General features: G+C 71.2%; 54 protein-coding genes and 1 pseudogene. 15 read left to right on the top strand and 40 right to left on the bottom strand.

The genetic code is table 11. The features are described 5' to 3' along the window. Positions 1–234: 234 nt before the first annotated feature. Both AMK10_RS07040 and AMK10_RS07035 read right to left on the bottom strand, forming a co-directional pair. The gene (locus AMK10_RS07040; RefSeq protein ID WP_073745815.1) at positions 235–1,812 is read right to left on the bottom strand and encodes a PucR family transcriptional regulator; all 1,578 of its coding nucleotides are present in this window, start codon (positions 1,810–1,812) and stop codon (positions 235–237) included. A 229-nt stretch (positions 1,813–2,041) separates the two neighbouring features. Next, positions 2,042–4,441, bottom strand: a complete 2,400-nt coding sequence (locus AMK10_RS07035; protein WP_073745814.1) for an ATP/GTP-binding protein — start codon at positions 4,439–4,441, stop codon at positions 2,042–2,044. 245 nt (positions 4,442–4,686) lie between these two features. Here AMK10_RS07035 and gabT point away from each other — a divergent pair, with 245 nt between their 5' ends. Together gabT and AMK10_RS07025 are read left to right on the top strand one after the other, a co-directional pair. Further along, positions 4,687–6,027 carry a 4-aminobutyrate--2-oxoglutarate transaminase gene (gabT, locus tag AMK10_RS07030; protein WP_073745813.1) on the top strand — a complete coding sequence of 447 codons (1,341 nt, stop codon included), beginning with the start codon at positions 4,687–4,689 and terminating at the stop codon, positions 6,025–6,027. A 364-nt stretch (positions 6,028–6,391) separates the two neighbouring features. Further along, positions 6,392–6,964, top strand: a complete 573-nt coding sequence (locus AMK10_RS07025; RefSeq protein ID WP_338014628.1) for a phosphatase PAP2 family protein — start codon at positions 6,392–6,394, stop codon at positions 6,962–6,964. Here the strand turns inward: AMK10_RS07025 and AMK10_RS07020 are convergent. From AMK10_RS07020 to AMK10_RS06985, 8 genes are all read right to left on the bottom strand, one after another. Further along, positions 6,949–8,787 (bottom strand): chitinase, encoded by a 1,839-nt coding sequence (locus AMK10_RS07020; RefSeq protein WP_073745812.1) that lies wholly within the window; start codon positions 8,785–8,787, stop codon positions 6,949–6,951. The genes AMK10_RS07025 and AMK10_RS07020 overlap by 16 nt on opposite strands. Positions 8,788–8,872: 85 nt before the next feature. Further along, positions 8,873–9,334 (bottom strand): hypothetical protein, encoded by a 462-nt coding sequence (locus tag AMK10_RS07015; RefSeq protein ID WP_073745811.1) that lies wholly within the window; start codon positions 9,332–9,334, stop codon positions 8,873–8,875. Positions 9,335–9,559: 225 nt separating this feature from the next. Continuing rightward, positions 9,560–10,975 carry an NAD(P)/FAD-dependent oxidoreductase gene (locus AMK10_RS07010; protein WP_073745810.1) on the bottom strand — a complete coding sequence of 472 codons (1,416 nt, stop codon included), beginning with the start codon at positions 10,973–10,975 and terminating at the stop codon, positions 9,560–9,562. Between the two features lie 21 nt (positions 10,976–10,996). Continuing rightward, positions 10,997–11,800 carry an ABC transporter permease gene (locus AMK10_RS07005; RefSeq protein WP_073745809.1) on the bottom strand — a complete coding sequence of 268 codons (804 nt, stop codon included), beginning with the start codon at positions 11,798–11,800 and terminating at the stop codon, positions 10,997–10,999. Then, positions 11,800–12,723, bottom strand: coding sequence for an ABC transporter permease (locus AMK10_RS07000; protein WP_073745807.1), 924 nt, complete (start codon positions 12,721–12,723; stop codon positions 11,800–11,802). Before AMK10_RS07000 ends, AMK10_RS07005 begins: the two co-directional genes overlap by 1 nt. After that, entirely contained in the window at positions 12,720–13,871 is a 1,152-nt protein-coding gene (locus tag AMK10_RS06995; RefSeq protein WP_073745805.1) for an ABC transporter ATP-binding protein, read from the bottom strand. The genes AMK10_RS07000 and AMK10_RS06995 overlap by 4 nt, the downstream gene beginning before the upstream one ends. A 50-nt stretch (positions 13,872–13,921) precedes the next feature. Continuing rightward, positions 13,922–15,169, bottom strand: a complete 1,248-nt coding sequence (locus tag AMK10_RS06990; RefSeq protein ID WP_073745803.1) for a polyamine ABC transporter substrate-binding protein — start codon at positions 15,167–15,169, stop codon at positions 13,922–13,924. A gap of 47 nt (positions 15,170–15,216) precedes the next feature. Further along, positions 15,217–16,731: a gamma-aminobutyraldehyde dehydrogenase gene (locus tag AMK10_RS06985; protein WP_073745801.1), complete on the bottom strand. Its 1,515-nt coding sequence runs from the start codon at positions 16,729–16,731 to the stop codon at positions 15,217–15,219. A gap of 202 nt (positions 16,732–16,933) precedes the next feature. Between AMK10_RS06985 and AMK10_RS06980 the strand changes: the two genes are divergently transcribed. Next, positions 16,934–17,500 (top strand): NADAR family protein, encoded by a 567-nt coding sequence (locus AMK10_RS06980; RefSeq protein WP_073745799.1) that lies wholly within the window; start codon positions 16,934–16,936, stop codon positions 17,498–17,500. A 69-nt stretch (positions 17,501–17,569) separates the two neighbouring features. Here AMK10_RS06980 and AMK10_RS06975 read toward each other — a convergent pair whose 3' ends face one another. Then, the gene (locus AMK10_RS06975; RefSeq protein WP_073745796.1) at positions 17,570–18,283 is read right to left on the bottom strand and encodes a DUF4190 domain-containing protein; all 714 of its coding nucleotides are present in this window, start codon (positions 18,281–18,283) and stop codon (positions 17,570–17,572) included. A gap of 120 nt (positions 18,284–18,403) precedes the next feature. Between AMK10_RS06975 and AMK10_RS06970 the strand changes: the two genes are divergently transcribed. The 6 genes from AMK10_RS06970 to AMK10_RS06945 all read left to right on the top strand — a co-directional run bounded on the left by AMK10_RS06970 (position 18,404) and on the right by AMK10_RS06945 (position 24,237). Continuing rightward, the gene (locus AMK10_RS06970) at positions 18,404–19,438 is read left to right on the top strand and encodes an adenosine deaminase (RefSeq protein ID WP_073745794.1); all 1,035 of its coding nucleotides are present in this window, start codon (positions 18,404–18,406) and stop codon (positions 19,436–19,438) included. 23 nt (positions 19,439–19,461) lie between these two features. Beyond that, positions 19,462–20,166 carry a glycerophosphodiester phosphodiesterase gene (locus AMK10_RS06965; protein WP_073745792.1) on the top strand — a complete coding sequence of 235 codons (705 nt, stop codon included), beginning with the start codon at positions 19,462–19,464 and terminating at the stop codon, positions 20,164–20,166. A gap of 13 nt (positions 20,167–20,179) precedes the next feature. Further along, the gene (locus AMK10_RS06960) at positions 20,180–21,025 is read left to right on the top strand and encodes an SAM-dependent methyltransferase (RefSeq protein WP_198959635.1); all 846 of its coding nucleotides are present in this window, start codon (positions 20,180–20,182) and stop codon (positions 21,023–21,025) included. Next, positions 21,025–22,176, top strand: a complete 1,152-nt coding sequence (locus AMK10_RS06955; RefSeq protein WP_073745788.1) for a sensor histidine kinase — start codon at positions 21,025–21,027, stop codon at positions 22,174–22,176. Before AMK10_RS06960 ends, AMK10_RS06955 begins: the two co-directional genes overlap by 1 nt. 21 nt (positions 22,177–22,197) lie before the next feature. Continuing rightward, a complete protein-coding gene (locus tag AMK10_RS06950) occupies positions 22,198–22,953 on the top strand; it encodes a response regulator transcription factor (RefSeq protein ID WP_073745786.1) in 756 nt (251 codons plus the stop codon). Positions 22,954–23,025: 72 nt separating this feature from the next. After that, positions 23,026–24,237 (top strand): serine hydrolase domain-containing protein, encoded by a 1,212-nt coding sequence (locus AMK10_RS06945; protein WP_073745784.1) that lies wholly within the window; start codon positions 23,026–23,028, stop codon positions 24,235–24,237. Between the two features lies 1 nt (position 24,238). On the opposite strand, the gene AMK10_RS06940 is transcribed toward AMK10_RS06945, so the two are convergent. Both AMK10_RS06940 and AMK10_RS06935 read right to left on the bottom strand, forming a co-directional pair. Beyond that, positions 24,239–24,763: a hypothetical protein gene (locus AMK10_RS06940; RefSeq protein WP_198959634.1), complete on the bottom strand. Its 525-nt coding sequence runs from the start codon at positions 24,761–24,763 to the stop codon at positions 24,239–24,241. Positions 24,764–24,933: 170 nt separating this feature from the next. Continuing rightward, positions 24,934–26,373, bottom strand: a complete 1,440-nt coding sequence (locus tag AMK10_RS06935; RefSeq protein ID WP_073745780.1) for a gamma-aminobutyraldehyde dehydrogenase — start codon at positions 26,371–26,373, stop codon at positions 24,934–24,936. Positions 26,374–26,535: 162 nt separating this feature from the next. Here AMK10_RS06935 and AMK10_RS06930 point away from each other — a divergent pair, with 162 nt between their 5' ends. The 5 genes from AMK10_RS06930 (at position 26,536) to AMK10_RS06910 (ending at position 31,661) form a co-directional block, all read left to right on the top strand. Next, positions 26,536–27,042 (top strand): Lrp/AsnC family transcriptional regulator, encoded by a 507-nt coding sequence (locus tag AMK10_RS06930; RefSeq protein ID WP_073745778.1) that lies wholly within the window; start codon positions 26,536–26,538, stop codon positions 27,040–27,042. Next, positions 27,027–28,406 (top strand): aspartate aminotransferase family protein, encoded by a 1,380-nt coding sequence (locus AMK10_RS06925; protein WP_073745776.1) that lies wholly within the window; start codon positions 27,027–27,029, stop codon positions 28,404–28,406. The genes AMK10_RS06930 and AMK10_RS06925 overlap by 16 nt, the downstream gene beginning before the upstream one ends. A gap of 218 nt (positions 28,407–28,624) precedes the next feature. After that, positions 28,625–29,362 carry an ABC transporter ATP-binding protein gene (locus AMK10_RS06920; RefSeq protein ID WP_073746099.1) on the top strand — a complete coding sequence of 246 codons (738 nt, stop codon included), beginning with the start codon at positions 28,625–28,627 and terminating at the stop codon, positions 29,360–29,362. Continuing rightward, entirely contained in the window at positions 29,344–30,507 is a 1,164-nt protein-coding gene (locus AMK10_RS06915; RefSeq protein ID WP_079180627.1) for a hypothetical protein, read from the top strand. The genes AMK10_RS06920 and AMK10_RS06915 overlap by 19 nt, the downstream gene beginning before the upstream one ends. Positions 30,508–30,542: 35 nt before the next feature. Then, complete coding sequence (locus AMK10_RS06910) at positions 30,543–31,661, top strand: LOG family protein (protein WP_073745775.1); 1,119 nt, start codon at positions 30,543–30,545, stop codon at positions 31,659–31,661. 22 nt (positions 31,662–31,683) lie between these two features. Here the strand turns inward: AMK10_RS06910 and AMK10_RS06905 are convergent, their stop codons facing one another. The 11 genes from AMK10_RS06905 to rpsB all read right to left on the bottom strand — a co-directional run bounded on the left by AMK10_RS06905 (position 31,684) and on the right by rpsB (position 42,711). After that, entirely contained in the window at positions 31,684–32,136 is a 453-nt protein-coding gene (locus tag AMK10_RS06905; protein WP_073745773.1) for an SRPBCC family protein, read from the bottom strand. Between the two features lie 85 nt (positions 32,137–32,221). Beyond that, on the bottom strand, positions 32,222–33,244 hold the full coding sequence (locus AMK10_RS06900) for an ABC transporter ATP-binding protein (RefSeq protein WP_073745771.1): 1,023 nt from the start codon (positions 33,242–33,244) through the stop codon (positions 32,222–32,224). 2 nt (positions 33,245–33,246) lie between these two features. Further along, positions 33,247–34,863, bottom strand: a complete 1,617-nt coding sequence (locus AMK10_RS06895) for an ABC transporter permease (RefSeq protein ID WP_073746097.1) — start codon at positions 34,861–34,863, stop codon at positions 33,247–33,249. Positions 34,864–34,907: 44 nt separating this feature from the next. Then, positions 34,908–36,005, bottom strand: coding sequence for a thiamine ABC transporter substrate-binding protein (locus AMK10_RS06890; protein ID WP_073745769.1), 1,098 nt, complete (start codon positions 36,003–36,005; stop codon positions 34,908–34,910). A gap of 404 nt (positions 36,006–36,409) precedes the next feature. After that, positions 36,410–37,516, bottom strand: coding sequence for a 23S rRNA (adenine(2503)-C(2))-methyltransferase RlmN (gene rlmN / locus AMK10_RS06885; RefSeq protein ID WP_073745767.1), 1,107 nt, complete (start codon positions 37,514–37,516; stop codon positions 36,410–36,412). Between the two features lie 81 nt (positions 37,517–37,597). After that, on the bottom strand, positions 37,598–37,861 hold the full coding sequence (locus AMK10_RS06880; RefSeq protein WP_198959633.1) for a hypothetical protein: 264 nt from the start codon (positions 37,859–37,861) through the stop codon (positions 37,598–37,600). Positions 37,862–38,177: 316 nt separating this feature from the next. Next, a complete protein-coding gene (locus AMK10_RS06875; RefSeq protein ID WP_073745765.1) occupies positions 38,178–39,266 on the bottom strand; it encodes a phosphatidate cytidylyltransferase in 1,089 nt (362 codons plus the stop codon). Beyond that, entirely contained in the window at positions 39,266–39,823 is a 558-nt protein-coding gene (gene frr, locus AMK10_RS06870; protein WP_031100531.1) for a ribosome recycling factor, read from the bottom strand. The genes AMK10_RS06875 and frr overlap by 1 nt, the downstream gene beginning before the upstream one ends. Before the next feature lie 106 nt (positions 39,824–39,929). Next, positions 39,930–40,706, bottom strand: a complete 777-nt coding sequence (pyrH, locus tag AMK10_RS06865) for a UMP kinase (protein WP_073745763.1) — start codon at positions 40,704–40,706, stop codon at positions 39,930–39,932. Between the two features lie 158 nt (positions 40,707–40,864). Then, positions 40,865–41,701, bottom strand: a complete 837-nt coding sequence (gene tsf / locus AMK10_RS06860; protein WP_073745761.1) for a translation elongation factor Ts — start codon at positions 41,699–41,701, stop codon at positions 40,865–40,867. A 101-nt stretch (positions 41,702–41,802) separates the two neighbouring features. Continuing rightward, complete coding sequence (gene rpsB / locus AMK10_RS06855) at positions 41,803–42,711, bottom strand: 30S ribosomal protein S2 (protein WP_073745759.1); 909 nt, start codon at positions 42,709–42,711, stop codon at positions 41,803–41,805. A gap of 557 nt (positions 42,712–43,268) precedes the next feature. Between rpsB and AMK10_RS06850 the strand changes: the two are divergent. After that, positions 43,269–43,805: pseudogene (locus AMK10_RS06850) on the top strand (murein hydrolase activator EnvC family protein); the annotation flags it as partial. Positions 43,806–43,825: 20 nt separating this feature from the next. On the opposite strand, the gene AMK10_RS06845 reads toward AMK10_RS06850, so the two are convergent. The 16 genes from AMK10_RS06845 to rpsP all read right to left on the bottom strand — a co-directional run bounded on the left by AMK10_RS06845 (position 43,826) and on the right by rpsP (position 56,019). Beyond that, positions 43,826–44,383, bottom strand: a complete 558-nt coding sequence (locus AMK10_RS06845) for a TetR/AcrR family transcriptional regulator (RefSeq protein WP_073745757.1) — start codon at positions 44,381–44,383, stop codon at positions 43,826–43,828. Positions 44,384–44,480: 97 nt separating this feature from the next. Next, on the bottom strand, positions 44,481–45,317 hold the full coding sequence (gene whiG, locus AMK10_RS06840) for an RNA polymerase sigma factor WhiG (protein ID WP_073745755.1): 837 nt from the start codon (positions 45,315–45,317) through the stop codon (positions 44,481–44,483). Positions 45,318–45,567: 250 nt separating this feature from the next. Then, positions 45,568–46,704 carry a DNA-processing protein DprA gene (gene dprA, locus AMK10_RS06835; protein ID WP_073746095.1) on the bottom strand — a complete coding sequence of 379 codons (1,137 nt, stop codon included), beginning with the start codon at positions 46,702–46,704 and terminating at the stop codon, positions 45,568–45,570. A gap of 179 nt (positions 46,705–46,883) precedes the next feature. Further along, positions 46,884–48,506 (bottom strand): YifB family Mg chelatase-like AAA ATPase, encoded by a 1,623-nt coding sequence (locus tag AMK10_RS06830; protein WP_073745753.1) that lies wholly within the window; start codon positions 48,504–48,506, stop codon positions 46,884–46,886. Continuing rightward, entirely contained in the window at positions 48,506–48,865 is a 360-nt protein-coding gene (locus AMK10_RS06825) for a YraN family protein (RefSeq protein WP_073745751.1), read from the bottom strand. The genes AMK10_RS06830 and AMK10_RS06825 overlap by 1 nt, the downstream gene beginning before the upstream one ends. A 132-nt stretch (positions 48,866–48,997) precedes the next feature. After that, positions 48,998–49,306, bottom strand: coding sequence for a DUF2469 domain-containing protein (locus tag AMK10_RS06820; protein WP_003965949.1), 309 nt, complete (start codon positions 49,304–49,306; stop codon positions 48,998–49,000). 63 nt (positions 49,307–49,369) lie between these two features. After that, on the bottom strand, positions 49,370–49,858 hold the full coding sequence (locus AMK10_RS06815) for an NUDIX hydrolase (RefSeq protein WP_073745749.1): 489 nt from the start codon (positions 49,856–49,858) through the stop codon (positions 49,370–49,372). After that, on the bottom strand, positions 49,848–50,624 hold the full coding sequence (gene lepB / locus AMK10_RS06810) for a signal peptidase I (protein WP_073745747.1): 777 nt from the start codon (positions 50,622–50,624) through the stop codon (positions 49,848–49,850). The genes AMK10_RS06815 and lepB (AMK10_RS06810) overlap by 11 nt, the downstream gene beginning before the upstream one ends. Before the next feature lie 50 nt (positions 50,625–50,674). Further along, positions 50,675–51,556: a signal peptidase I gene (lepB, locus tag AMK10_RS06805; RefSeq protein ID WP_073745745.1), complete on the bottom strand. Its 882-nt coding sequence runs from the start codon at positions 51,554–51,556 to the stop codon at positions 50,675–50,677. Then, entirely contained in the window at positions 51,474–52,532 is a 1,059-nt protein-coding gene (lepB, locus tag AMK10_RS06800) for a signal peptidase I (RefSeq protein ID WP_073745743.1), read from the bottom strand. The genes lepB (AMK10_RS06805) and lepB (AMK10_RS06800) overlap by 83 nt, the downstream gene beginning before the upstream one ends. Beyond that, the gene (gene lepB / locus AMK10_RS06795) at positions 52,525–53,295 is read right to left on the bottom strand and encodes a signal peptidase I (RefSeq protein ID WP_073745741.1); all 771 of its coding nucleotides are present in this window, start codon (positions 53,293–53,295) and stop codon (positions 52,525–52,527) included. The genes lepB (AMK10_RS06800) and lepB (AMK10_RS06795) overlap by 8 nt, the downstream gene beginning before the upstream one ends. A 45-nt stretch (positions 53,296–53,340) precedes the next feature. Continuing rightward, positions 53,341–53,691, bottom strand: coding sequence for a 50S ribosomal protein L19 (gene rplS / locus AMK10_RS06790; RefSeq protein ID WP_014048592.1), 351 nt, complete (start codon positions 53,689–53,691; stop codon positions 53,341–53,343). A 124-nt stretch (positions 53,692–53,815) separates the two neighbouring features. Continuing rightward, positions 53,816–54,637, bottom strand: coding sequence for a tRNA (guanosine(37)-N1)-methyltransferase TrmD (trmD, locus tag AMK10_RS06785; protein WP_073745739.1), 822 nt, complete (start codon positions 54,635–54,637; stop codon positions 53,816–53,818). Then, positions 54,637–55,233, bottom strand: coding sequence for a ribosome maturation factor RimM (gene rimM / locus AMK10_RS06780; RefSeq protein WP_073745737.1), 597 nt, complete (start codon positions 55,231–55,233; stop codon positions 54,637–54,639). Before rimM ends, trmD begins: the two co-directional genes overlap by 1 nt. A gap of 106 nt (positions 55,234–55,339) precedes the next feature. Continuing rightward, positions 55,340–55,579: an RNA-binding protein gene (locus tag AMK10_RS06775; RefSeq protein ID WP_014153811.1), complete on the bottom strand. Its 240-nt coding sequence runs from the start codon at positions 55,577–55,579 to the stop codon at positions 55,340–55,342. 2 nt (positions 55,580–55,581) lie between these two features. Next, positions 55,582–56,019 (bottom strand): 30S ribosomal protein S16, encoded by a 438-nt coding sequence (gene rpsP / locus AMK10_RS06770; RefSeq protein ID WP_073745735.1) that lies wholly within the window; start codon positions 56,017–56,019, stop codon positions 55,582–55,584. Positions 56,020–56,027 lie beyond the last annotated feature (8 nt).

Genomic DNA, 56,027 nt, shown 5'->3' with positions numbered 1-56,027 from the left:
AACACGATCGCCGGGCGCCGCGCGGCACCCTTCGGCCCCACCGTAGGGCGGCCCGGCGCGGATGAGGCTTGTCCGCCGTGGAGTGGAGCGGGAGTCCGGTGCGCCGGTTTGGCGTAGCGGGCCCGGGAGTCCGGTGCGCCGGTTCGCCACAGCGGGTCCAGGGGGCCGGTACGCCGGTTCGTCGTAGCGGGCCCGGGGGACCGGTGCGCCGGTTCGTCGTAGTGGTCGGGGTTGCTACGTCCCCGAGGAGGCGGCCGTCGCCTTCAGGGCGAGCCAGAGCTCCATCCGGACGTCCGGGTCGTCCAGCGAGCGGCCGAGGATCTCCTCGACCCTGCGCATCCGGTAGCGCAGGGTGTGGCGGTGGACGCCCAGGTCGGCGGCGGCGGCGTCCCACTGGCCGTGCCGTGAGAGCCAGGCACGCAGGGAGGCGACGAGGTCGCCCCGGCCCTTCGCGTCGTGTTCCTGGAGGGGCCGGAGCATCCCGTCGGCGAACGCCCGTACGGCGTCGTCGGCCAGCAGCGGCAGGACGGAGCCGGCGGCGAGCTCCTCGTGCTCGACCATGACGCGGCCCCTGCGGCGGGCCACCGAGAGCGCCTGCTCGGCCTGTTTGTACGCGGCGGAGACGGCGACGGGGCCGGAGGGCGCGGACAGGCCGATGACCACCTCGCCGTCCTCGGCCGCGGACTCCCGCTGAGGGCGTTCGTCCTCGGTCCGGGCGGCGTGGGCCACGCAGGCCGCGACCGCCGCCCCGCCGTCGGCGGCAAGGACCACGAGGCGTTCCCCCTCGGGCACCATCAGCAGCGTCTCGCCGGAGCGGGACGCCGCGGCCTCCATCGCCTCGGCCAGCGGTTCCGTCCCGCCCGGGGCGGACGCCTCGGCGATCAGGAGCCGGAAGGGCGCGTCCAGCAGGGTCCCGTACAGGTCCCCCGCGACGGCCCTGGCGTGACCGGACTCCCCCGCGAGCAGCATCCTCAGGACGGCCGCGCCGAGGCGCTGCTCCGCACCCTGGAGCGAGCGGGAGCGGGCCGTGGTCAGGGTCAGCAGGGCGATCGCCGAGTGCACGGCGTACCGCTCGGCCGTGCCGAGCGCCGCCCCGGTGCCGACGGCCAGCGCGCCGCGGGCGCGGTGTCCGGTGCCCAGGGACTGGAGCTCGACCCGGTCGTCGCTCTCGCTGTCACCGACGACGGCGCTGGCCGGGGCCGGGCGCTCCCGCAGGCGCTCCACGTCGGGCGTGAGCCGGGCGGCGCGGCGGGCCGCCCATTCGGGCGCCGCCGCGACGACGGCGCCCGAGGAGTCGTAGAGCGCGGCCCAGCCGTCCACGTGCGCGGCGAGACGGGTGAGGAGCGCCGCGGGGCCGTCCCCGGCGACCGCCGCGCGGGTCAGCTCCCGCTGGGCTTCGAATCCGGCCGTGACGGATCTGTACTGTTCGGCGGCGATCGCCGCCGACACCGCCTTGCTGATCGCGAGGAAGGGGGTGCGCCTCGGCACCTCCAGCAGGGGCAGGCCCGCCTCCTCGGCCGCGTCCACGAGTGCCGGCGGGATGTCCTCGTAGGTGACGCCCACGCCGAAGCCGATCCCGGCCACGCCCGCGCCGGCCAGCCGCTGCACGTACCGGCGCATGGTGCCGTGGTCCCGGGCGTCGAGGTTGGTCGCCGTGACGAGGAGCAGCTCACCGCCGTTCATGTACGGGACGGGGTCGGCGAGCTCGCTGGCGTGCGCCCAGCGCACCGGCGTGCCGAGCCGGTCGGCGCCCGCCCTGACGGTGAGCTTGAGCGCCGAGTGCTGGAGGAGCGAGGCGAGAGTGAGGGGCATGGGACCGCCGGACCTCTGGAAGTCGGTTGCGCCGCCCCGGTACGAACGGCTCGGTTGCGCCGCCCTGTGCGAACGGCCCGATTGCGCGGCCCGTACGGACGGCTCGGTTCTGCCGTCCTTCCGTGGACGGCCCTGTGCGCGGCCCCGTACGGATGGCCGGATTACGCCGCCCCGTACAGAGGGCCAGGGCCAATTCTGCCAGGGCGGCAGGGTCCCCGTAACCTCGCGCTCAGCCTCCCAGGTCGACCAGGAGGGGCGGCGCGTGCTCGCCCTCGACCGTCGTCAGCGAGAGGACGGCGTGCCCGGCGGGCAGCTGGTACGCCAGTTCCGAGGCGGACCAGCGCTCCCGCTCGACCCGCCGCACTGTCACGGCGTCCCTGGTCACGGCCTTTCCGGTGACCAGTTTGCGCAGGCCGTGCAGGGCGCGGGTGAACGGCTGGTCCGCGAAGACCGCGTGCTGGGCGACCTCGCGGGTCTCCACCCACTCCTTGCCCCAGACCTCGGCGAAGCGCTTGCCGTCCCAGGTGGTGACCCCGCTGAAGGCCATGCAGCAGCCCACCGCGCCGAGCAGCGCGGTGTGCAGCCCTTCGGGGACGTCGTCGACGGTCCGCAGGGCCAGGACGGCTCCCGCGTTGACCGACCTGAGCCTCCTGATGCCCCGTACGGTCTCCGCGGTGACGGTGTGCGTGGCGTCGTCCAGGACGAGACAGGCGAACAGCGACCGGTCGGCGCGGGCGGCGGCGATCGCCGTGAACTGGGCGAGCACGAGCCGGGTGAGCAGCCGTGAGGCCTCCGCGTGCGCGCGCTCGGGGAGATCGATCCTGACGCGGAGCGGGAGATGTTCGAGGGAGCGCAGCGAGAAGGGCCTGGCCTCGTCGCCGGTGGCGAAGAACGGCGCGAACGCGGGCCGGTCCAGCAGGGCGATCCGGTCGGCGAGCACCGGCCCTGGGTCACCCGGGCCCCCCTTCTGCCTGGCGCGGGCCTCCAGCTCGCGCAGCATCGCCTGGTGCCCGCCCGCGGCGAGGGCCTGCCGCAGGGCGTCGACGGCGGCCTCGTCGCCGTCCAGGAGCTCCCGGAGCGCGGGCACACCGGGGAAGTGGCCGTGGACGGCGCGGTAGGGGCCGAGCAGCTGGGCGAGCACGGTGGCGGCGCGCCTGCTGTCCAGCTGGGTCACGTCACCGACGAGCCCCTCGGCGAGGACTCCCGCCGCTTCGTCGGGGTCGGTCGTGCCGCCGTAGAGGTCGAAGTCGTGCACGGACGCGGGGTCCCCGATCCGCACCACGACGTCGAAGGCGTCGTCCGGTCCGAGCTCTCCCCCGGCGCCGCCCACGGCGAGCACGGCCGCGCGCCCGGCGAGCGCCTGGAGGGCGAGCGACTCGACGACCGGCCGGACCAGCCGGGCGGACTTGCCCGCGCCCGGCGGGCCGACCGCCAGCAGGGAGGTGCCGAGCAGGGCGGGTTCCAGGGCGACGCCCGATCCCCGGCGCGCGTAGGGGTTGTGCGGGTCGTCGGCGCAGCCGCCGATGCGGACCTGGCCGGTGAGCAGGTCGTGCCGGGCGGTGCGGCGCGCCAGGTCCCGGGCGCCCGAGGGGTGCAGGGCCGCGGCGCCGCCGGAGCGCAGCACGGCCTCGGAGAGCGCGGCCAGGCGTTCCGGGTGCGCCCTGCCGACTGTCCAGGCGTGGCGCACGCGCGCCACGTCGACGTCGTTCATCCGGCCGAGGCGGACCTCGGCGGCGAGGGTCTCGGCGGCGTCCGTCAGCCCCGCGGCGCGCAGTTCCGGCCACTGCTCGAAGGTGGGGGCGTCCGGGGGCGCGGACGGTGCGGGGGGCGCGGAGCCGGTGCCCTTCCCGGGCGAGCCGGCGCCCTTCCCGAACCGGGCGGCGGCCAGCTCGCGCCAGTGACCGAGGCGTGCGAAGGGCCAGAGCACGCCGAGGGCGATCAGCGCGTAGATCACGTTGACCACGGCCTGGCTCTGGTAGATCTCACCGCCGGCGACCGAGGCGACCAGGATCAGCACGGGCCGCACGAGCGGCACCGCGTCCTTCCAGACGAGGAGCTCGGCGAAAGCTCCCGCCGCGGCGGTCGCGAGCCCGAGGAAGGGCTGGCCGCGGCCGGCGACATGGCGCCGGAAGATCTCGGACCAGTTGCCGAGGCGCCCGCAGCCGTAGACGAGGAGCCCGAAGAGGACGGCCTCGTAGACCGTGAGGGCGTCGGCCCCCTCGATCGTGCGGGGCCCGCCGAACGTCCCGGCGTACCACCAGTCGCCGGGGGTGAACAGCTTCAGCGGGACCAGCCGGTAGGGGATGTAGCCGTTGCGCCAGAGGGACCACAGGAGCAACCCGCTGAGTACGGAGATGAGCACGCCGACCAGCAGCGAGCGGTCGGACACTCCCTCGGGCTTCTCGGGCGGGCGGGGCGTGTGCCCGAACCGCCACACGCCCGGTTCCCGCACGGGGCGCGGGGTGCGCAGCCATTCCTCCAGCCCGCCGTCGGCCGTGGGGGCGCGGCGGGGCCCCGGGGCGTACGGGGCACGGGTGGGAGGCGGTGGCGCCGCGGGCGGTGGCCCCGCCGGGCTCGGCACCCGGTCCGCGCCCGTGCCGCGTGCGTCGTACGTGCCTTCGGTGTCCATGAACCGCTGCCCCCTGACCAGCCAGGTCCCGCCTTCTGCACGGCCAATCTAGTGCCCGGGCCCCGGGAGTTCAGCCATGCGGCCGGATGACCCGGCGGAGGTGCCGCGCGGGGGCCCGGCGCGGCCATCTGTCCGCGGCGGACAAGGACACGCTCCCACCACTCCCGATCGGAGCATGACCGGCGCCCTCACCCGCTCGTAGCCTGCAGAAACAGAAGCGTCCGAAACACCCCCAGGAGCCCCGCATGTCCGACATCCCGCAGGAGCGCCGCGTCCTCACCGCCATCCCCGGCCCGAAGTCGGCCGAGCTGCAGGCCCGCCGTGTCGCGGCGGTGGCCGCAGGTGTGGGTTCCACCCTGCCGGTCTTCACCGCCCGGGCGGGCGGCGGGATCATCGAGGACGTGGACGGCAACCGGCTGATCGACTTCGGTTCCGGTATCGCCGTGACGTCGGTGGGCGCCTCCGCCGAAGCCGTCGTGCGCCGCGCCTCGGCGCAGCTCGCCGACTTCACCCACACCTGTTTCATGGTCACGCCGTACGAGGGGTACGTCGAGGTCTGCGAGCAGCTCGCGGAGCTGACGCCGGGCGACCACGCCAAGAAGTCGGCGCTGTTCAACTCGGGTGCCGAGGCCGTCGAGAACGCCGTGAAGATCGCCCGCGCATACACGAAGCGCACCGCGGTCGTCGTCTTCGACCACGGCTACCACGGCCGTACGAACCTCACGATGGCGCTGACCTCGAAGAACATGCCGTACAAGCAGGGCTTCGGGCCGTTCGCGCCCGAGGTCTACCGTGTGCCGGTGGCGTACGGCTACCGCTGGCCGACCGGTGCCGAGAACGCCGGCGCCGAGGCGTCCGCGCAGGCCATCGACGAGATCACCAAGCAGATCGGCGCGGAGAACGTCGCGGCGATCATCATCGAGCCGGTGCTCGGCGAGGGCGGCTTCATCGAGCCGGCCAAGGGCTTCCTCCCGGCGATCGCGCAGTTCGCCGAGGACAACGGCATCGTCTTCGTCGCGGACGAGATCCAGTCCGGTTTCTGCCGCACCGGCCAGTGGTTCGCCTGCGAGGACGAGGGCATCGTCCCCGACCTGATCACCACGGCCAAGGGCATCGCGGGCGGTCTCCCGCTCTCGGCGGTGACCGGCCGCGCCGAGATCATGGACGCCGCGCACGCGGGCGGCCTCGGCGGCACCTACGGCGGCAACCCGGTGGCCTGCGCGGGTGCGCTCGGTGCCATCGAGACGATGCGCGAGCTGGACCTGAACGGGAAGGCGAAGCGCATCGAGGAGATCATGAAGGGCCGCCTCGCCGAGATGCGGTCCAAGCTCCCGAACGGCGACATCATCGGCGACATCCGCGGTCGCGGCGCCATGATCGCGATCGAGCTGGTGAAGTCCGGTACGAAGGACCCCGACGCCGCCGCCGCGGGCGCGCTGGCCAAGGCCTGCCACGCCGAGGGCCTGCTGGTGCTGACCTGCGGCACCTACGGCAACGTCCTGCGCTTCCTGCCGCCGCTGGTCATCGGCGAGGACCTGCTGAACGAGGGCCTGGACATCATCGAGCAGGCGTTCGCCACCATCTGATCCGTGCGAATCCCACCGGTGGCCGGGCGACCCCTCGCCCGGCCACCGGTGAGGGCGTGTGAAGAAGGTGTGCGGGGGCGATGGCGGGATACCGTTGTCGCTTCCGGTGCCTCCTTCCTCTGACGTACGGTTTTCCCAGATGAGAGAAACACCCCGCCCGCAGGGGACTGCGGGCGATGCCGGGCCGGGGCTCCCCCAGCACCGATCCGGCCGTGCCATCGCGCACACCGCTGGAGCTTCGGGCTCCGGGACTCCTCACCGATCGGATGGCCGCCCGCCCCACACCCCCCGGGGCGCGCGGCAAACCGGTCCGACCGGCCACCTCGGAACAATCCCCCCTGTTCCCCGGTGGCCGGTTCTTCTCGTGTCCACGGCCGTGACGATGCTGGTCCTGTTCGCCCTGATCACCTGGCAGGTGCTGGCCGACGGCCCCCTGCTGGTCCCCGACGAGCGGCTCGGCCTGGAGCTGGCGGGGCGCGGCTCCGCCCGGCTCGCCGACTTCTTCGCCGACCTGGGCAATATGCAGGTGGCCGTTCCGGTGCTGGCGTGCGCGGTCCTCTTCGCCTGGTTCCGTCGCGCCCGGCGGGCGGCGGTGTGCGCCGTCCTGGCCATGGCCGCCGTTCCCGCGCTCGTCGTCCCGCTCAAGCTGTGGACGGACCGGCAGGGTCCGCTGACGGAGGCGACGGGCTACTACCCCTCGGGCCACACGACCACGGCGATGGTGGCGTACGGGGCCGCGGCCCTGCTGATCGCCCCGTACACGCGGCGGAGATGGGTGACGCCCGTCGCCGCCGTCCTGCTGACGGCGGCGACGAGCGTCGGTCTGGTGCTGCGCGGCTACCACTGGCCGCTGGACGTGGGGGCCGCCTGGTGCCTGAGCGGGCTCCTGCTCATCGCCCTGCGGGCGGGGAGCAGGAGCGGTCAGCCGCCGAAGTAGGCGTCGAAGTTCTTCGAGAACTCCCAGTTGTTGAAGCGGTCCCAGTTGATGGACCAGGTCATCAGGCCGCGCAGTCCGCTCCAGGTGCCGTGCGTCTGGTAACTGCCGCAGTCCGTCTTCTTCGTCAGGCAGTTGAGCGCCTTGGTGACCTCGGCGGGCGAGGTGTGGCCGTTGCCCGCCTGGGTAGACGCCGGGAGGCCGAAGGCGACCTGCTCGGGGCGGAGCGCGGGGAAGACCTTGGTCTGGTCACCGGCGACGGGGAAGCCGGTGAGCAGCATGTCGGTCATGGCGATGTGGAAGTCGGCGCCGCCCATGGAGTGGTACTGGTTGTCCAGGCCCATGATCGAGCCCGAGTTGTAGTCCTGGACGTGCAGCAGGGTGAGGTCGTCGCGCAGGGCGTGGATCACGGGCAGATAGGCACCGGCGCGCGGGTCCTGGCCGCCCCAGGGGCCGGAGCCGTAGTACTGGTATCCGAGCTGCACGAAGAAGGTCTCGGGGGCCATGGTGAGGACGAAGTCGTCGCCGTACTTGGCCTTGAGGGACTTCACCGCGGAGATCAGGTTCACGATGACCGGGGTCGTCGGGCTGCGGAAGTCGGTGTCGCCGGTGTTCAGCGAGAGCGAGTGCCCCTCGAAGTCGATGTCCAGGCCGTCGAGCCCGTAGGTGTCGATGATCTTGGACACGGAGGAGACGAAGGCGTCGCGGGCGGCGGTCGAGGCGAGCTGCACCTGGCCGTTCTGTCCGCCGATGGAGATCAGGACCTTCTTGCCCGCGGCCTGCTTGGCCTGGATGGCGGCCTTGAACTCCGCCTCGCTCTCGACGTTCGGGCACTCGGCCACCGGGCAGAGCGAGAAGCGGATGTCGCCGGAGGTGACGGAGGTCGGCTCACCGAAGGCGAGGTTGATGACGTCCCAGGAGTCGGGCACGTCGGCCATGCGCGTGTAGCCGGAGCCGTTGGCGAAGCTGGAGTGGAGATAGCCGACGAGCGCGTGGGCCGGGAGACCCGCGTCACTCCCGCCACCACCGCCGGCCGCCGTCGTGACGCTCACGGCCGACGACTTCGCCGACTCGCCGGCGGCGTTGACCGCCGAGACCTGGAAGCTGTACGCGGTCGACGCGGTCAGCCCGGTCACGGTCGCCGAGGTGCCGGTGACGTCGAGGACCTTCGTGCCGCCGCGGTAGACGCGGTAGCCGGTGGCCCCGGCGGATGCCGTCCAGGACAGCGGGACGGCGGACGCGGTGGCCGTGCCCGCCCGCAGGGCGGTGGGGGCGGCGGGCACGGCGACGGGGTCGCCGCCGGGGCCGGTCAGGGTGAGATCGTCGGCGTAGTAGGCGGGGGTGCCGTACCAGCCGTGGGTGTAGACGGTCACCGAGGTCGTCGAGGGGCCGGTCTTGAAGCTGGTGGTGAGCTGCTGGTACGCCCCGGCGGACTGGGTCCAGGTGGAGACGTCGGTGGTCCCGGTGCCGGACGCTCCGAGGTAGACGTAACTCCCCTGCACCCAGGCGCTCAGCGTGTAGGCGGAGTTGGGCTTCACCGTCACCGTCTGGGAGCACCGCGCGTTGTCGCTCCCGGCCGGCGTCGCCTTCAGGGCCGATGTCCCGCTGTGCACGGGGGTGCTGACGGCCGTGCCGCTCCCGCCCGAGCAGGACCAGCCGTCGAGGCCGGCCTCGAAGCCGCCGTTGCGCGCCAGATCGGCGTCGGCCGCCCCGGCGGCGGGCGCGGACGCGGCCAGGCCTCCCGCGGCGAGCAGCACCGCCGAGAAGACGGCCAGAGGTCCGGACAAACGGACGGGTGGTCCGGTGCGCGATCCGGTGCGTTCCACAACAGCCTCCGTACACGGGGGAATTGAGCGGTCCGCGCACAACATGGTCCAGACCAATCCAGTTGTCAAGACCTCTGGCGGTGCCTCACCCCCCGCCGCCCCGCGCGCCACGGACCGCGGCGGCCTCGTGCAGGGCGAGTTCGAGAAGGGCCGCGTCGGTGAGTGTGCCCGAGCCGTCCGGCAGGATCAGCCACCGCACCCCGCCCACCGTGCCGCCCGGCCGGGGGACGATGATCCAGGTCCCGGTGCCGACTCCCCGGATGCCGGTACCGACCCAGCGGGCGGCCGTGCCCGGGGGCACGAAGAAACCCATCCTGGAGTCGCCGAAGTCCGCGAGGACGGGCCCCGGCCGGTCGACGAGCCGGGTGAGCACATCGAGCGTCGGATAGCCGAGCTCCGCCGGGACGATCAGTACGTCCCAGCGCTTCCCGGCGGGAAGGAGCGCCATCCCCTGGGGATCGCGCTCCCACTCCCTCCGGCAGGCACCCGGATCCGGTGCCACCGACACGAGCCATGCGATCGCGGCTTCCGCCCCCGTGCGGGCCATGAGCTGCCTCCCTCTCCTCCGGGCACCGGCAGGGATCCGCCGGTGCTGTCCGAGGAAGAGAGAGCGCGGGGACCGGATCATGACGCGGGTCGGGCGGACGAGTTGAAGTGACCCCGGTCACGTCGGTGCGGCGGGGCCACCGCCGCGTTCCCCGGAGGGAATGGTCCGTCGCAGCCGCGCACCGCGGGATCTGGTGCCGGACCACTGGCCCGGCACCACCCCCGCTCAGCTGTCGAAGCCGAGCCCCAGCCGGTCCATGGTCCGCAGCCACGCGTTGCGGTGTCCGCCGTGGCTGTCGGCGCGGGCGAGCGACCTCTTGGTGAGCTCGATCCCGGCCCAGGCCAGCGGTTCGGGCGGGAAGGGCATCGGCTTGGAGCGGACCATCCGCAGCGCGGTGCGCTCGGTCTCCCGGCCCGACAGCAGATCGAGCATGACCTCGGCCCCGAAGCGCGTGGCCCCGACGCCCAGCCCCGTGTACCCGGCCGCGTAGGCGACCCTCCCGCGAAGGGCCGTGCCGTAGAAGGCGGAGAAGCGTGAGCAGGTGTCGATGGCGCCGCCCCAGGCATGGGTGAAGCGCACTCCGGACAGCTGCGGGAAGCACGCGAAGAACTGCCCGGCGAGCTTCAGGAAGGTCTCCGGACGCTGGTCCAGCGAGGAGTCCAGCCGGCCGCCGTACGGATAGACGGCGTCGTAACCGCCCCACAGGATGCGGTTGTCGGCGGAGAGCCGGAAGTAGTGGAACTGGTTCGCGCTGTCCCCCAGCCCCTCACGGCCACGCCAGCCCACAGAGGCGAGCCGGTCCGCGTCGAGGGGTTCCGTCATCAGCGCGTAGTCGTAGACCGGGACGGTGTACGGGCGCACCCGTCTGACCAGCGAGGGGAAGATGTTCGTCCCGAGGGCGACGTCACGGGCGAAGACCCTGCCGTACGGGGTGCGCACCGCCGTGCCGGCCCCGGACCTGGCGAGTCCGAGGCCGCGGGTGTTCTCGTAGATCCGTACGCCCAGGCCGAGGCATGCCTCCTTCAGCCCCCAGACGAGCTTGGCCGGATGGAGCATGGCCACGCCGCGCCGGTCGAGCAGACCGCCCAGGAATGTCGGTGAGTCGACATGGTCGCGCACCTGGTCTCGGTCGAGGAATTCGAGTCCGCCGAGGCCGAGTTCGCCGGTTCTGCGGTGCCATGCGCGCAGCTCCCCGAGCTGATGGGGCTCCGTGGCCACATCGATCTCGCCGGTCCTCTCGAAGTCGCAGTCGAGGGAGTAGCGGGCGACGGTCTCCTCGATGGCGTCGAGGTTCCGCGCGCCCAGCTCCTCCAGCTTCCCGATCTCCTCCGGCCAGCGCTCCACCCCGTTGGCCAGGCCGTGCGTCAGGGACGCGGCACAGAATCCGCCGTTGCGGCCGGAGGCCGCCCAGCCCACCTCGTGCCCCTCGATGAGGACGACGTCGCGCCCCGGGTCGCGTTCCTTGGCGAGCAGCGCGGTCCACAGCCCGCTGTAGCCGCCGCCGACGACCAGCAGGTCGCAGCGCTCGTCCCCGGTGAGCGCGGGCAGGGCCTCCGGCTTTCCCGGGTCGTCGAGCCAGTACGAGAGGGGACGTGCGTCGGAGAGTGAGTGTGCGGCAGTACGCATGGCATCCGGGGCCATGGCTTCCAACTCCTTCAGGTGCTATTTTCCCGCGTTGCTCTTCCGCCGGTTCGCGATGAGCTGTCCGGCGAGGACCACCGCCACGGCGATGACGAACATGGCCGTACCGATGACGTTGATCTGCACGGGCGTTCCGCGCTGGGCCGAACCCCAGACGAACATGGGGAAGGTCACCGTGGTGCCCGCGTTGAAGTTGGTGATGATGAAGTCGTCGAAGGAGAGCGCGAAGGCGAGCAGCGCTCCCGCGGCGATCCCGGGGGCGGCGATCGGGAGGGTCACCCTGAGGAAGGTCTGCACGGGGCCCGCGTAGAGATCGCGGGCCGCTTCCTCCAGCCTCGGGTCCATCGACATCACGCGCGCCTTGACCGCCGTCACCACGAAGCTGAGGCAGAACATGATGTGGGCGATCAGCACGGTCCAGAAGCCGAGTTCCGCGCCCAGGTTGAGGAAGAGCGTCAGCAGCGAGGCCGCCATGACGACTTCGGGCATGGCCATCGGCAGGAAGATCAGCGAGTTGATCGCGCCGCGTGCGCGGAAGCGGTAGCGGACCAGCGCGAAGGCGATCATCGTACCGAGCAGGGTGGCGCCGGCCGTCGCCCAGAAGGCGATCCGCAGCGAGAGCGAGAGCGAGCCGCAGAGGTCCGCGACACCGCAGGGGTCCTTCCAGGCGTCGAGGGAGAACTCCTGCCAGGCGTAGTTGAAGCGCCCGTTGGGACGGTTGAAGGAGAAGACCATCACGACGACGTTCGGAAGGATCATGTAGGCGAGGGTCAGCAGCCCCGCGATCACGACCAGGTTCCGGCGGATGAGACGGAGTACGGGCATCAGACCAGGTCCTCCGTACCGGAGCGGCGGATGTAGACGGTGACCACGAGCAGGACGACCGCCATGAGGATGAACGAGAGCGCGGCGGCCGTCGGATAGTCCAGCACCCGCAGGAACTGGGTCTGGATGACGCTGCCGACCATCTTGGTGTCGGTGGAGCCGAGGAGTTCCGCGTTGACGTAGTCGCCGCTCGCGGGGATGAACGTCAGCAGCGTGCCGGAGACGACCCCGGGCATGGACAGCGGCAGGGTCACCTTGCGGAAGGTGGTGGCGGGCGTGGCGTAGAGGTCGCCCGCGGCCTCGTGGAGCCGGCCGTCGATCCGCTCCAGCGAGGTGTAGAGCGGCAGGATCATGAAGGGCAGGAAGTTGTACGTCAGTCCGCAGACGACGGCCATCGGGGTGGCCAGCACCCGGTTGTTCTCGGTCCAGCCGAGCCAGCCGGTGACGTCCAGGACGTGCAGGGTGTTGAGGACGTCGACGACGGCGCCGCCGTCCGCGAGGATCGTCTTCCAGGCCAGCGTCCGGATCAGGAAGCTGGTGAAGAACGGGGCGATGACCAGTACGAGCACCAGGTTGCGCCACCGCCCGGCCTTGAAGGCGATCAGATAGGCGAGCGGGTAGCCCAGCAGCAGGCAGAGGACCGTGGCGGTGCCCGCGTACAGCAGGGATCTGATGAACTGCGGGTAGTAGTCGGCGAAGGCGTCCCAGTAGGTCCGGAAGTGCCAGGTGACCTCGAAGCCCTCCTCCAGCGATCCGGTCTGCACGGAGGTGGAGGCCTGGTAGACCATCGGCAGCGCGAAGAAGACGAGCAGCCACAGGATGCCGGGAAGCAGCAGCCAGTAGGGGACGAGCCGCCTACGGGTGGACGGCTTGCGGATCTCCGCCTCCGCGGGGGGCGCCGGCGGCGCCTCGGTGACGCTCACGCCGCCTCCTCCAGGACGCCCGCGCCGGCGGTGATGTCCTGGTCCGCGTCGAGTCCGAAGGTGTGCTCGGGGTTCCAGTGCAGGACGACCTCGGCGCCGGGGACGAGCCGGCCGTCGCGTTCGATGTTCTGCTCGTAGACCTGGAGCGCCTTGCCGGCGGGGCTCTCGACGACGTACTGGGTGGAGACGCCGATGAAGCTGGAGTCGGTGATGCGGCCGGTGACCCTGTTGCGGCCTTCGGGTATCGCGTCAGCGTCCTCGGCGTGGGCCAGGGAGATCTTCTCGGGGCGGACCCCGACGAGCAGCTTCTCTCCGCTCGCCGCCGGGGACGTGCACCGGCCGCCGGGCAGCCTGAGCCTGCCGCCGCCCGCCGCGACGACGACGTCCGTACCGGTGGAGACGATCTCGCCCTCGATGAGGTTGGAGGTGCCGAGGAAGTTGGCCACGAAGGTGGTGCGGGGGTTCTCGTACAGATCCGCGGGGGCGCCGAGCTGTTCGACCCGGCCGCCGTTCATCACCGCGACGGTGTCGGCCATGGTCATGGCCTCCTCCTGGTCGTGGGTGACGTGGACGAAGGTGATGCCGACCTCGGTCTGGATCCGCTTGAGTTCGAGCTGCATCTGCCGGCGGAGCTTGAGGTCGAGCGCGCCGAGCGGCTCGTCGAGGAGGAGGACCTGGGGGTGGTTGATGAGCGCGCGGGCCACGGCGACGCGCTGCTGCTGCCCGCCCGAGAGCTGATGCGGTTTGCGGTGGGCGAAGTCGCCGAGCTGGACGAGGTCCAGCATCTCGCCGACCTGCTTCCTCACGGACTTGATCCCGCGTCGGCGCAGTCCGAAGGCGACGTTCTCGGAGACGTCGAGGTGGGGGAAGAGCGCGTAGCTCTGGAAGACGGTGTTGACGGGCCGTTTGTACGGGGGCAGGCCCGTGATGTCACGGCCGCCGAGCGAGACCGTGCCGGTGGTGGCGTCCTCCAGGCCCGCGATCATCCGCAGGGTGGTGGTCTTGCCGCAGCCGGACGCGCCGAGCAGCGCGAAGAAGGAGCCCTGCGGGACGGTCAGGTCGAGGGGGTGCACTGCGGTGAAGGAGCCGTAGGTCTTGCTGATCCCGGTGAGACGGACGTCGCCGCCCTCTGTCTGCTGCTGTGTCATGGGTCGCGGTCCCGGTGGTGTCGGAGGAGATCGGGCGGGGAACGGGCCGTTCAGGCGCCGATGAGCTTGGCGAACTTCTCTTCGTACGCCGTCTCTTCCTCGGAGCTGAGGGAGCGGAACGCCCGCGACTTCGCGGCCATCGCCTTGTCGGGGAGGATCAGCGTGTTGGAGGCCATGGCCTCGTCGATCTTGGCGAGTTCGGCGGCGACCCCGTCCACCGGGCAGACGTAGTTGATGTACGCGGCGAGCTGGGCGGCGACCGGGAGCTCGTAGTAGTAGTCCATGAGCTTCTCGGCGTTGGTCTTGTGCCGCGCCTTTGCCGGGACCAGCATGTTGTCGCTCGAGGTGATGTAACCGGCGGCGGGGATGGTGAACTTGATGGCCGGGTTGTCGGCCTGGAGCTGGATGATGTCCCCCGCCCAGGCCACACAGGCGGCGATGTCGCCCTTGCTCAGGTCCGCGGTGTAGTCGTTGCCGGTGAAGCGGCGTATCTGGTTGGTGTCCACGCCCTTCTGCATCCGGCCGATGGCCGCGTCGAAGTCGGCGTCGTCGAACGTCCCGGGGTCCTTGCCCATGTCCAGGAGCGTCATCCCGACCGAGTCGCGCATCTCGGAGAGGAAGGACACCCGGCCCTTGAGCTCGGGGTCGTCGAGCAGCTGGGTGACGGAGTCGACCTTCCGGCCGCCGGTCGCCTTCTCGTTGTAGGCGATGACGGTCGGGATGCCGGTCCAGGGGTAGGAGTAGGCGCGTCCCGGGTCCCAGTCGGGCGTACGGAACTGGGCCGAGAGGTTCGCGAAGGCGTGCGGCAGGTTCGCGTGGTCGAGCTTCTGCGCCCAGCCGAGCCGGATGATCCGCGCGGCCAGCCAGTCGGTCACGATGATGAGGTCGCGGCCGGTGTCCTGGCCCGCGGCGAGCTGCGGTTTGATCTTCCCGAAGAACTCGACGTTGTCGTTGATGTCCTCGGTGTACTTGACCTTGATCCCGGTGCGTTCCGTGAACGCGTCGAGGGTCGGCCGGCTCTTCTCGTCCTCGCTGACGTCCATGTACTCGGTCCAGTTGGAGAAGTTGATCACCTTCTCCTTCGCCGAGTGGTCGTCCGACGCCGCGGTGCCCCCGTCCCGCTTCGCGGGCGGGATGCCGCACGCGCTCAGCGTTCCCAGGCCACCGAGCGCCAGGGCGCCCACGCCCGAAGCCCGCAGGAGGGAGCGGCGGGTGAGCGCGCCCCTGCCGTTGGTGAGGCTGCGCCTCATGGCGGCCAGCTGGGGCGCGGAGAGGCGCTCGGGCTCGTACTGCTCCATACGCGTATGCCCTTCCGGGTGGGTGGGCCGCCGGGCGGCGGCCGCTGCTATCGGTCCCCGAAAACGGTGCGGTGCCAGTCCTTCCGGGCCACCGCGGTGTTGTCGTACATGACGTGCTTGACCTGCGTGTACTCCTCGAAGGAGTACGACGACATGTCCTTGCCGAAGCCGCTGGCCCCGTATCCGCCGTGCGGCATCTCGCTGATGATCGGGATGTGGTCATTGATCCACACGCAGCCCGCCCTGAGCTCACGGGTGGCGCGGTTGGCCCGGTAGAGACCGGTGCTCCAGGCGGAGGCGGCCAGTCCGTACGGGGTGTCGTTGGCGAGGCGGATTCCCTCGTCGTCGCTGTCGAAGGGCAGCACGACCAGCACGGGGCCGAAGATCTCCGCGCCGACGATCTCGCTGTCCTGGGCCGCGTCCGTGATCAGGGTGGGCCGGTAGTAGGCCCCGTCGGCGAGTACGCCGCCGGGGGCCTCGCCGCCGGTGACGACGGTGGCGTGGGCGCGGGCCCGGTCGACGAAGCCGGCGACGCGGTCGCGCTGCTGATGGCTGATCAGCGGCCCGAGGTCGGTGGACGGGTCGAAGGGGTCGCCGAGCCGCACGCTCTCCATCAGGGCCGCGACCCCGCTGACGAACGCGTCGTGGAGCGGGCGCTGGACATAGGCGCGGGTGGCGGCGGTGCAGTCCTGACCGGTGTTGATGAGTGATCCGGCGACCGCTCCCTGGATCGCGGCGTCGAGATCGGCGTCGTCGAACACGAGGAAGGGTGCCTTGCCGCCGAGTTCCAGGTGCAGGCGCTTGACCGACCCGGTGGCCAGCGCGGCGACCCGCTTGCCGACGGCCGTGGAGCCGGTGAAGGAGATCATCGCGACGTCGGGGTGGCCGACGAGGTGTTCGCCCGCGTCCTGGCCCGCGCCGGAGACGATGTTGACCACGCCGTCCGGGATGCCCGCCTCGGTGGCCGCCTGCGCGAACATCAGCGAGGTGAGCGGCGTGATCTCGGCGGGCTTCAGCACGACGGTGTTGCCGGCGGCGACGGCCGGGAGGATCTTCCAGGCGGCCATCTGGAGCGGGTAGTTCCAGGGTGCGACGGAGCCGATGACCCCGAGGGCCTCGCGGCGTACGTAGGAGGTGTGGTCGCCGCTGTACTCGCCGGCCGACTTCCCTTCGAGGTGGCGGGCGGCACCGGCGAAGAACGCGGTGTTGTCGACGGTGCCCGGTACGTCGAACTCGGTGGAGAGCTTGACCGGCTTGCCGCACTGCAGGGACTCGGCGTACGCGAAGTCCTCGGCCCGCTCGTCGAGTACGGCGGCGAAGCGGTGCAGCGCCTGCGACCGCTCGCCCGGGGTCAGCCCCGACCAGCCGGGGAACGCCTCGCGGGCGGCGGCGACGGCGGCGTCGACATCGGCGGTGCCGGCCAGTTCGTAGCGGTAGACCGTCTCGCCCGTCGCGGGGTTCACCACGTCCTGGTGGCGACCCGATGTGCCGGGGCGCAGCCGTCCGCCGATGTACTGCGCGCCCGCCGCGAAGCGCTCCTGCACCTGGAAGCCGTTGCCCATGAGCTCTCCTCCGCTGCCCCTGTGACCAGGGGCGGCGTAGCTTCTTCTCGAATTGAGTGCCGATCCTGACAGAGGAGACCTCTACCAACAAGTGATTCCGTTGTTTCCTTTTGGTTACGCGACGGAATCTGTCGACGATGTGTCTCGCGCGCACGGAAATCCCTGTACCGGCTGTCAGTGGCGGATGCCAGACTCGGCAGGCATGGAACCGGATTGTGCGGACCGTGACGCGCTCGTGGCACGGGTGGCCCGCGGGGAGCGTGTGAAGTACCTGCCGTTCTGGGGGCATCGGCCCCGCGCGGACGGCAGGCTCGGGGAGAGCTGCCTCAGCCAGTGGTGGCCGTCGCCGTTCACCGTCGATTCGGTGGGCTACGCCTCGGCGGAGCACTGGATGATGGCGGGCAAGGCGCGGCTCTTCGGCGACCGGGAGGCGGAGGAGCGTGCGGTGGCGGCGGGCAGCCCCGCCGCGGCGAAGAAGGTGGGCCGGCTGGTCAGGGGCTTCGACGACGCCGTGTGGCGGCGGGAGCGGTTCGCCCTGGTCGTCGCGGGCAGCGTCCACAAGTTCGGCCAGGACCCGGACCTCCGGGCGTATCTGCTGGGCACCGGCGAGCGGGTGCTCGTCGAGGCCAGCCCTCTGGACCGGATATGGGGCATCGGGCTCGCCAAGGAGGATCCGCGCGCCCTGGCCCCGGAGTCCTGGCGGGGGCTGAATCTGCTGGGCTTCGCACTCATGGAGGCGCGGACGCGGCTGCGCGCGGACCATCCGTAGGGCGCCGATCACGTGCCCGGCCCGGGGACCTGGGTCCCGGGCCGGGCCACGGGCGGGCTCCCGCGCCGGTCAGCGCGAGGTGCCGACGACCAGCGTGGTGGCGTACGGGTCGTCGTAGTCGTACTCACTGCCCGTCTCGTCGTTGGCGATGGCCCAGATCAGGAATCCGAGGAAGGCCGCGCTGATGGCCATCGCGATCGATCCCAGGATGATCCCGGCGAGCGCCATGCCGCCGTTGGTCGCCTCGCCCCGCTTGGCGCGGCCCCGGCCGATGATGCCGAAGATCAGGGCGAGGAGGCCCAGGATGATCCCCAGCCCCCACATGCAGAAGCCGACGACCGAGATGATGCCGAGCACCATCGCCGCGACACCCAGCCCGTTGGCCGGTGCCGGGCCCCAGGCCTGCTGGCCCGCGTACCCGGGATATCCCGGGTAGCCGTAGGCGGCGGACGGTCCGGCGGGAGGAGCGGGGTAGCCGTAGGCGGCGGAGGGCGGGGCAGAAGGAGCCGGGTAGCCGTACTGGCCGGGCTGGCCGGGTCCGTGCGGTGCGGTCGGCGGCTCGGGGACGCCGGGCGGCTGCGCGGGGCCGAAGCCGCCGGCCTGACCCGGTATGGGCCCGCCGCCCGTCTCCGGGCCGGGCATGGACGTCACCGTGGGCTGGTTGTGCACGGCGGGCGGAGCCGCGTCGGAGGGCTGCTTGCCCAGATCGATCCGCTTCTCCGGCGGCGCCCACGGATCGCGCGGCACGCCCTCGCCGCCGGCCTGAGGTGTGTTGTCTGACATGGGCCTCCCCCATCGTGATCCCGCCCCATGCTACGGCCCGGTCTCCGGCAGCAGAGCCCCGCATACGATGATCGGTGCAGCCGGTGCGCCCGGCCCGAAACAGAGAGCCGGGAGATTCCGATGAACGATCTGCACCCCTTCATCGCGGGGCTGCCCAAGGCCGAGCTCCACGTCCACCACGTGGGGTCCGCCTCGCCGCGCATCGTGGCCGAACTGGCGGCCCACCACCCGGACTCCAAGGTCCCCACGGACCCGGAGGCGCTGTCGGACTACTTCACCTTCACCGACTTCGGGCACTTCATCGACGTCTACCTCTCGGTGGTGGACCTGATCCGTACCCCCGAGGACGTCCGGCTGCTGACCTTCGAGGTCGCCCGGGACATGGCGCGGCAGAACATCCGGTACGCGGAGCTGACCGTCACCCCGTTCAGCTCGACCCGCAGGGGCATCCCCGAGCAGGGCTTCATGGAGGCCATCGAGGACGCCCGCAAGGCGGCCGAGACCGAACTCGGCGTCGTGCTGCGCTGGTGCTTCGACATTCCCGGCGAGGCAGGTCTCGAAGCCGCCGAGGAGACGGCCCGGCTCGCCGTGGACCTGCGGCCCGAGGGGCTGGTCTCCTTCGGTCTCGGCGGACCCGAGGTGGGCGTGGACCGCCCGCAGTTCAAGCCCTACTTCGACCGGGCGATCGCGGCGGGCCTGCACTCCGTCCCGCACGCCGGGGAGACCACCGGCCCGCAGACGGTCTGGGACGCGCTCACCGCGCTGCGGGCCGAGCGCATCGGCCACGGCACCAGCTCCGTCCAGGACCCGAAGCTTCTGGCCCATCTCGCCGAGCACCGCATCGCCCTGGAAGTCTGCCCGACGTCCAACATCGCCACCCGCGCGGTCACGGACATCGACCGGCACCCGATCAGGGAGATGGTCGAGGCGGGCGTCCTCGTCACCGTCAACAGCGACGACCCGCCCATGTTCGGCACCGACCTCAACAACGAGTACGCGGTGGCGGCCCGGCTGCTCGGCCTGGACGAGCTCGGGCTCGCGGCCCTGGCGAAGAACGCGGTGGAGGCGTCGTACCTGGACCCGGCGGGCAAGCGGAGCCTGGCCTCCGAGATCGACACGTACACGACGAACTGGCTGAGGACTCCCGGCAGGTGAGCTCCCGCGGTCACAATGGCCCCATGATCACCGACGTCACCGCCGTGGCCCATCGCGGCGATCCCTACCGCGCCCGCGAGAACACGCTCCCCTCGGTCCTGTCCGCCGTGGCCCGGGGGGCGGACGCGGTCGAGATCGATGTCCGCGTCACCCGTGACAAGGTGCCCGTGCTGCTGCACGACTCCACCCTGGAGCGCCTCTGGGGCCATGACATCCGCATCGACCGGATCGGCCACCAGGAGCTGGTGGAGCGGACCGGGGGCGGGGTCCCCACCCTGCGTGAGGTCCTGTCCGCCGCCGGCGGCCGGCGGATCATGGCCGATCTGCCCGGCGCGACCGACGCGTCCGTGCGGGAGATCGTCGGTGTGGTGCGGGAGAGCGGGGCCGGGGAGAGCGTCTACTACTGCGCGAACACCGACGCGATGCTGAAGGTGCGCGGCGCGGACCCGTCCGCGGAGATCGCGCTGACCTGGACGACGCTCGCGCCGCCGCGCGCCGTGCTGCTCGAAGCGGTGCGCCCGCGCTGGCTGAACTACCGCTTCGGGCTGCTGAGCCGGGAGCTGACCGACCGTATCCACTCCGACGGACTGCTGGTCTCCGCCTGGACGGCCGACACCCGGCGCACGATGCGAAGGCTCCTCTCGTACGGCGTCGACTCGATCACCACCAACCGGATCGACGCGCTCCGGGCGCAGTTGGCGAACTCCCGTTCCCCTGGCTCTTCTTGATCGGTCCGGCATCATGGGCGGGTCCGCACCGCCAGTGATTCCAGGAGCAGAAGTGACCGACCCCGGCCCCCGCACCGCGCCAGCCCGTGTCCGTGCCGACATCGCCCACAACGCCCGGGTGTGGAACTACTGGCTGGGCGGCGCCGACCACTATCCCGTGGACCGTGTGGTCGGCGACCGGGTCACCGGCCTGTACCCGAGCATCGGTGAAGTGGCCCGCGCCGACCGGGCGTTCCTGGGGCGGGTGGTGCGCCATCTGGCCGGTGACGCGGGCATCGGCCAGTTCCTGGACATAGGCACCGGGCTGCCGAGCGCGGACAACACCCATGAGGTCGCCCAGCACACCGCGCCCGACGCCCGTGTGGTCTACGTCGACAACGACCCGACCGTCCTGGCGCACGCGCGCTCACTGCTCACCAGCTCGCCCGAGGGCGCCACGGAGTACGTCGACGCGGACGCCCGGGACCCGCTGCGGATCCTGGGCGCCGCCGAGGGGACCCTCGATCTGCGGCGCCCGGTCGCGGTGATGATGCTCGGCATCCTCAATTTCGTGCTGGACACGGACGAGGCGCGGAGCATCGTGAGGACGCTGATGGACGCGCTGCCCTCCGGCAGCCATCTGGTGCTGACGCATCCCACGCTGGAGCTGGGCGGCGAGGGCAACGAGGAGGCGATGGCCTTCTGGAACAAGAACGCCACCCCGCCGATCACCGCCCGCAGCCGGACCGAGTTCGCCTCGTTCCTGGACGGCCTGGACGTCCTGGAACCGGGCATCGTCTCCTGCTCCCGCTGGCGGGCGCCCGCCGTCGCCCGGAACCCCGAGGTGGCGCAGTTCGGCGCGGTGGGCCGGAAGCCCTGATGCGAAGACCGTGGCCGGGGCGGCTCCCCCGCGAGGCCTGGACCACCGACATCGGTGTCACCCTGCTGGTGCAGGCGGCGATCACCATGCCGTTCGTGGTGCCCCGGTCGGCCTCCCTCCCACCGGCCACCTGGGCTGCGTACGGGCTGACGACACTGACGGTGCTGCCGCTGGCCGTCCGCCGAAGGGCACCGGTGAGCGTGCTGATCGCCGTGCTGTCGGCGGGCGCGCTGTACCGGTTCACCGTGGACGGCCCGGGGCAGCCCCTCCCGTACACCGGGCTGGTGGCGTTCTACACGGTGGCCGAGCTGTCCTCGCCCCGGCGGCGGCTCGCGGTGTCCCTGCTGGTGACCGCGGCGGTGGTCCCCTCGGTCGCGGTGAACACCGGTGAGGCGCGGGAACTGTTGTTCTCGCTGTTCGTCTTCGCCGCGGCGTACGCCTTCGGACGGTTCACCCACACCCGCAAGGCGTACATCCGGGCGATGGAGGACAGGGCGCGGCAGCGGGAGGTGACCCACCGGATCGAGGCCGAGCAGGCCGCGGCCCGGGAACGGGCCAGGATCGCGCGGGAGATGCACGACATCCTGTCCCACGCGGTCAGCCTGATGATCGTGCAGGCGGAGGCCGGACCGGTCGCCGTGCGCACGGCGCCGGAACGGGCCGAGGCCGCCTTCGACGCCATCTCGGAGACCGGCAGGGACGCGATGGTGCAGCTCCGCCGGATGCTGGGGGTGCTGCGCGAGGACGCGCCGGGCGACGGGGCGCCGCCGCGTACGCCCCAGCCGGCACTGTCCGGGCTGCCGGGCCTGCTGGACCGGGTTCGCTCCGGCGGTCTCGACGTCACGCACACGGTGACGGGCCGGCCGGTCGCCCTGCCGGCGGACACGGAGGCCACGGTGTACCGGATCGTGCAGGAGGCGCTGACGAACGTCGTACGGCACGCCGGTGCGAGCCGTGTGACCGTGGAACTCGGCCACACGCCGGACCGGCTGACGGTCACCGTGACGGACGACGGCAGGGGGCCGGGCACGGCCACCGGCCTGGGACTGGTCGGTATCCGTGAGCGGGCCGCCGCACACGGCGGGACGGCCGGACACGGGGCCGGTCCGGACGGCACGGGATTCCAGGTGCGCGTCGCCCTTCCCTTGTAACCTCCCCGCAGGGGGTGTGAGATGACGATCCGTGTGGTGGTGGCGGACGACCAGGAGTTGGTGCGCAGCGGTTTCGCGATGATCCTGGACGCGCAGCCGGACATCGAGGTGCTCGCCGAGGTGGGGGACGGCGCGCAGGCCCTCGACGCGGTGGACAGGCTGCGTCCGGACATCGCGCTGCTGGACATCCGGATGCCCGTCATGGACGGCATCGAGGCGTGCCGGGCGATCGGTGCCCGGAGCGGATGCCGCACGGTCATGCTGACCACCTTCGACTCGGACGCCTACGTCTACGAGGCACTGCACGCGGGCGCGAGCGGCTTCCTGCTGAAGAATGTCCGCCGGGACGACCTCGTCCACGCGGTGCGGGTGGTCGCGGCCGGGGACTCACTGGTCGCCCCGTCCGTGGCGCGCCGGCTGATCGCCGAGTACACCTCGCGGCCCGCCGCGCGGCCGGTCCGGGGGACGGACCGTCTGGACGTCCTGACGGTCCGTGAGCGGGAGACGCTCCTGCACCTGGCGCGCGGACTGAGCAACGCCGAGATCGCCGCCGCGCTCGTGGTCAGCGAGCACACGGTGAAGACCCATGTGGGCAACGTGCTGTCCAAGCTGGGGCTGCGCGACCGGATCCAGGCGGTCATCTGTGCCTACGAGACGGGGCTGGTCGCTCCCCTCCCTGACGGGGCGGCGGCGTCTCCCCCGGCCGGGGGAGGGCCCGCCGCCGTCTCCCCCGCGCAGGGGAGACGGTCTCCCTCCCGGAACCCCTCGCTCGGGTGATCCGCCGGGGCGTCCGGATCAAGAGGATGGAGTCATCACCCGGTCACCGACTCCACCTTCCGGAGGCACCCCATGAACAGCCGCGCCCGCGCCCTCCTCGCCGCAGCACTGGTCCTCGGCATCGCGTCGGGACCCACCGCTCCCGCCGTGGCGGCAGGCAACGGCCCTTCCGGGCCCGCCGCCTCATCCGTTTCCGCCTCCGCGCACGGAGTCCGCGCAACCGATGCCGCGGCCCTGCGCGCGGCGATCTCCGGACTGCCCGACGACGGCGCGACCGCGGCGCTGGTACGGGTCGCGGGCACGGACGGAAGCTGGCGCGGCAGCTCAGGGGTGCACGACCTGGTCTCGAACAGCCCCGCCGATCCGGACGCACGGTTCCGCGCCGGCTCGGTGACGAAGGTCTTCACCGCCGCCACGGTCCTGCAACTGGCCGCCGAGCACGAGCTGGACCTCGGCCGGGCGGCCAGGGACTACCTCCCGGACCTGATCCCGGCGGCGTACGGCCGGGTGAGCGTCCGGCAGCTGCTCAACCACACGAGCGGGATACCGGCGGCCCGGACGACGGGCGGGACCCTGGAGGACTGGTACGCCCACCGCTTCGACTTCCACTCCCCCCGTGACATGGTCGCCTCGGCCATGGGGCAGGAGCCGGAGTTCGCCCCCGGGACGAGCCAGCACTACCTGAACATCAACTACACGCTGCTGGGGCTCCTGATCGAGAAGGTGACGGGCGACACGTACGCCCACCAGGTGGGCGAGCGCGTCCTGCGCCCGCTTGGGCTGCGCTCCACCTCGTTCCCCGGCGCCGACCCGCGCATCCACGGACCGCACAACCACGGCTACCAGGCATTCGCCACGGCGTCCGGTGGCACGGAGCTGCGGGACGTGACGGTGTGGGGCACCACCGACGGATGGGCGGCAGGAGACATCATCTCGACCACCGCAGATCTGGAGCGTTTCACCAAGGCACTCTTCCGTGGGCAGGTGGTGCGGGGACCGCTGCTGGAGGAGATGTTCACACTGCCGGGCTCCTCGGTGCGGACGTACGGCACGGGCAAGCCCGCCCAGTTCGGCGCCGGACTCAGCGTCATGACCCTGGGCGGGCGGCAGGTATGGGGGAAGACGGGGGGCCGCTGGGGCTACAACTCGGTGATGGCGGCAACCCGTGATCTGTCCCGCACGCTCGTCTACAGCGTCAACTCGACCGACGCGAAGGGGCAGGACATCAACCCCACGGCGCTGGGCGTCATCGTGGCGGCGTTCGGTGCCCCCTCGGCCGGCTGAGTCATGCGGGCCGGGCGGCCGGCAGCCCGGCCGTCGTGGTCTCCAGCCGCTTGATCATGCGGTGGACGACGAGCAGCGGGATGATCCCGAAGACTCCGAAGGACATGTCGACGAGGGTCCACCCGAAGGGGATGTCCCGGATCGGCCCGCAGATCAGCGCGAGCGGGATGATCCCGGCGCAGGCGATCATGCCGAACTCGATCACCCAGATGTTGCGGACGGGGTCGCGGTAGGGGCCGTAGAAGGCGACCGCGATGACGAGGTGGGCGAAGGCCAGCCAGTCGGTGCCGTAGAGCACGAAGGGGTGGGCGGCATCGGTCTCGTCGAGACCGGTCCGGACCCGGGTGATCCACTCCGTGAACGCCGGGAAGTGCTCGGGGAAGGGGGAGGCCGAGGACGTCAGCAGGTCCTCGAGCCAGTGGAGTTCGGTGACCAGCGGGAAGGCCGTGAGGCCGCTGAGCACCAGACAGACGATGAAGACGACCAACCACACGCGTATGCGCCGCAAGAGGGCTCGCTCGCTCATGCCCGCAGCGTACGCCCGCCATGAACACGTTCAATTCGGGGGTACACGGAACGGCCCCGGGCCGGGGCCCGGGGCCGTTGCCGCCACTGCGAATGTGGCCGCGCACTGCGACTGCGGCCGTTCACTTCCACTGCGGCCGCGACCGCGAACGCGACTACGGAGAAGACGTGTCAGTCGTCCAGGGACGTCATGACGTGCTTGATCCTGGTGTAGTCCTCGAAGCCGTACGCGGAGAGGTCCTTGCCGTAGCCGGACTTCTTGAACCCGCCGTGCGGCATCTCGGCGACGAGCGGGATGTGGGTGTTGATCCACACGCAGCCGAAGTCGAGCTTCTTGGACATGCGCATCGCGCGGGAGTGGTCCTTGGTCCACACCGAGGAGGCCAGGGCGTACTCGACGCCGTTGGCGTACTCCACGGCCTGGGCCTCGTCCGTGAAGGACTGGACGGTGATGACGGGCCCGAAGACCTCGTGCTGGATGATCTCGTCGTCCTGCCGGAGGCCCGAGACGACGGTCGGAGCGTAGAAGTAGCCCTTGTCGCCGACCCGGTGGCCGCCGGCCTCGACCTTGGCGTGCGCCGGGAGCCGTTCGATGAACCCGACGACCTGGGCGAGCTGGTTGGCGTTGTTGAGCGGGCCGTACAGCACGTCCTCGTCGTCCGGCAGGCCGGTCTTCGTGTCGGCCGCCGCCTTGGCGAGGGCGGTGACGAACTCGTCGTGGATGGACTCGTGGACCATGACGCGGGTGGCAGCCGTACAGTCCTGGCCCGCGTTGAAGTAACCGGCCACGGAGATGCCTTCGACGGCCTTGGCGATGTCGGTGTCCTCGAACACGACGACGGGTGCCTTGCCGCCGAGCTCCAGGTGGACCCGCTTGACGTCCTTGGCCGCGGACTCCGCGACCTGCATGCCGGCCCGTACGGAACCGGTGATGGAGGCCATCGCCGGGGTGGGGTGCTCGACCATCGCACGGCCGGTCTCACGGTCGCCGCAGATGACGTTGAAGACGCCCTTGGGCAGGATCTGCCCGATGATCTCGGCGATCAGCACGGTCGACGCCGGAGTGGTGTCGGACGGCTTGATCACGACGGTGTTGCCCGCGGCGAGCGCCGGGGCGAACTTCCACACCGCCATCATCATCGGGTAGTTCCACGGCGCGACCTGGGCGCAGACGCCCACCGGCTCGCGCCGGACGATGGAGGTCAGCCCCTCCATGTACTCGCCGGCCGAGCGGCCCTCCAGCAGCCGGGCGGCGCCCGCGAAGAAGCGGATCTGGTCCACCATCGGCGGGATCTCTTCGGTGCGGGTGAGCTCCAGCGGCTTGCCGGTGTTCTCCGACTCGGCCGCGATGAGGTCCTCCGCCCGCTCCTCGAAGGCGTCCGCGATCTTCAGCAGGGCTTTCTGGCGCTCCGCGGGAGTCACGTCGCGCCAGGCGGGGAAGGCCGCGGCGGCGGCCTGCATGGCGGCGTCGACGTCGGCCTGCCCGGAGAGCGGGGAGGTCGCGTAGACCTCTTCCGTCACCGGGTTGACCACGTCGATGGTCCGCCCGTCCGCGGCGTCCCGGAACTCTCCGTCGATGTAGTTGCGCAGACGGCGCACCTCGGTGGTCACAACGACCCCTCCTGTCGACTGTCCGATGGGTGAGACATCCACCCTAAACGGTTCGGTGACGCTTTCGACATACCCAACCGCCGATAACTTCGGATTCAGTGAGTTTGAACCTTCGAAACAACGAATTTCATCGAATCGGGCTTGCCAGACAGACGAGTCGCGGTGCACAGTGAGTGTGTGGCCAGTCGCAGCGCAGACTCCAGGACCGGGAACGGATCGGCACCAGCCGTCGATGCCGTGTCCCTCGCAATCATCGAGCAGCTCCAGGAGGACGGACGCCGTCCGTACGCCGCGATCGGCAAGGCCGTGGGCCTGTCCGAAGCGGCCGTGCGCCAGCGCGTCCAGAAGCTGCTCGACCAGGGCGTGATGCAGATCGTCGCCGTCACGGACCCGCTCACCGTGGGGCTGCGGCGCCAGGCGATGGTCGGGATCAACGTCGAGGGCGACCTCGACCCCGTGGCCGAGGCCCTGTCGGCCATGGCCGAGTGCGAGTACGTGGTGATGACCGCGGGCTCCTTCGACCTCATGGTGGAGATCGTCTGCGAGGACGACGACCACCTGCTGGAGACGATCAACAAACGCATCCGGGCCATACCCGGCGTGCGCTCCACCGAGAGCTTCGTCTACCTCAAGCTCAAGAAGCAGACCTACATGTGGGGAACCCGATAGCCGTGAGCAAGGACCTCAGCCGAACCGCGTACGACCACCTGTGGATGCACTTCACCCGCATGTCGGACTACGAGAACGCGCCCGTTCCCACCATCGTGCGTGGCGAAGGCACCTACATCTACGACGACAAGGGCAAGCGCTACCTCGACGGCCTCTCCGGCCTGTTCGTCGTCAACGCCGGACACGGCCGTCACGAGCTCGCCGAGACCGCGTACAAGCAGGGCCAGGAGCTGGGCTTCTTCCCCGTGTGGTCCTACGCCCACCCCAAGGCCGTCGAACTGGCCGAGCGGCTGGCGCACCACGCCCCGGGCGACCTCAACAAGGTCTTCTTCACCACGGGCGGCGGCGAGGCCGTGGAGACGGCCTGGAAGCTGGCCAAGCAGTACTTCAAGCTCAAGGGCAAGCCCACCAAGTACAAGGTCATCTCGCGCGCGGTCGCCTATCACGGCACCCCGCAGGGCGCCCTGTCGATCACCGGACTGCCCGCGCTCAAGGCCCCGTTCGAGCCGCTGGTCCCCGGCGCGCACAAGGTGCCGAACACCAACATCTACCGCGCGCCTCTGTTCGGCGACGACCCGGAGGCCTTCGGCCGCTGGGCCGCCGACCAGATCGAGCAGCAGATCCTCTTCGAGGGCCCGGACACGGTCGCCGCGGTCTTCCTGGAGCCCGTCCAGAACGCCGGCGGCTGCTTCCCGCCGCCGCCCGGGTACTTCCAGCGGGTGCGCGAGATCTGCGACCGGCATGACGTACTGCTCGTCTCCGACGAGGTCATCTGCGCCTTCGGCCGCCTCGGCACGATGTTCGCCTGCGACAAGTTCGGCTACGTGCCGGACATGATCACCTGCGCCAAGGGCATGACCTCGGGCTACTCCCCCATCGGCGCGTGCATCATCTCCGACCGGCTGGCCGAGCCGTTCTACCAGGGCGACAACACCTTCCTGCACGGCTACACCTTCGGCGGCCACCCGGTGTCCGCGGCGGTCGGCCTCGCCAACCTCGACATCTTCGAGCGCGAGGGCCTCAACCAGCACGTCCTGGACAACGAGAACGCCTTCCTGACGACGCTCCAGAAGCTGCACGACCTGCCGATCGTCGGCGACGTCCGCGGCAACGGCTTCTTCTACGGCATCGAGCTGGTGAAGGACAAGGCCACCAAGGAGACCTTCACCGACGAGGAGACCGAGCGCGTCCTGTACGGCTTCCTCTCCAAGGCGCTGTACGAGAACGGCCTCTACTGCCGGGCCGACGACCGCGGCGACCCGGTCGTGCAGCTCGCGCCGCCGCTGATCTCCGACCAGTCGACCTTCGACGAGATCGAGGGCATTCTGCGCGGCGTCCTGACGGAGGCCTGGACGAAGCTCTGACCGACGGCTCCTGTCGCCGGCGCGAGCCCGCGCAGCAGTCATTTCATACGGTCCACGCGGCCCGGATGCACCCGTTCGAGTGAGAAGGGGAGCATCCGGGCCGCGTACTGTCCCGACACCCCGGTCCGGCTGCCTAGCGTGCCGAGTGACCGATCGGCCTTGACCTCGTTCCCCCATACGGGGGAATGGGAAATCTGATCCGAACCGAGGTGTACGCCATGGTGGCCCCGCCCGACAACGACGTGATCTGGGCACGTTCCCTGCACCACTCCCACAACGGCTCCCCGGGGCTCGGCGGTGTCTCCCTCGGCGTCCGCGACGGCGAGATCCTCGCCGTGACCGGGCCACGGGGGAGCGGCAAGACGACACTCCTGCACTGCCTCTCCGGCCAGCTGGTGCCCGACCAGGGAGAGGTCTGGTTCAACAGCGTCCCCGTGCACACCATGGGCCCCCGGCTGCGCGAACAGCTGCGCCGGGAAAGATTCGGCTGGATCGCGGCCGAACCGCAGCTCGTGCCCGAGCTCAACACCTGGGAGAACGCCGCACTGCCGCTGCTGCTGCGGGGCGTCTCCCACCGGCAGGCGAAGAAGGCGGCCACCGAGTGGCTGGAGCGCCTGGACATCGGCCCTCTCGCCAGGAAGCGACCCCACGCGCTCCTCCAGTCCCAGCGCCAGCGGATCTCCGTGGCCCGCGCGCTGGCCGCCTCGCCGTCCGTGATCTTCGCGGACGAGCCGACGGCGACGCTGCACCACGCCGAGCGCGCCCAGCTGCTGCGCACTCTGACCACGGCGGCGCGCTCGCACGGCATCACCGTCGTGCTCGCCACCCACGACCCGGAGGTCGCCTCCCTGGGGGACCGTGTGGTCTCGCTGCTGGACGGCCGCCGAGTCAACACCGTCTCCCTGCCCTCCGCGTCCGATACGGAAGGCCGCTCGGCGTGCTCGCTCTCCGTCTGACCCGCGGCTCGCATCCCCTGGTCCTGATGCGGCGGCTGCTTCTCGCCGCCGCGTCGGCGGGGGTCGGCTTCCTGCTCCTGTGCACCCTGGGATACGCCTCCGGGCACCCGGCGCATGCCTCCGGTTCCGTCCTGCGGCTGCTCTGGTGCGCCGTGCCGCTGGCCGCGACGGTCCAGTTCGCGGTCGCCGTCGCGCGTACGGATCCGAGCACGCGTCCGCGACCCGGTCTCTTCGCCGCCGGTCTCGGGCCGGCCCGTCTCTCGCTGCTCGCGGCGATCTCCACGGCGGTGTCCACCACGCTCGGGTCGGTCGTGGCGCTGCTCTTCTTCCTGCATCTGCGCGGCGATCTGACCGGGCTGCCGTTCGACGGGGGCGCGGCCGAGTTCCTGGGCGCGGGCACCCCGCTGCCGCTCGCCGCCGCGCTGATGCTGCTGGCAGTGGTGCCGCTGGCTGCTTCGGCGGCCGGCGGGCTCGCGCTGCGGTCCAGGCCCGTCGCGCCCTCCGAGGCGCAGGAGGCGGAGGACGACCTCGCGCCCGCCCCGGCGCCGACGGGCCTGCCCTGGGGGGTGGCGCTCACAGCGGCCGGGCTCGCGGTCGAGGCGTACACGAGCCGCGACTCGGCGGGCAGCCCCTTCCCGCTGCCCGGCCGGCTGGACTCCACCCCCGCGGCCGTGCTCGTGGGCTGGACCCTGACCGCGATCGGTCTGGCGATGGCGGGGCCCGGTCTCACCCATCTCTGCGGACGGCTGCTCCAGGCCGTGCGCCCGGGAGCCGTGCGGCTGCTGGCCGGCCGGGTGCTGATGGACGAGGCGTCCCGGATCGGCCGGCCGCTCGGGGTGGTCTGCGCGGTGCTGTCGGGGGTGATCGCGGCGTCCGTCCTGTACACCGGCGGCCCGCGCCCCTTCGGCCCGCTGACCGCGCTCGGCGCCGTACTCGTCGTCGGCTGCACCACCGCCACGCTGATGACCTCCGCGCTGGAGGCCAAGCAGGCCCGCGCCCGTACGGCCAGCACCCTGCTGCGGCTCGGCGCCCCGGCCTCCGCGCTGCGGTCCGCCGCAGCCCTGCGGGCGGTGGCCCTGCTGGTCGTCTTCGCCCCGCTGACCTGGGCGATCGCGGTGCTGGCGGCGCTGCCCCTGACGGAGTGACACCCTCCGCGGAAGCCGGTACGTAGCATGGCGGCGTGGAGAATCCGGACGAGAACACCTACGCACCCGGCGTCGAGATAGAGACGCTCGCCGCATTCGATCAGGCGGTGGCGGCCGGGACCCTGGCCGGCCACCGCGTCCAGTCCGTCGATCTGACGGACCGGACCGAGGCCCTGCTCACGACCGACACCCGGGGCGCGGTCTTCCTCGGCTGCCGCATGGAGCCCCGCGCCGAGGCGAAGATACGGGCGGACGGCGCCTTCGTCTTCCCACCGGTGCCGGGCCTGCCCTTCGACCCGTACCGCGGACTGCTCTACAACCCCGAGGCCCTGTACGAAGGGCTCGGACAGGGCGGCTACTCGGCTACGCCGGACGCCCGCGCCTACGCCTGGTTCCAGCTGACCAGGTCGAACGGCGACGTCTTCGCCTCGATGCTGCGGGCGCTCCACGACGACGCGGTCTCCGACGCGCTGGACGAACACCTCGCCGGGGCGCGGGTGGTGGGCGTGATGGGCGGCCACGCGATGGCCCGGGGCACCGAGGAGTACACCGGTGCCGCGACGCTCGGCAGGGAGCTGGCCCGCAGCGGTCTCACGGTCGCCACGGGCGGTGGCCCGGGCGCGATGGAGGCGGCCAACCTGGGCGCGTACTCCGCTCCGTACACCGACGCGATGCTGCTCAAGGCCTGCGAACTCCTCGCCGCCGCACCCTCGTTCAGCCCTTCGGTCACGGACTGGGCGACGGCGGCCTTCGATGTGAGGGAGCGCTGGCCGGAAGGTGGCACCTCGGTCGCGATCCCCACCTGGTTCTACGGACACGAGCCGCCGAACGCCTTCGCGGACCACATAGCCAAGTACTTCGCGAACGCCCTGCGCGAGGACGGGCTGCTGGCCCGCTCGACGGCGGGTGTGATCTTCCTGCCCGGCGCGGCCGGGACCGTGCAGGAGATCTTCGACAACGCGACGCCGAACTACTACGAGTCGCGTTCCGCGCCCACACCGATGGTGCTGGTGAACCGCGCGCACTGGACGGAGAAGCTGCCCGCGTGGCCGCTGCTGAGCGCGCTCGCGGCGGACCGTGCGATGGAGTCCCGAATCGCGCTCGTCGACACCGTGGAGGAGGCTGCCGGGGCGCTGGCCCGGCTGAGCGGCTGAGCGGGCCGCCGCCCCCGGGGGTTCAGCGGGCGGCGAGCCGGGTGTCGAGGGCGTCGAAGAAGGCCTCCCAGCCGTCCTCGGCCGCCGCGTACTGCTCGGGTGTGAGGTTGCCGCCGCGCTGCCGGAAGACCATCTCGGTGGACGTGCGGCTCTTCTCGGTGAGGGTGACCGTGACGGTCTCCCCCTCGGTGCCCTCGGGCGCGCCGGCGTCCTTCAGCGTGAAGACGAGCCGCTCGGGCGGGGAGACCTCCTGGTAGACGCCGTGGAAGGGCATCTCCGTGCCGGGCACCACGATGACGAGGCTCCAGGCGCCGCCCGGTGCGACGTCCATCGACACCCGGTCCAGCGGCACGTCGGCGTCGCCCCCGTACCAGGCGGCGAAGTCCTCGGGGACCGTCCAGGCCGCGAACACACGGTCCCGGGGCGCCGCGACCTCGCGGGTGATGTCGATGCCCTCGCGCACTGAGCCGGCCATGACGCTGTTCCCTTCGACGCCCCACTTCAGAGGACCAGGCTCCGGGGAAGGCCGCCACCGGGCGGGTCAGGCCGGGGGAAGCGGGTCAGGCCGGGGGAAGCACGACCGTCTCCGCCGGGTCGAAGGCCACGCCCACCTCGGCACCCTCGTCCGGGGTGTCCCGCAGGCCGCACTCGGCCTCCAGCGGCGGGCCGTCCGCGGGGTGCAGGACGACGGTGACGTGGTGGCCGCGGAAGGTCCGGGCGCCCACCGTGCAGCGCAGGCCGTCCTTCGGGCTCCCGATCCGGACTCCGCCCGGCCGCACGAGCAGCTCGCGCTCGCCCTGGGGCGATCCTTCGGGCACCGGGACCTTGCCCCAGGCCGTGTCGGCGGCGGTGCCGGTGACCGTCGCGGCCACCAGGTTGTCGAAGCCCAGGAAGCGGGCGACGAAGGCCGAGGCGGGGCGCTGCCAGACCTCCAGCGGGGTGCCCGCCTGGGCGATGCGGCCGTCCCGCATGACCACGACGCGGTCGGCCAGTGCGAAGGCCTCGCCCTGGTCGTGGGTGACGGCGAGCACGGTGGTGCCGAGGCGGCCGAAGAGGGTGCGCAGTTCGACGACGAGCCGCTCCCGCAGGCTCCGGTCCAGCTGGCCCAGCGGTTCGTCGAGCATCAGGAGCTTGGGGCGGGGCGCCAGCGCGCGGGCGAGGGCCACGCGCTGCTGCTCGCCGCCGGACAGGGCGGCGACGGCCCGGTGCCCGGCCCCGGGCAGGCCGACCAGGTCCAGGAGTTCGGCGGCCCTGCGGTCACGTTCGGCGCGGGGCACGCCGTGCATCCGCAGGCCGAAGGCGACGTTCGCGGCGACGTCCCGGTGCGGGAAGAGCTGGTGGTCCTGGAACATCAGGCCGAGCCCGCGCCGGTGCACGGGCAGCGGGGCCTGGTCGACGCCGTCCAGCAGCACCCGCCCGCCGTCCAGGGACTGCAGCCCGGCCACCGCCCGCAGCAGCGTCGACTTGCCGCTGCCGCTGGGGCCCAGCACACAGACGGTCTCGTGGTCCGCGACCTGGAGGTCCACGGCGTCCAGCGCGGCCCGCTCCCCGAACCGGACCGTGGCCGACTCCACTGCCAGCATCTCTAGAACTCCCCTGATCGGTCGGTGCGGATACGTTCGAGAAGGAGCAGCGAGACCGCGCAGACGAGCATCAGAATCGTGCTGAGGGCCATCGCCTGGCCGTAGTTGAGCTCTCCGGAGCGCCCCAGCAGCCGCGCCACGGCGACCGGCAGGGTGGGGTTGTCGGGGCGGGCGATGAACACGGTCGCGCCGAACTCCCCGAGCGACACGGCGAAGGCGAAGCCCGCGGCGACCAGTACCGCCCTGCGCACCAGCGGCAGGTCCACCTCGCGCCAGGCCCGCAGCGGCGACGCACCGAGGACGGCGGCGGCCTCGCGCAGCCGGTCGTCGACCGCGCGCAGGACGGGCAGCATGGTGCGTACGACGAAGGGGACGCCGACCAGGGCCTGGGCGAGCGGGACGAGGATCCAGGACGTGCGCAGATCCAACGGCGGCTCGTCGAGCGTGATCAGGAAGCCGAAGCCGACCGTGACGGCTGACACCCCGAGCGGCAGCATCAGCAGCGCGTCGAAGCCCCGTACGAGCCTGCCCGCGTGGGGGAGGGTCAGGGCGGCTGCCGCCAGGCCGCCGATCAGCAGGGCGATGAGGGTCGCGACGGCGGCGTAGCGCAGGGAGTTGCCGATGGCGTCGAGCGGCGGCACCAGGAACGTGGAGCCGTTGGCGTCGGCGGACTGCAGCGCGCGGTAGAAGCCGAGGCCGTAGCCGCCGGAGGTGTCGAAGGACCGTTCCACCAGCACGCCGAGCGGCAGCAGGATCAGCAGCAGCACGGTCAGCAGTACGCCACCGAGCAGCGCCCGTTGTCCGGCGCCCCGGGGCGGCCGGGAGGTCTGCGCCGGGTCGACGAGCTTCAGCGCCGTCTCCCTGCGCCGCACGGTCCAGGCGTGCACGGCGAGGATGCCGCCGACCGCGGTGAACTGCACGAGGGTCAGCACGGCGGCCGTCGGCAGGTCGAGCAGCTGCGCGGTCTGGCGGTAGATCTCCACCTCCAGCGTGGAGTACGCCGGACCGCCGAGGATCTGGACGACTCCGAAGGAGGTGAACGTGAAGAGGAAGACCATCAGCGCGGCGGCGGCCACCGCCGGACCGAGCGCGGGCAGCGTCACCCGCCGCCAGGCGGCGAGGCGTCCGGCCCCGAGCACCCGGGCGGCCTCCTCCTGACGGGGGTCGAGCTGGGCCCACAGGCCGCCCACGGTCCGTACGACCACGGCGTAGTTGAAGAACACATGGGCGAGCAGGATCGCCCACACGGTGGTGTCGAGCCGGACGCCCCAGAGCTCGTCGAGGAACCCTCCGCGTCCCAGCAGCGCCAGGAACGCGGTGCCCACCACGACGGTCGGCAGCACGAACGGCACGGTCACGACGGCGCGCAGGACCTGCTTGCCCGGGAAGTCGAAGCGGGCGAACACATAGGCGCCGGGCAGCGCGATCACCAGGGTGAGGACGGTGGAGGCGAGGGCCTGCCAGGTGGTGAACCAGAGGACGTCGAGGATGTCCGGCCGGCTCAGCACCGTGCCTATCCGGCCGAACTGCCAGACGCCGTCCGTCCTCAGCCCCCGGCCGACGATCGCGGCGACGGGGTAGGCGAAGAACAGCGCGAAGAACGCGACGGGCAGGGCCATCAGGCCGAGCCGCACCGCGTTCCCCCGGCGCCGGGGCCGCGCGGCTACTTCACGACGAGCGAGGACCACGACTGGACCCACTGCTCACGGTTCTTGGCGATCTTCTCCGGTGCCACGGTCGTCGGCTCGTCGACGGTCGCACCGAACTCGGTGAAGAGCTCGGGCAGCTTCGCGTCCTTCGCCACCGGGTTCACGAACATGTTCAGCGGCATGTCCTCCTGGAACTGCTTGCTGATCAGGAAGTCCAGCAGCGCCTTGCCGCCCTTCTCGTTCTTCGCGCCGTCCAGCAGACCGGCGAACTCGATCTGGCGGAAGCAGGTGCCGGTGGCGACGCCGGTCGGGGCCTCGGTGGGCTGCGGGTCGGCGTAGAGCACCTCGACGGGCGGGCTCGACGCGTACGAGACGACGAGGGGCCGGTCCGCCTTGGCCTTCCTGCCGCCCGCGGAGCCGGAGAACTCCTCGTTGTACGCCTGCTCCCAGCCGTCGACGACCTTGACGCCGTTGCTCTTCAGCTTCTTCCAGTAGTCCTGGTAGCCGGTCTCGCCGTAGGTGGCGACGGTGCCGAGGAGGAAGCCGAGGCCGGGCGAGGAGGTCGCGGCGTTCTCGGTGACGAGGAGGTTCTTGTACGCCGGCTTCAGCAGGTCGTCGAAGGACTTCGGCGGGTCGAGCTTCTTGTCGGCGAAGTACTTCTTGTCGTAGTTGACGCAGATGTCGCCCGTGTCGACGGGCGTCACCCGGTGCTCGTCCGCGTCAAGCTGCGTGGCGGCGGCCACGCGGTCCAGGCCCTTGGCCTCGTAGGGCGTGAACAGGCCGTTGTCCAGGGCGCGGGAGAGCAGCGTGTTGTCGACGCCGAAGAACACGTCGCCCCGCGGGGAGCCCTTGGTCAGGATCTCCTGGTTGAGCGCGGCTCCGGCGTCACCGCTCTTGAGCACCTTGACCGTGTAGCCGGTCTCCTTGGTGAACGCCTTGAGCACGGCGTCCGACGCGTTGAACGAGTCGTGGCTGACCAGGGTGACGGTCCTGGAGTCCCCGTCCCCCGATCCACCGGACACCTTGCCGTCGGAACCGCCGCAGCCCGCGAGCACGGAGACGCCGAGCGCGGCGGCGAGCGCCGTCGCCGCGTACCTCGTGGTGGTGTTCATATGATTCCTCCTGGAAGTGACCAGGAAGAGACGCGGCCCCACCCGCTCGGTGAGCGGGCAGGGCGCAACAGCTTGAGTAAGGTCCGAACTTCCTACCCGGAATGACCCGGGCGAGGTTCAGAGGGTCTGCGGCCGACCTGTCCTCGGTGCCGCACTCTCAGCGCTGTGGCGCTCCCCTGTCGGAATATGAAGTTGATTTCGGGGCCAGGCTACACCGGCCCGAACACGCCGGACCGGCCGGATGCCGCTGGTCCGCGCGGGCTCCACCGCGGTCGGACGCCACCGGTCCGCCGCGGTCTCCACGGCGTCGGACGCCACCGGTCCGCCCCGGTCTCCACCGCGGTGGGACGCCGCCGGTTCCTCCCCGCCCTCCGGCCGGACGGCGCCCGGCCGCCTTCTCCCGCTCAGCGCTCGGAGGCCGCCAGCTGACCGCAGGCGCCGTCGATCTCCTGGCCACGGGTGTCCCGGACGGTGACCGGCACGCCGTGGGCGGCGATCGCCTCGACGAACGCCTTCTCGTCCTCGGGCCGCGAAGCGGTCCACTTCGAGCCGGGGGTCGGGTTCAGCGGGATGAGGTTGACGTGCACCCGCTTGCCCTTGAGCAGCCGGCCCAGCCGGTCGCCCCGCCACGCCTGGTCGTTGATGTCGCGGATCAGCGCGTACTCGATGGAGATGCGGCGGCCGGACTTCTCGGCGTACTCCCACGCCGCGTCCAGGACCTCCCGGACCTTCCAGCGGGTGTTCACGGGGACGAGGGTGTCGCGCAGCTCGTCGTCCGGGGCGTGCAGCGAGACCGCGAGGCGGCACTTGAAGCCCTCGTCGGCGAAGCGCAGCATGGCGGGCACCAGGCCCACGGTGGAGACCGTGATCCCGCGCTGCGAGAGCCCCAGCCCGTCGGGCTCCGGGTCCGTCAGCCGCCGGATCGCCCCGACGACGCGCTTGTAGTTGGCCAGCGGCTCGCCCATGCCCATGAAGACGATGTTGGAGAGCCTGGCGGGCCCGCCGGGAACCTCGCCGTCGCGCAGCGCCCGCATGCCGTCCACGATCTGGTGCACGATCTCCGCGGTCGACAGGTTGCGGTCGAGACCCGCCTGCCCGGTCGCGCAGAACGGGCAGTTCATCCCGCAGCCCGCCTGTGACGAGATGCACATGGTCACCCGGTCCGGATACCGCATGAGGACGGACTCGACGAGCGTCCCGTCGTGCAGCTTCCAGAGCGTCTTGCGGGTGGTGTCGTCGTCACAGCTGATGTGGCGCATGACCGACATGAGGTCGGGGAACATCGCCTCGGCGAGCTTCTCGCGCGACGCGGCCGGGATGTTGGTCCACTCGGCCGGGTCGTGGGCGTACCGCGTGAAGTAGTGCTGCGACAGCTGCTTGGCGCGGAAGGGCTTCTCGCCGGTCGCGGCGACTGCTTCCTTGCGCTCGTCGGGCGTGAGGTCGGCGAGGTGCCGCGGCGGCCGCTTGGCTCCACGGGGCGCGACGAAAGTGAGTTCTCCGGGCTTAGGCATGGTTCTTCCAGTGTTACAGACACGCCGCGGTGCTGAGGACCGCTGCCGAGCCGGAGGGCGGTGACCCGTCGCACGGGGCGGTCAGCGGGGCTCCTCCGCCGGCTCGGCCACCCGCGTCGGCTTCTGGATGACCGGTCCGCCGACTGCGTCGAGGACGGCCTGTCCCTGCCGGTCGACGAGTCTCGTGAAGATCTGCTGCGAATAGCCGAAGATGATCGCCCACCCGATGATCTGCGCCGACGAGTCGAGGGCCGAAAGACCGGGGACGAACGCACCCCGCATCAGAAGCAGTCCGAGTACGGCGGTCAGCGCGCCGGTCGGCAGCTTGAGGAGCGCGAGCGCCACGGGAACGTTGTACGGAGTCGCGGTTCCCCTGATCCGCCGGAGCGTCGCGGCGGCGGCGACGGAGGTTCTTCCACGGGTCCGAAGGTAGCCACGGGGCGTCACGAGCCGGCCGACGGCACGCCCGGAATTGGCCTGCATGGCCCCGGTCGGTGATCCGGTGACGACACCGTGGGGGCGGCGACCGGCCCGGGAAGAGCCATGAGGGCGGCGAACCTCAGGCTGCGGTCCGATCACCGTACGTTCCGGTGAACGAGGTGAGGGCCCGCCGCTCCGGAAGCGGCGGGCCCTCACCCGGGAAGTGCGCGGACGGTCCCGCTCAGCCGGAGCCGACGAACAGCACCAGCAGCAGCCAGACGACCGGCGCGCTCGGCAGGAGCGAGTCGAGCCGGTCCATGATGCCGCCGTGGCCGGGCAGGAGCGTGCCCATGTCCTTGATGCCCAGGTCCCGCTTGATCATGGACTCGCCGAGGTCGCCCAGCGTGGCGCTGGCTGCGACAGCGAGGCCCATCAGCAGTCCCTGCCACCAGGTCCCGCCGTCGATCAGGAACTCCATGCACAGGGCACCGGCCACCATCGCGAAGCCGACCGCGCCGAACAGGCCCTCGCGGGTCTTTCCGGGGCTGATGCGCGGTGCCAGCTTGTGCGTGCCGAAGCGCCAGCCGACGGCGTACGCGCCGGTGTCGCTGACCACGGTCAGCAGCAGGAACGTCAGCACCCGCCAGGCGCCGTCGTCCGCGGTGAGCATCATGGTGACGAACGTCGCCAGGAACGGCACGTAGAACACGGCGAAGACGCCGGCCGTGACGTCCTTGAGGTAGCCCTCGGGAGGCTCCGTCATCCGCCACACGAGCACGGCGAGGGCCGTGAGCGCCATGGCGACCCAGGCGCCCTCCGCCTCCCGTACGTAACCGGCGACCACCATCGCGGCACCGCCGACGGCGAGCGGCACGAGCGGGGCGTTGATGCCCTTGCGCTCCTTGAGGCGGGAGGTGAGCTCCCAGAGCCCGACGACCACCGCCAGGACCACCACACCGACGAAGACCGCCTTCACGACGAAGAGCGAGCCGGCGACGAGGACGCCGAGACCGAGACCCACCCCTATGGCGGCACGCAGGTCACGCCCCGCACGCTTCTTGGGCGGCGGCGGGGTCGGCAGCGGGGTGGACATGGGCTCCTGCGGCTTCTCGTCACGGAACAGGGGGCCGCTGACGCTCACGGCGTCCTGGTTCCGGTCGTCGCGGTCGTCAGCGTCTCTACCTGCGTCGGGAACGTCCGGCACGATGGGCATGGGCCGAGTCTGCTGGGCGCCGCGCACATCGTATGCAGGACCCGCCGGAGCGGCCCCCATCTCGGGCGCGCCCCAGTAACCGGCTCCCTGCGGGGCGCCCCAGGTGGAGTCGTTCATCAGACTTCGAGCAGCTCGGCTTCCTTGTGCTTGAGCAGCTCGTCCACCTGCGCGACGTACTTCGCGGTGGTGTCGTCGAGCTCCTTCTCCGCGCGGCGGACCTCGTCCTCGCCGGACTCCTTGTCCTTGACGAGCTTGTCGAGCGACTCCTTGGCCTTGCGGCGGATGGAGCGGATCGAGATCTTGGAGTCCTCGGCCTTGGTCTTGGCGACCTTGATGTACTCCTTGCGGCGGTCCTGGGTGAGCTCGGGGAACGTCACACGGATGATGTTGCCGTCGTTGCTCGGGTTGACGCCGAGGTCGGAGTCACGGATCGCCTGCTCGATGTTGCGCAGCGCGGTCTTGTCGAACGGCGTCACCACGGCCATCCGCGGCTCGGGCACCGAGAACGAGGCCAGCTGGTTGATCGGGGTCAGCGCGCCGTAGTAGTCGGCGACGATCTTGTTGAACATCGCCGGGTGCGCACGGCCGGTACGGATCGCGGCGAAGTCTTCTTTCGCGACCACGACGGCCTTCTCCATCTTCTCCTCGGCCTCGAGGAGGATTTCTTCGATCACCACGTGCTCCTGCGTGTCTTGAGCGGACCCGGCATCGTCGGATCCTGCGTCGCGTCCTCACCTGCACGGTGTCCGACCGGCAGGCCGTTGTCCATCTTCTGGGCCGTCAGGCCCGGGTGCTCTCGTCGCTCACCAGCGTGCCGATCTTCTCACCCTTGACCGCGCGGGCGATATTGCCCTCCGTGGTCAGCTCGAAGACGAGGATCGGGAGCTGGTTGTCGCGGCAGAGGGTGATGGCGGTGGCGTCGGCGACCTTGAGGTCTCGGGCGATCACCTCGCCGTACTCCAGGGCGTCGAACTTCACCGCGTCGGGGTTGGTCTTGGGGTCGGAGTCGTAGACCCCGTCCACCCCGTTCTTCCCCATCAGCAGCGCCTGTGCGTCGATCTCAAGGGCGCGCTGGGCGGCGGTCGTGTCGGTGGAGAAGTACGGCATGCCCATGCCGGCACCGAAGATCACGACACGCCCCTTCTCCATGTGCCGTACGGCGCGGAGCGGGATGTACGGCTCCGCGACCTGGCCCATGGTGATGGCGGTCTGGACGCGTGAGTCGATGCCTTCCTTCTCCAGGAAGTCCTGCAGCGCCAGGCAGTTCATGACCGTACCGAGCATGCCCATGTAGTCGGACCGCGCCCGGTCCATGCCGCGCTGCTGGAGCTCGGCGCCACGGAAGAAGTTGCCGCCGCCGATCACGACCGCGATCTCGGCGCCGTCGCGCACGACCGCGGCGATCTCGCGGGCGATGGCGTGCACGACGTCGGGGTCGACACCGAGGCCTCCGCCACCGGCGAAAGCCTCGCCGGACAGCTTCAGCATGAAGCGTCCGGAAATCTTGCCGTCGTCGCGCTTGTGGTCACCGTGTGTGGCGTCCGCGCCCTTGTTCATGGAGATTCTCCTCGTGCACATACGAAGAAGGCCATTGCCGGTGGGTCTGTCGTCCCTCAGCGGCAATGGCCTCCTCGTCAGATCTGCGGTCGTCCGGCTGGGTGCGGCCGACGACTGCACCAGACCCTATCGGGGTCCACCGTTGTTCGCGGACGGACTCAGATGCCGACCTTGATACGCGTGAAGCGCTTCAGGGTGACACCGGCCTCGTCCAGGACCTTCTGAACGGACTTCTTGTTGTCGAGCGCGTACGGCTGACCGAGGAGGGTGGCCTCCTTGAAGAAGCCGTTGACGCGACCCTCGACGATCTTCGGGAGCGCGGCCTCGGGCTTGCCCTCGGCGCGCGTGGTCTCCTCGGCGACGCGACGCTCGGCCTCGACGACCTCGGCCGGGACGTCCTCGCGGGACAGGTACTTCGGCGCGAAGGCGGCGATGTGCTGCGCGAGGCCCTTGGCCAGGTCGGCGTCGGCCTTGTCCAGCTCGACCATGACACCGATCTGCGGGGGCAGGTCCGGCATGGTGCGGTGCATGTACACGGAGACGTAAGCGCCCTGGAACTGCGCGAAGCGGTCCAGGACGATCTTCTCGCCGAGGTTGGCGTTGGCCTCGTCCACGTACGCCTGGACGGTCTTGCCGGGCTCGATCTCGGACGCGAGGAGCGCCTCGATGTCGGCCGGGGAGGTCGCGGCGACGTGCGCGGCGAGCGTGTTGGCGACGGCCTGGAACTTGTCACCCTTGGCGACGAAGTCCGTCTCGCACTTCAGCTCGACCAGGACGCCGGAGGTCTTGTCCTCGGCGACGAGGGAGACGACGGCACCGTTCTCGGCAGAACGGCCCTCGCGCTTGGCGACGCCCTTCTGGCCCTTGATACGGAGCGCCTCGACAGCGCCGTCGACGTTGCCGTCGGCCTCGTCGAGGGCCTTCTTGCAGTCCATCATGCCGGCGCCGGTGAGCTCGCGGAGCTTCTTGACGTCAGCGGCGGTGTAGTTCGCCATGAGTCTGTTTCTCTCTCGAAGTCTGAAAGATCTACGGGTGAACGGCGGGGGCGGTGCCAGTGCACCGGCCCCCGCCGTCATTCAGCCGTGACTGACGGGTGTCAGGCCTGCTCGTCCGTGGCCGGGGCCTCGGCGGCGGGGGTCTCGGCCTGCTCGGCAGCGGCGGCGGCCGGCTCGGCGTCGGCGGCCTTCTCGGTCTCGGCGGAGGACTGAACCTCGGCGTCGTCCTTCTTCTCGCCCGCGAGCAGGTCGCGCTCCCACTCGGCAAGGGGCTCGCCGGCGGCCTTCTCGCCCGGCTTCGAGTCACCGGTGGCGGCACCGGAGCGGGCGATGAGGCCCTCGGCGACGGCGTCGGCGATCACGCGGGTGAGCAGGGTGACGGAGCGGATCGCGTCGTCGTTGCCCGGGATCTTGTAGTCGACCTCGTCGGGGTCGCAGTTGGTGTCGAGGATCGCGACGACCGGGATGTGGAGCTTGCGCGCCTCACCGACGGCGATGTGCTCCTTCTTGGTGTCGACGATCCAGACGGCGCTCGGCACCTTCTGCATCTCGCGGATACCACCGAGGGTCTTCTCCAGCTTGGCCTTCTCGCGGGAGAGGACCAGGAGCTCCTTCTTGGTGAGGCCGGAGGCGGCCACGTCCTCGAAGTCGATGAGCTCGAGCTCCTTCAGACGCTGAAGGCGCTTGTAGACGGTGGAGAAGTTGGTGAGCATGCCACCGAGCCAACGCTGGTTGACGTACGGCATGCCGACGCGCGTCGCCTGCTCGGCGATGGCCTCCTGGGCCTGCTTCTTCGTACCCACGAACATGATGGAGCCGCCGTGGGCGACGGTCTCCTTGACGAACTCGTAGGCGCGGTCGATGTACGACAGCGACTGGAGCAGGTCGATGATGTAGATGCCGTTGCGCTCGGTGAAGATGAAGCGCTTCATCTTCGGGTTCCAGCGACGGGTCTGGTGACCGAAGTGGACGCCGCTTTCCAGCAGCTCCCGCATCGTGACGACGGCCATGGCCGTACTCCTTGAGGTGCTCGGTTGTCGCGACCGCAGGATTGCTGTCGCGCCTGACGCCCCGACGCGCCGTGCCACGAGGGACCGAGAGGCGCGGCCACCGTCCGCAGAGAGGAGAGGTGGAGGGGCGTGCGAAGTCGACCCGGTGACCCGGATCGCCAGAAGAAGTGTACGGGACCCGCCGGGTGCCGGGTGACGGCGATGTCCACAAGCGGCCGGCTGTCCACAGATCCGGGCCATGATCCCCGCGGGACGGGCGGCCGGGGCATCGTGCGGTCATGCCCCTCACCCATGGAAAGTCCCTGGCCGGGCCCTTGTTCCGGGCTCTGCCACGACAGCCGGCCCGGCCCCTGGCCCTGCCCTCGCCCCGACCGCTGCTCCGGCGCCCGGCCCGGCCCTCGCGTCGCCCCCTGCCACGGCCGCCGGCCGCGCGCCATGCCGGGGCGCGGCCTCTGCCCCGGCCCTGCGGCGCGCTGCCCGCAGGGCGCCGCAGGGCCGGACTGCCCGCAGCGCCTTCCGGTACGCCCCGGGCCGGGGATCCGGCTGCCGTAACGCTCATGGCGCTGGTCACGGCCGTGCTGCTCGCGGTGCTGCTCGGCGGGTCCGCCGCCTGGGCCGCTCCCCCGGACGTTCCTCCGCCGACGGGAGGTGACCGGGTCTGGCCGCTCGCCGGCCGGCCCGTGGTCGTACGCGGTTGGGAGCCGCCCGCCGGTCCCTACGGGCCCGGTCACCGGGGGGTCGATCTCGCCGCCCCGCCGGGCACCCCGGTCCTGGCGGCCGCTGGCGGCCGGGTCGCCTTCGCGGGGCCGGTGGCGGGGCGCGGGGTGGTCTCCGTCGATGTGGCCCGGAGCGGGGAGCCACCGCTCCGGTTCACGTACGAGCCGGTGCGGGCGCGGGTCGCCCTGGGCGACGAGGTGAGCGCGGGGCAGGTGGTGGGCGCGGTCGGACCGGAGCCCTCCCACTGCGCATCCGGCTGTCTGCACTGGGGGCTGCGGCGCGGCGACGTCTATCTGGACCCGCTGTCGCTGCTTCCCCCGTCACTGCTGCGGCGGGGCCCCTCCCGGCTGCTGCCGGTGCTCGGCGTGCCGCTGCCGGAGGAGGGGCGCCGGTCCGCTCAGCCCCTGACGCCGCGCAGGACCATGGCCACGGCGGTGTCGGCCACGATGCCGGGCTCCTCGGCCGCTCCCAGCTCGATCCTGCGCACGGCGGCGTCCACGGAGCCCTGCAGGAGCATGGCCGCAAGCCTGGGCTCGCTGTGGCCCAGGTCGGCGAGCGCCTCGACGATCATGGCGATCAGGCCGCCGTGCGCGGCACGGATCTTCTCCCGCGCGCCCGCGTCCAGCTCGCTCGCGGAGATGGCCACGACCGCGCGATGCCGCCGGTCCCCGACCAGGTCGAGCTGCCGTCGTACGTAGGCCTCGATCTTGGCCTCGGGGGTGGAGGCGCGCTCCATGGCGTTCTCGACCTCGGCGGCCCAGACGGGGAAGTCGACGGCGCAGAGCTCCTCGACCACGGCGGCGCGGGAGCGGAAGTACTCGTAGACGGAGGACCTGGCGAGGCCGGTGCGCTCGGCGAGGGCGGGGAAGGTCAGCGCTTCCGTACCGCCCTCGGACAGCAGGGAGCGCGCGGCGTCCAGGAGGGCGCCGCGCTGCATGGTCCGGTGCTCGGCCACGGAGGCCGCTCGAATCCTGGGCACCCCACCACTCTACGGCGGCACGGGATCGAAGGAAGGTGCGCGTCCGGGACCGGATGGCCGAAGCCGCCCCGGCTCAGCGTCCGGCGTCGGCCAGTTTGGCGCGCAGCTGGAGCACCGACTTGGTGTGGATCTGGCTGACCCGGCTCTCGGTGACGCCGAGGACGTTGCCGATCTCGGCGAGGGTGAGGCCCTCGTAGTAGTAGAGGGTGACCACCGTCTTCTCCCGTTCGGGGAGCGTGTTGATGGCGCGGGCCAGCAACCGTCTGAGCTCGCGGTCCTCGGCGACCTCGACCGGGTTGTCTGCGGCGGTGTCCTCCAGCGTGTCCATCAGGCTCAGCCGGTCGCCGCCCTCACCGCCCACATGCAGCAGCTCCTCCAGCGCCACCACGTTGGCGAGCGACAACTGGCTGAAAACGGAGTGCAGTTCCTCCAGGGCGATGCCCATCTCCGCCGCGACCTCGGCCTCCGAGGGCGTACGCCGCAGCTGGGCCTCCAGCGTGGCGTAGGCGCGCTCGACGTTGCGCGCCTTCTGCCGCACGGACCTGGGAATCCAGTCCAGGGCCCGGAGTTCGTCGATCATCGCGCCGCGGATCCTGGTGATCGCGTAGGTCTCGAACTTGATGGCGCGTTCGATGTCGAACTTCTCGATGGCGTCGATCAGCCCGAAGACTCCGGAGGACACGAAGTCCGCCTGCTCCACATTGGACGGCAGCCCCACGCTGACCCGGCCGGCGACGTACTTCACGAGGGGCGAGTAGTGGAGGATCAGCTGCTCCCGCAGCCGCTCGTCGCCGGTGGTCTTGTACGAACGCCACAACTCGTCGAGCGAGGAGGGGGCGGGAGGGCGCACAGTGCCACGCGCAGCCGGTGGTGCTGCCGCGCGGTCAGACCCGGAGGTGTGCTGGGGCATGTGGTGCCTTGAGCCGTTCTGCTGTGAGCTTCTGGGACGTGTCTCTGGGGCGGATTCCTTGTGAGCGTAGCGTGACTGCGGCGTTGCGGTGCGCGCTGGACGAGGGAACCGTGCAATGCGATCGCGCCGGTCCTCTCCCGCAGGCGGAGACGGTCCGACGGCGGATCCGTCTCCACGCACAGCGGGTCCTGAGGCCTGAGGAGGTAATTCCGAGGTCATCGGCATTACCTTTTCACCCGAATGCTCCGGGTCAAGTAACGCCTCGCCGCGCGTCGCCATTGCAAGTCGGTCCACTCGTCAACTTCCATCCGTCGCCTTCGCGTTCGACGAACCCCAGTGAGTACAGCTCGTACAGACGTCCGAGCGCCTCGTCCGTCGAGGTCCCCGCACTCCGGGCCACGTCACGGCCGTCCTTCACGCCCTTCCGGGGCAGCGCGTCGAGGACCCGTGCGGAGACGGCGTCGAGGTGGTCCCTGGGCAGGACGGGGCCACGTCCGACCGGGGCGAGGTCGCCGATCTCGCCGATCAGCTCCGAGATCTCGGCAGCGTCGGTCACCAGGACGCCCTCACCCCGCAGGAGTTCATGGACTCCCGCCGAAAGACCGCTGGTGGCCGGGCCGGGCACCCCCATCGTGAAGCGGCCCAGCCGCTGCGCGTTCCTCGCGGTGACCAGCGAGCCGCTGCGGTACTCCGCCTCCACCACCACGGTGCCCCGGGTGAGTGCCGCGATCACCCTGTTGCGGAGGACGAACCTGCTGCGTGTGGGGTGCTCCGAGGGCGGCAGTTCCCCCATGACCAGGCCCTGTTCCGCGATGCGCCCGATCAGCTCGGCGTGGCCCCGGGGGTAGGCCACGTCCACCCCGCAGGCCAGCACCGCCATCGTCGCCCCGCCCGCGGACAGCGCCCCCCGGTGTGCGGCGCCGTCCACACCGAACGCCGCGCCCGAGACCACCACCCAGCCCCGCTCGGCCAGCCCCGCGCCGAGCGCCGCGGCCATGTGCGCCCCGTACGGCGTGCAGGCCCGCGCGCCCACGACGGCGACCGAGCGCAGGGCCCAGAGGCGCAGATCGCGTCCGCCGCGCACCCAGAGACCGACCGGGCGTGCGTCACCCAGGTCGTCGAGCTGGGTCGGCCACTCCCGGTCCCCGGGGCAGACGAAACGCCCCCCGACCGCGGCCATGTCCGCCAGATCCTTGTGGGGGTCCACGCCCGCGGCCCGCAGGCGATAGCCGCCGAGCCGCGCCTCGGTCATCCCCCGGAGCGTCCTGGCCGTCGCTTCGGTGCCGGTCAGACGCCGGAACACTTCAGCCGCCCCGAACTCGCGGAGCCAGCGCCCTCCCCGCTCGTCGCCCGGTTCGAACACCCGGGTGAGCGCCGCCCGCGCCAGCCTGTCCTGGTCGCCGCAGCCCGGAAGGCCGTCGGCACCGGCAGCCGACGCGCGGCCGTCAACACCGGCAGCCGGGAAACCGCTCGCACCGGTGGCCTCGGAGCCGTCGGCACCTTCGGCCGTGAGGCCGCTCGCACCGCTGGCCCCGAAGCCGCCGGCACCGGCAGCCGGGAGGCCGTTCACGAGGCACCGGCCCTCATCGGCACCCCGCGCTGGATGCCGGTGCGCAGCTCCAGCGCCACGGCGATGTCGGAGGCGTCCGGCCGGTCGGCGGCTCTCAGATCGGCCACGGTCCACGCCACCCGCAGGACCCTGTCCAGGCCCCGGGCCGTGAGGACGCCCCGCTCCATGTCCCGCTCGGCCGCCATGAGCGCGCCGGGCGCCGCCACCAGCCTCGTCCGCAGCTCGTGCCCCGGCACCTCGCTGTTGCTGCTCCAGGGGGTGCCCGCGAGCCGTGCGGCGGCCCGCTCCCTGGCTTCCCGCACCCGGGCGGCCACCTCCGCCGAGGACTCCCCGCGCCCGCCGCGGCCCATCAGGTCGGCCCGCCCCACCGGCTCCACCTCGACCCGCAGATCGACCCGGTCGAGCAGGGGGCCCGAGAGCCGCGCCTGGTAACGCCGCACCGCGGACGGCGGGCACTCGCAGCCCGCTCCGGCCAGGGTGTGCCTGCCGCACGGGCAGGGATTCGCGGCCAGCACCATCAGGAATCGCGCGGGCAGCCGGACGACCCCGGCCGCGCGCGCCACCACCACGTGTCCGGACTCCAGGGGCTGGCGCAGGGCGTCGAGTGCCCGCCCGGAGAACTCGGGAGCCTCGTCGAGGAAGAGCACGCCCCGGTGCGCCAGGGAGACCGCTCCCGGCCTGGGCAGGCCGTTTCCGCCGCCGACGAGGGACTGCATCGTCGCCGAATGGTGGGGTGCGCAGTAGGGAGCCCTGCTGATCAGTGGTTCGCCCGGCGGAAGGATGCCCGCGACCGAGTGCACCGCCGTCACTTCGAGGGACTCCCGCCGGCTCAGCGGCGGCAGGATCGCCGTGATCCGCTCGGCCAGCATGGTCTTCCCCGCGCCCGGCGGCCCGGAGAGCAGCAGATGGTGCCCTCCGGCCGCGGCCACCTCCAGGGCGTGGCGGGCCCTGGCCTGGCCCGCGACATCCGCCAGATCGGGGCGGTGCCCCGCGCCGTCGGCGGCGTGCGCGGCCAGGCCCGTGCCGATGCCCGCTCCCGGCACCAGCAGTCCGGCCAGCATCGTGTCGGGACGGCCCGGCTCGGCGACGGGCTCGTCCGGCACCGGCTCGTCGCCGAGGATCGCGATCAGCTGCCGCAGGCTCCGTACGCCGAGGACGGAGATCCCAGGCACCAGGGCGGCCTCCCCCGCGGTCTGCTCCGGGACGACGACCTGGCGGTACCCCGCCTCGGCCGCCGCGAGCACCGCGGGCAGCACCCCGCGCACCGGGCGCACCCTGCCGTCGAGGCCGAGCTCGCCGATCATCACCACATCGGCGATGACGGCCGGGTCGATCCGCTCCGCCGCGCCGAGAACCGCGCTCGCGACAGCGAGGTCGAAACCCGATCCGCCCTTCGGCACGGAGGCGGGCGACAGCCCCACGGTGAGCTTCTTCTGCGGCCACTCCGCGCCGGAATTGACGACCGCGGCCCTGACCCGGTCCCTGCTCTCCACCAGGCTCTTGTCCGGGAGGCCGACCAGCGTGAACGCCGCGACCCCCGGCTCCAGATCGGCCTGGACCTCCACCACCACGCCCTCGACGCCGACCAGCGCCACCGAGCACGCCCGCGCGAACCCCATCAGGCCACGCCCCGCACATGCTCGGTGACCGGGGCGCCGCGCCTGGGCAGGATCACCCCGACCAGATCGATCCGGACCCCGCCCGGCGGCGGTCCGCCGTGCCGGTCGAGCCAGATCTCCGCGAGCCTGCGCAGGCGGTCGGCCTTGACCGGTGTGACGGCCTCCATCGGATGCTCGAAGCAGCCCGCCCTGCGGGCCTTCACCTCGCAGACGACGACCGCGTCGCCGTCCCTGGCCACGATGTCGATCTCTCCCGCGCGACACCGCCAGTTGCGCTCCAGGACGGTCATCCCGGCCTCGGTCAGCAGCCGCGCCGCCAGATCCTCGCCGTACCGCCCGAGTGCCCCCCGTGCGTTCATTTCGGCACCACCTCCGGCACCGACTCTGACGCGCCCCGCCGGATCCATTGGATCTTGGTGGAAAACCGGGTGATTGTGCATATCCCGGCCACTCGGACGAGTGAACCGGGATATCGCGGGGCCTGCGCGGGATCAGCCGCCCGGAAGTTCGAGGTCGCTCTTGTTGAGCTCCTCGATATTCACGTCCTTGAACGTCAGTACCCGGACCTGCTTGACGAACCGGGCGGGCCTGTACATGTCCCAGACCCACGCGTCCGCCATGGAAACCTCGAAAAAGACCTCACCCTGGACCGAGTGCACCTGCATCTCGTAGTCATTGGTGAGGTAGAAGCGCCGTTCGGTCTCGATCACATATTTGAACAGACCGACGACATCGCGGTACTCCCGGTAGAGCTTCAGCTCCATCTCGGTCTCGTACTTCTCGAGGTCCTCGGCACTCATGGCATGTTCCCCTTCAGCCGTGCGTCCCCCTATTGTGCGTCAGCCCCACGCACCCCTGGCCGATTAGACGATTTCGGGGGCGAGAACCAGCGGAACACTCGGGGGACCCTCGTCGAGCAGCGTGCGCAGCAGCCCGGCGAGCCTGGTCGGATACACCGTCTCACGCGTGGCGAGAAGTTCGGCGGAAGTCCACCACCTCAGACCGGCGACGCTGCGCAGCTCCAGCTCGGTCAGGCCCTTCTGGTCGGTGGCGGTCTGCGACGTACGGGCCAGGAAGTACCACTCGTCCTGGTCCCAGCGCCGCCCGTCGAACGGGAAGGAGCAGATCCTCGTCCACAGCAGCGGGCCGAGCGTCACGTCCGTGATCCCGGTCTCCTCGACGAGCTCACGCAGGGCGGCCTCCTCCCGGGTCTCGTCGCCCTCCAGGCCGCCGCCCGGGGTGAACCACCAGCTGTCGGCGGGGTCGTCCGGCTCGAAACCGTGCAGCAGGAGTATCCGGTCGTCCGGGTCCAGGAGCACCACGCGGGCGACCCTGCGGATCTCAGCGGGCACCGGCGGACGCCTTGGGTCCCTTGGTACCGCGCGCGGAGCGGGCGGCCAGCGGGCCGTAGGCGGCTCCGCCCAGGATCAGCACCACGCCTGCCACGACGCCGGCGAGCTGGAGCGGCAGCGGGCCGCTGGACGACACCCCGCCGGGCAGCGCCGCGAAGGCCTCCGGCCTGCCGATCATTCCGTTCATGGGCCAGGCCACGGCGTCCACCCTGGCCTGGACGGCACTGCGCGGCACCGAGCCCTGGCCCGGGTCCTCCAGATGGACGCGGGAGTCCATGGAGGTGCTGCGCTCGTCACCGAGGAGGAAGAGCTGCCCCTCGGGCACCTCGGCCGTGAAGTTCTGCGGGGAGGCGGGGGCCTTTCCGTCCTGCCCGACGAGCGAGGAGGCGCCGTCCGCCCGGAGATACGGTTCCTCGATGGGCTTGCCGTTGACGGTGAGCCGGCCGTCCTTGTCGCAGCAGGCGATCTTGTCGCCCCCCACGCCGACGACCCGCTTCACCATCGGCACGTCGCCCCACGTCGAGTCGGCGAAGACGACCACGTCACCGCGGCGGACATCGCCGCCCTCCACGCGCTCGGCGAGCACCCGGTCCCCGGCGTTGATCGTCGGGGTCATCGAGTCGGTCGGCACGGTGTACGGCCTGTACACCACCGCTCCCCAGGCGAAGCAGCCGAGAAAGAGCACACAGCCGACGGCCACGGCCAGGTTCGACAACACACTGCCGAGCCGGCCCCGGCCGTCACCCGTACGTCCTGATCCACTCATCCCAGCGCTCCCCCATCGGAGATCGACAATCGCTGATCCGAGTCGGCACCCTACCCGGCGGTACGCCCAGCGGTCAGCCTGCGTCGACGCCAGAACACGAGGGGCAGCGCACCGGCTACACCCAGTGCTCCGGGCACCGCCGCGGACGCAGCCGCGTTCAGACCGGGCTGGTCGAACGTGCTCGGCACCGGCAGGGTCGCCCAGCGGTTGACGGGCCAGGCGATGACGATGGCCCGGCCGACGACCTCGTCCGTGGACACCGTGCCCTGCCCGGGCAGCTCCTGGTGGTAGCGGGAGTCCAGCGAGTTCTGCCGGTGGTCACCCATCACCCAGATCCGGCCCTCGGGCACATGGATCGGCCCGAACGGCTCGTCGTCGCAGGCGCTGTTGCCCTCGAAGATGAAGGACTTGTCGTCCAGTGCCTTGCCGTTGACCGTGACCGGCCCGTTCTTCTTGCACTCGACGGTGTCACCACCGATCGCGATGACCCTCTTGATCAGGTCCTTCTCCTCGGCCGACGGCATCAGCCCGATGAAGCTCAGGAACTTCTGCACCGCGTTCGGCTCGGGCGTCGCGGTGTCCTCGAGCCAGCCGCCCGGGTCGTGGAAGACCACGACCTCACCGCGCTCCGGCTCCGAGCCGAACCACGGGGTCAGCTTGTCGACCAGCACCCGGTCGCCCCGCTGCAGCGTGTTCTGCATGGAGTCCGAGGGGATCGAGAACGCCTGCACCAGGAACGTCTTGATCAGCAGAGCCAGGATGAGCGCGATGCCGATGAGAAGCGGCAGTTCCTTCCAGAAGGAGCGGGGCTTCTTCACCGCCGTGCTCCCGCCGTCCGCGGAATGGCCGTCACTCCCCGCCTCCCCCGGGACCCCGTCGCCCACCGGCCGGTCCTCGGGCTCGTCGTGTCCGGATCGTGCGCCGACCGCCAAATCCCCCACATCCACTCCTCACTCCGTGCCACCGCCCGCGCCCGATTCGGCGCAGGCCCACCACTCCCATAACGAGCGGGAGTTCCGCAGGGGTCGGGAGCAGGACCATTCCGTTGCGATCCTGGGAGGACACACTATTCGACGGGCTCGGCGCGGCCGTCGTCCCGGCGCGCCCGTCGGGGACCGAGGCGTACGTCCCGGGCTCCTCCAGCCTGCGCCAATGGCCGAAGGGCCAGGCGATCACGACGGCCCGTCCCACGACCTCGTCCTGGGAGACCGTGCCCTTCCCGGGCTTGTCGAGATGGAAGCGCGAGTCCGCGGAATTCGAGCGGTGGTCGCCCATCACGAAGATCCGGCCCTGGGGAACCTTTACCTCGAATTTGAGAGTGGATGGCACATCGCCGGGGTTCAGGTACGGCTCGTCGAGCGCGACGCCGTTGACCGTGATCCTTCCGTCGGCGCCGCAGCACTTCACGGTGTCGCCGCCGACGGCCACCACGCGCTTGATCAGATCCTGCTCGTCCTCGGAGGGGAGCAGCCCGATGAAGGTCAGCAGTTCCTTGACCTGTTTGATCCCGGCCGGCGGGTCCTCGGCCGCGGTCTGCTCCTGCTGGAGCCAGCCGCCCGGGTCCTTGAAGACGACGACGTCACCGCGCTGCGGCTCCGAGCCGAACCACGGGGTCAGCTTGTCCACCAGGACCCGGTCGCCGATCCGGATGGTCTGTTCCATCGACCCCGAGGGGATCACGAAGGCCTGGACGAGGAAGGTCTTGAGCACCAGCGCGATCAGCAGGGCCACGAGGACGAGGAGGGGTATCTCCTTGATCGCGGACCTGCGCCTGCGGCGCTTCACCTTGCGGGCGAGCCGGCGGCGCTCCGCGCGGGTGGGCAGCGAGCGCGCGGTGGTCGGCCTCGAGCCGGTGGGCAGCGGCGGGCCCGTCTCCGGTTCTCCCCGCTTGCGCCCCCGGTTACCCATGGCCGACGTCCGCCGGCCGTATGGCGGCGAAGGCGGTGGTCCCCTCCAGGGAACCGATCCTGCCGAGCGGCCAGCCGAGCCAGTCCACCCGTCCGATCACCCGCTCGACGGGCACCATGCCTCCCCCGGGCTGCCCCAGGTGGTCACGGGAGTCGCGTGAGTTGCTCCGGTGGTCGCCCATCATCCAGAGGGTGCCTTCGGGCACCACGATGTCGAAGGCCACGTCGGACGGCCGGTCGCCCGGATGCAGGTACTCCTCGTCCACCGGAGCGCCGTTCACCTCGAGCCTCCCCCGCTTGTCGCAGCAGACCACCCGGTCACCCCCCACGCCCACCACCCGCTTCACGAAGTCGGACCCGGCGGGTTCGGCCAGTCCGAGGGAAGCCGCCGCCCCGCGCACCAGCGCGCCCAGGGCGTTCCCCCCGGACGTCTCCTGCACGAAGGAGCCGGTGCCGTCGAAGACGACCACGTCGCCGCGGACCGGTTCCGAGCCGAAACGGTACGCCAGTTTGTTGACGAGGACCCGGTCCCCGACCCTCAGCGTGGGCTCCATCGAGCCACTGGGGATGAGGAAGGGCTGAAGCACGAAAGAGCTGAGGAGCAGCAGGGCGACCGTGCAGAGCATGCCCATGAGGACGGCCCGGCCCCAGGACATCGAGGCGGCCGGCCGGTCCGGGACATGCGTGAAGCGCGACCCCTCCTCCGTCCCGTCTGCGGGGCCGGAGGAACGATCGCGCTCCATGTGCTGTGCTTCCGTGTCCATCGGGGCCGAATCCTATCCGGCCGCGCTGTGGACGCCGGAGGGGAATCAGCGGTCGCGCTTCTCCTTGATCTTCGCGGCCTTGCCGCGGAGCTCACGGAGGAAGTACAGCTTGGCGCGACGGACGTCACCGCGGGTGACGAGCTCGATCTTCTCGAAGATCGGGCTGTGCACCGGGAAGGTGCGCTCGACACCGACGCTGAAGGAGACCTTGCGGACCGTGAAGGTCTCGCTGACGCCCGAGCCCTGGCGGCGGATGACGATGCCCTTGAACTGCTGGATACGGGAGCGGTTGCCCTCGATCACGCGCACGTGGACGTTGACCGTGTCACCGGGGCGGAACGCCGGGAGGTCGGTACGGAGCGAGGCGGCGTTGACGCCATCGAGCAGGGAAGCCATGTTGTCTGCTTTCTTCGCCGATGCCACAGGTCATCGACGGGAGAGAGTGAAGTTCGGATGCTGATCACATCGGGCGGGCGTCTTTCCCCCTGTGGCAGGGGCGCACGCCGGACGTACAGCGGGCCTATTCTTCCACGGCCTCGGGCCTGCGCCAAAATCGTCCGCCGGGCTCCGGGGACCAGCCGAGGATGGAGAGGATCTCGCGGTCCTTCTTGTCGAAGCCGGACGCCTCGCAACGCTCGATCAGATCAGGCCTGTTGAGCGCCGTACGACGGAACGCCTCGTCCCTGCGCCAGCGTGCGATCCGGCCGTGATGGCCGCTGAGCAGCACATCGGGGATGCCCCTCCCGCGCCACTCCGGGGGCTTCGTGTAGACCGGCCCTTCGAGCAGGTCGGCCATGGCCCCGGGCGCGAAGGAGTCATCCCTGTGCGATTCGGCGTTGCCGAGGACTCCGGGCAGCAGCCGGGCCACGGCCTCCGTGATCACCAGGACGGCCGCTTCACCGCCGGCCAGGACGTAGTCACCGATGGAGACCTCGATGACCGGCATCCGGGTCGTGTACTCGTCCATCACCCGGCGGTCGATGCCCTCGTACCGGGCGGGCGTGAAGACCAGCCACGGCCGCTCCGAGAGTTCCACGGCCAGCTCCTGGGTGAAGGGCCTGCCGCTGGGGGTGGGCACCACGAGCACCGGGGAGTGCGCCCCCGCCTCGTAACCGTCGGCCAGCACCTCGTCGAGTGCCTCGCCCCAGGGCCCGGTCTTCATGACCATGCCGGGGCCGCCGCCGTAGGGGGTGTCGTCCACCGTGTTGTGCCGGTCGTGGGTCCAGGACCGCAGGTCGTGCACCTGTACGTCGAGGCTGCCGCGGGCCCGTGCCTTGCCGACGAGCGAGACGTTCAGCGGTTCCAGGTACTCGGGGAAGATCGTGACGACGTCGAGCCGCATCAGGCGTCGCCCTTCCCGGACTCGCCGCCGGCGTCCCCGGCCGGGGCGTCCTCCTCGGCGTCGCGCGTGGAGGCGATGACGGCCTCGCTCTCGTCGATCAGACCCGGCGGCGGGGTGATGACGGCCCGCTGCTCCTCCAGGTCGATCTCGGTGACGATCTCCTCGACGAACGGGATCATCACCTCGCTGCCGTCCGGACGCTCCACGATGAAGAGGTCCTGGGACGGCAGGTGCGTGATCTCCGTGATCCGGCCGATCTCCGTGCCGTCGGCGAGGACGACATCGAGGTCCATCAGCTGGTGGTCGTAGAACTCCTCGGGGTCCTCGGGCAGTTCCGCCGGGTCCACCTCGGCGATCAGCAGGGTGTTGCGCAGTGCCTCGGCCGCCGTACGGTCCCGTACGCCCTCGAACCGGAGCAGCAGCCTCCCGCTGTGCACCCGGCCCGTCTCGATCGTCAGCGGCCCCACGTGGGCGGGTTCCGTGGCCAGCACGGCCCCGGGCCCGAGCCGGAGCTCGGGCTCGTCGGTGCGCACCTCGACGGTGACCTCGCCCTTGATGCCGTGGGCGCGACCGATCCGCGCAACTACCAACTCCACGCTACTTCTCCTGATGATCTTCTACTGAGGAGGCGGTCATGTACCGACGACAAAGGCCGGGGACGGCTCGAAAGCCCTCCCCGGCCCCGGCCGGTGTTCAACTCTTTCAGCGAACCTGGTCCACATCGACGAGGTCGACACGGATTCCACGTCCGCCGATGGCACCCACGACGGTACGCAGGGCGCGCGCGGTGCGGCCGTTGCGGCCGATCACCTTGCCGAGGTCGTCCGGGTGGACCCGGACCTCCAGGACGCGCCCACGGCGCAGGTCACGCGAGGCGACCTGCACATCGTCGGGGTTGTCGACGATGCCCTTCACGAGGTGCTCAAGAGCCTCCTCGAGCATGCTCAGGCCTCGGTCGACTCGGTGGACGCAGCGTCAGCCGCCTCGTCCGCCTTCTTGTCCGACTTCTTGGCCTTCTGGGTGATGGCCTCACCCTTGGCCTCGTCGCCGTCCGTGGCCAGGGCCTCGAACAGGGCGCGCTTGTCAGCCTTGGGCTCCGGCTGCAGCAGCGGCGCCGGGGCCGGAAGGCCCTTGTGGGCCTGCCAGTCACCGGTGAGCTTCAGGATCGCGAGGACGGGCTCGGTCGGCTGGGCGCCGACGGACAGCCAGTACTGCGCGCGCTCTGCGTTGACCTCGATGCGCGAGGGGTTCTGCACCGGGTGGTACAGGCCGATCTCCTCGATGGCCCGGCCGTCACGGCGGGTACGGGAGTCGGCGACGACGATGCGGTAGTGAGGCGAACGGATCTTGCCCAGACGCTTCAGCTTGATCTTGACTGCCACGGAAGTGG

It is taken from the genome of Streptomyces sp. CB02058 (genome assembly GCF_001905505.1).
Classification (GTDB): Bacteria; Actinomycetota; Actinomycetes; order Streptomycetales; family Streptomycetaceae; genus Streptomyces.
The sequence above is the reverse complement of the archived record's forward strand: the minus strand, read 5'-3'. Positions and strand labels throughout refer to the sequence as shown.

Excerpts from the sequence above, each read along its gene's own strand:
- AMK10_RS06940 (WP_198959634.1), bottom strand. The coding sequence starts at position 24,763 with ATGAGCGAGCGAGCCCTCTTGCGGCGCATACGCGTGTGGTTGGTCGTC.
- AMK10_RS06920 (WP_073746099.1), top strand. The coding sequence starts at position 28,625 with ATGGTGGCCCCGCCCGACAACGACGTGATCTGGGCACGTTCCCTGCAC.
- AMK10_RS07015 (WP_073745811.1), bottom strand. The coding sequence starts at position 9,334 with ATGGCCCGCACGGGGGCGGAAGCCGCGATCGCATGGCTCGTGTCGGTG.
- AMK10_RS06990 (WP_073745803.1), bottom strand. The coding sequence starts at position 15,169 with ATGGAGCAGTACGAGCCCGAGCGCCTCTCCGCGCCCCAGCTGGCCGCC.
- AMK10_RS07035 (WP_073745814.1), bottom strand. The coding sequence starts at position 4,441 with ATGGACACCGAAGGCACGTACGACGCACGCGGCACGGGCGCGGACCGG.
- rlmN (WP_073745767.1), bottom strand. The coding sequence starts at position 37,516 with ATGCCTAAGCCCGGAGAACTCACTTTCGTCGCGCCCCGTGGAGCCAAG.
- AMK10_RS06890 (WP_073745769.1), bottom strand. The coding sequence starts at position 36,005 with ATGAACACCACCACGAGGTACGCGGCGACGGCGCTCGCCGCCGCGCTC.
- gabT (WP_073745813.1), top strand. The coding sequence starts at position 4,687 with ATGTCCGACATCCCGCAGGAGCGCCGCGTCCTCACCGCCATCCCCGGC.
- AMK10_RS06980 (WP_073745799.1), top strand. The coding sequence starts at position 16,934 with ATGGAACCGGATTGTGCGGACCGTGACGCGCTCGTGGCACGGGTGGCC.
- AMK10_RS06955 (WP_073745788.1), top strand. The coding sequence starts at position 21,025 with ATGCGAAGACCGTGGCCGGGGCGGCTCCCCCGCGAGGCCTGGACCACC.
- AMK10_RS06965 (WP_073745792.1), top strand. The coding sequence starts at position 19,462 with ATGATCACCGACGTCACCGCCGTGGCCCATCGCGGCGATCCCTACCGC.
- AMK10_RS06895 (WP_073746097.1), bottom strand. The coding sequence starts at position 34,863 with ATGGCCCTGCCCGTCGCGTTCTTCGCGCTGTTCTTCGCCTACCCCGTC.
- AMK10_RS06830 (WP_073745753.1), bottom strand. The coding sequence starts at position 48,506 with ATGGGGTTCGCGCGGGCGTGCTCGGTGGCGCTGGTCGGCGTCGAGGGC.
- AMK10_RS06900 (WP_073745771.1), bottom strand. The coding sequence starts at position 33,244 with ATGCTGGCAGTGGAGTCGGCCACGGTCCGGTTCGGGGAGCGGGCCGCG.
- AMK10_RS06995 (WP_073745805.1), bottom strand. The coding sequence starts at position 13,871 with ATGACACAGCAGCAGACAGAGGGCGGCGACGTCCGTCTCACCGGGATC.
- whiG (WP_073745755.1), bottom strand. The coding sequence starts at position 45,317 with ATGCCCCAGCACACCTCCGGGTCTGACCGCGCGGCAGCACCACCGGCT.
- AMK10_RS07040 (WP_073745815.1), bottom strand. The coding sequence starts at position 1,812 with ATGCCCCTCACTCTCGCCTCGCTCCTCCAGCACTCGGCGCTCAAGCTC.
- AMK10_RS07005 (WP_073745809.1), bottom strand. The coding sequence starts at position 11,800 with ATGCCCGTACTCCGTCTCATCCGCCGGAACCTGGTCGTGATCGCGGGG.
- AMK10_RS06945 (WP_073745784.1), top strand. The coding sequence starts at position 23,026 with ATGAACAGCCGCGCCCGCGCCCTCCTCGCCGCAGCACTGGTCCTCGGC.
- AMK10_RS06825 (WP_073745751.1), bottom strand. The coding sequence starts at position 48,865 with ATGAACGCACGGGGGGCACTCGGGCGGTACGGCGAGGATCTGGCGGCG.
- AMK10_RS06960 (WP_198959635.1), top strand. The coding sequence starts at position 20,180 with ATGGGCGGGTCCGCACCGCCAGTGATTCCAGGAGCAGAAGTGACCGAC.
- rplS (WP_014048592.1), bottom strand. The coding sequence starts at position 53,691 with ATGGCTTCCCTGCTCGATGGCGTCAACGCCGCCTCGCTCCGTACCGAC.
- tsf (WP_073745761.1), bottom strand. The coding sequence starts at position 41,701 with ATGGCGAACTACACCGCCGCTGACGTCAAGAAGCTCCGCGAGCTCACC.
- AMK10_RS07010 (WP_073745810.1), bottom strand. The coding sequence starts at position 10,975 with ATGGCCCCGGATGCCATGCGTACTGCCGCACACTCACTCTCCGACGCA.
- lepB (WP_073745741.1), bottom strand. The coding sequence starts at position 53,295 with ATGGACACGGAAGCACAGCACATGGAGCGCGATCGTTCCTCCGGCCCC.
- lepB (WP_073745747.1), bottom strand. The coding sequence starts at position 50,624 with ATGAGTGGATCAGGACGTACGGGTGACGGCCGGGGCCGGCTCGGCAGT.
- AMK10_RS06970 (WP_073745794.1), top strand. The coding sequence starts at position 18,404 with ATGAACGATCTGCACCCCTTCATCGCGGGGCTGCCCAAGGCCGAGCTC.
- AMK10_RS06905 (WP_073745773.1), bottom strand. The coding sequence starts at position 32,136 with ATGGCCGGCTCAGTGCGCGAGGGCATCGACATCACCCGCGAGGTCGCG.
- AMK10_RS06975 (WP_073745796.1), bottom strand. The coding sequence starts at position 18,283 with ATGTCAGACAACACACCTCAGGCCGGCGGCGAGGGCGTGCCGCGCGAT.
- trmD (WP_073745739.1), bottom strand. The coding sequence starts at position 54,637 with ATGCGGCTCGACGTCGTCACGATCTTCCCCGAGTACCTGGAACCGCTG.
- AMK10_RS06985 (WP_073745801.1), bottom strand. The coding sequence starts at position 16,731 with ATGGGCAACGGCTTCCAGGTGCAGGAGCGCTTCGCGGCGGGCGCGCAG.
- pyrH (WP_073745763.1), bottom strand. The coding sequence starts at position 40,706 with ATGAACAAGGGCGCGGACGCCACACACGGTGACCACAAGCGCGACGAC.
- rpsB (WP_073745759.1), bottom strand. The coding sequence starts at position 42,711 with ATGGCCGTCGTCACGATGCGGGAGCTGCTGGAAAGCGGCGTCCACTTC.
- lepB (WP_073745743.1), bottom strand. The coding sequence starts at position 52,532 with ATGGGTAACCGGGGGCGCAAGCGGGGAGAACCGGAGACGGGCCCGCCG.
- AMK10_RS06875 (WP_073745765.1), bottom strand. The coding sequence starts at position 39,266 with ATGAACGACTCCACCTGGGGCGCCCCGCAGGGAGCCGGTTACTGGGGC.
- AMK10_RS06950 (WP_073745786.1), top strand. The coding sequence starts at position 22,198 with ATGACGATCCGTGTGGTGGTGGCGGACGACCAGGAGTTGGTGCGCAGC.
- AMK10_RS06775 (WP_014153811.1), bottom strand. The coding sequence starts at position 55,579 with ATGCTCGAGGAGGCTCTTGAGCACCTCGTGAAGGGCATCGTCGACAAC.
- AMK10_RS06820 (WP_003965949.1), bottom strand. The coding sequence starts at position 49,306 with ATGAGTGCCGAGGACCTCGAGAAGTACGAGACCGAGATGGAGCTGAAG.